This window comes from Neobacillus paridis (assembly GCF_016765675.1).
In the GTDB taxonomy this organism is placed as follows: Bacteria; Bacillota; Bacilli; order Bacillales; family Cytobacillaceae; genus Neobacillus; species Neobacillus paridis.
The window spans coordinates 1-50,927 of the sequence record NZ_JAESWB010000065.1 but is presented as its reverse complement, the minus strand read 5'-3'; the positions used below and the strand labels follow the sequence as shown (position 1 = coordinate 50,927).

Annotated in this window: 49 protein-coding genes; 7 read left to right on the top strand and 42 right to left on the bottom strand. The window is 45.1% G+C overall.

The features are described from left to right. Nucleotides 1–109: 109 nt before the first annotated feature. The 4 genes from JK635_RS05840 to JK635_RS05825 all read right to left on the bottom strand — a co-directional run bounded on the left by JK635_RS05840 (nt 110) and on the right by JK635_RS05825 (nt 3,332). Entirely contained in the window at nt 110–1,459 is a 1,350-nt protein-coding gene (locus JK635_RS05840) for an excinuclease ABC subunit UvrA (RefSeq protein WP_202653048.1), read from the bottom strand. 418 nt (nt 1,460–1,877) lie between these two features. Next, nucleotides 1,878–2,342: a DUF8821 family protein gene (locus tag JK635_RS05835; protein WP_202653052.1), complete on the bottom strand. Its 465-nt coding sequence runs from the start codon at nt 2,340–2,342 to the stop codon at nt 1,878–1,880. A gap of 121 nt (nt 2,343–2,463) precedes the next feature. Continuing rightward, on the bottom strand, nt 2,464–2,976 hold the full coding sequence (locus JK635_RS05830; protein ID WP_202653047.1) for a hypothetical protein: 513 nt from the start codon (nt 2,974–2,976) through the stop codon (nt 2,464–2,466). Nucleotides 2,977–3,143: 167 nt separating this feature from the next. Further along, complete coding sequence (locus JK635_RS05825; protein ID WP_202653046.1) at nt 3,144–3,332, bottom strand: YwzD family small protein; 189 nt, start codon at nt 3,330–3,332, stop codon at nt 3,144–3,146. A 268-nt stretch (nt 3,333–3,600) separates the two neighbouring features. Here JK635_RS05825 and JK635_RS05820 point away from each other — a divergent pair, with 268 nt between their 5' ends. Continuing rightward, on the top strand, nt 3,601–4,887 hold the full coding sequence (locus tag JK635_RS05820; protein ID WP_202653045.1) for a C40 family peptidase: 1,287 nt from the start codon (nt 3,601–3,603) through the stop codon (nt 4,885–4,887). Between the two features lie 186 nt (nt 4,888–5,073). On the opposite strand, the gene JK635_RS05815 is transcribed toward JK635_RS05820, so the two are convergent. From JK635_RS05815 to nikR, 4 genes are all read right to left on the bottom strand, one after another. Then, on the bottom strand, nt 5,074–5,820 hold the full coding sequence (locus JK635_RS05815) for an energy-coupling factor ABC transporter ATP-binding protein (RefSeq protein WP_202653044.1): 747 nt from the start codon (nt 5,818–5,820) through the stop codon (nt 5,074–5,076). A 3-nt stretch (nt 5,821–5,823) separates the two neighbouring features. After that, complete coding sequence (locus JK635_RS05810) at nt 5,824–6,618, bottom strand: energy-coupling factor transporter transmembrane component T (RefSeq protein WP_202653043.1); 795 nt, start codon at nt 6,616–6,618, stop codon at nt 5,824–5,826. A 14-nt stretch (nt 6,619–6,632) separates the two neighbouring features. Then, nucleotides 6,633–7,637 (bottom strand): cobalt transporter CbiM, encoded by a 1,005-nt coding sequence (cbiM, locus tag JK635_RS05805; RefSeq protein ID WP_202653042.1) that lies wholly within the window; start codon nt 7,635–7,637, stop codon nt 6,633–6,635. 251 nt (nt 7,638–7,888) lie between these two features. After that, complete coding sequence (nikR, locus tag JK635_RS05800; protein ID WP_202653041.1) at nt 7,889–8,311, bottom strand: nickel-responsive transcriptional regulator NikR; 423 nt, start codon at nt 8,309–8,311, stop codon at nt 7,889–7,891. Between the two features lie 524 nt (nt 8,312–8,835). Here nikR and JK635_RS05795 point away from each other — a divergent pair. After that, the gene (locus JK635_RS05795; RefSeq protein ID WP_202653040.1) at nt 8,836–10,455 is read left to right on the top strand and encodes an SWIM zinc finger family protein; all 1,620 of its coding nucleotides are present in this window, start codon (nt 8,836–8,838) and stop codon (nt 10,453–10,455) included. A gap of 448 nt (nt 10,456–10,903) precedes the next feature. Continuing rightward, a complete protein-coding gene (locus JK635_RS05790; protein ID WP_202653039.1) occupies nt 10,904–13,999 on the top strand; it encodes a DEAD/DEAH box helicase in 3,096 nt (1,031 codons plus the stop codon). Between the two features lie 105 nt (nt 14,000–14,104). Here JK635_RS05790 and JK635_RS05785 read toward each other — a convergent pair whose 3' ends face one another. Both JK635_RS05785 and JK635_RS05780 read right to left on the bottom strand, forming a co-directional pair. After that, the gene (locus JK635_RS05785) at nt 14,105–15,247 is read right to left on the bottom strand and encodes a 3D domain-containing protein (RefSeq protein WP_235887914.1); all 1,143 of its coding nucleotides are present in this window, start codon (nt 15,245–15,247) and stop codon (nt 14,105–14,107) included. 238 nt (nt 15,248–15,485) lie between these two features. Continuing rightward, nucleotides 15,486–15,896 (bottom strand): hypothetical protein, encoded by a 411-nt coding sequence (locus tag JK635_RS05780; protein WP_202653038.1) that lies wholly within the window; start codon nt 15,894–15,896, stop codon nt 15,486–15,488. A 201-nt stretch (nt 15,897–16,097) separates the two neighbouring features. Between JK635_RS05780 and JK635_RS05775 the strand changes: the two genes are divergently transcribed. Beyond that, nucleotides 16,098–16,514, top strand: a complete 417-nt coding sequence (locus JK635_RS05775) for a helix-turn-helix domain-containing protein (RefSeq protein WP_202653037.1) — start codon at nt 16,098–16,100, stop codon at nt 16,512–16,514. A 279-nt stretch (nt 16,515–16,793) separates the two neighbouring features. Here JK635_RS05775 and JK635_RS05770 read toward each other — a convergent pair whose 3' ends face one another. Beyond that, nucleotides 16,794–17,018 carry a hypothetical protein gene (locus JK635_RS05770; RefSeq protein ID WP_202653036.1) on the bottom strand — a complete coding sequence of 75 codons (225 nt, stop codon included), beginning with the start codon at nt 17,016–17,018 and terminating at the stop codon, nt 16,794–16,796. Next, nucleotides 17,008–17,676: a single-stranded DNA-binding protein gene (gene ssb / locus JK635_RS24150; protein ID WP_235887922.1), complete on the bottom strand. Its 669-nt coding sequence runs from the start codon at nt 17,674–17,676 to the stop codon at nt 17,008–17,010. Before ssb ends, JK635_RS05770 begins: the two co-directional genes overlap by 11 nt. A gap of 246 nt (nt 17,677–17,922) precedes the next feature. Between ssb and JK635_RS05760 the strand changes: the two genes are divergently transcribed. Next, nucleotides 17,923–18,351 carry a YwpF family protein gene (locus JK635_RS05760; protein ID WP_202653035.1) on the top strand — a complete coding sequence of 143 codons (429 nt, stop codon included), beginning with the start codon at nt 17,923–17,925 and terminating at the stop codon, nt 18,349–18,351. Between the two features lie 58 nt (nt 18,352–18,409). Here JK635_RS05760 and JK635_RS05755 read toward each other — a convergent pair whose 3' ends face one another. Beyond that, nucleotides 18,410–18,739, bottom strand: coding sequence for a hypothetical protein (locus tag JK635_RS05755; RefSeq protein WP_202653034.1), 330 nt, complete (start codon nt 18,737–18,739; stop codon nt 18,410–18,412). Nucleotides 18,740–19,034: 295 nt separating this feature from the next. Between JK635_RS05755 and JK635_RS05750 the strand changes: the two genes are divergently transcribed. Continuing rightward, complete coding sequence (locus JK635_RS05750; RefSeq protein ID WP_202653033.1) at nt 19,035–19,361, top strand: MGMT family protein; 327 nt, start codon at nt 19,035–19,037, stop codon at nt 19,359–19,361. Between the two features lie 264 nt (nt 19,362–19,625). Here JK635_RS05750 and JK635_RS05745 read toward each other — a convergent pair whose 3' ends face one another. Continuing rightward, nucleotides 19,626–21,617 carry a penicillin-binding transpeptidase domain-containing protein gene (locus JK635_RS05745; protein ID WP_202653032.1) on the bottom strand — a complete coding sequence of 664 codons (1,992 nt, stop codon included), beginning with the start codon at nt 21,615–21,617 and terminating at the stop codon, nt 19,626–19,628. 430 nt (nt 21,618–22,047) lie between these two features. After that, on the bottom strand, nt 22,048–22,983 hold the full coding sequence (spoIIQ, locus tag JK635_RS05740) for a stage II sporulation protein SpoIIQ (RefSeq protein WP_202653031.1): 936 nt from the start codon (nt 22,981–22,983) through the stop codon (nt 22,048–22,050). 97 nt (nt 22,984–23,080) lie between these two features. Here spoIIQ and JK635_RS05735 point away from each other — a divergent pair, with 97 nt between their 5' ends. After that, nucleotides 23,081–23,557, top strand: coding sequence for a VanZ family protein (locus JK635_RS05735; RefSeq protein ID WP_498043854.1), 477 nt, complete (start codon nt 23,081–23,083; stop codon nt 23,555–23,557). Between the two features lie 210 nt (nt 23,558–23,767). Here the strand turns inward: JK635_RS05735 and spoIID are convergent, their stop codons facing one another. From spoIID to upp, 27 genes are all read right to left on the bottom strand, one after another. Further along, a complete protein-coding gene (spoIID, locus tag JK635_RS05730; protein ID WP_202653029.1) occupies nt 23,768–24,820 on the bottom strand; it encodes a stage II sporulation protein D in 1,053 nt (350 codons plus the stop codon). Nucleotides 24,821–25,150: 330 nt separating this feature from the next. Further along, nucleotides 25,151–26,461, bottom strand: a complete 1,311-nt coding sequence (gene murA, locus JK635_RS05725) for a UDP-N-acetylglucosamine 1-carboxyvinyltransferase (RefSeq protein ID WP_202653028.1) — start codon at nt 26,459–26,461, stop codon at nt 25,151–25,153. Nucleotides 26,462–26,493: 32 nt separating this feature from the next. Next, nucleotides 26,494–27,198: a YwmB family TATA-box binding protein gene (locus JK635_RS05720; RefSeq protein WP_235887913.1), complete on the bottom strand. Its 705-nt coding sequence runs from the start codon at nt 27,196–27,198 to the stop codon at nt 26,494–26,496. 502 nt (nt 27,199–27,700) lie between these two features. Further along, entirely contained in the window at nt 27,701–27,937 is a 237-nt protein-coding gene (locus tag JK635_RS05715) for a DUF1146 family protein (protein ID WP_202653026.1), read from the bottom strand. 234 nt (nt 27,938–28,171) lie between these two features. Further along, complete coding sequence (nuoN, locus tag JK635_RS05710; protein WP_202653025.1) at nt 28,172–29,686, bottom strand: NADH-quinone oxidoreductase subunit NuoN; 1,515 nt, start codon at nt 29,684–29,686, stop codon at nt 28,172–28,174. A 6-nt stretch (nt 29,687–29,692) separates the two neighbouring features. Next, entirely contained in the window at nt 29,693–31,201 is a 1,509-nt protein-coding gene (locus JK635_RS05705) for an NADH-quinone oxidoreductase subunit M (protein ID WP_202653024.1), read from the bottom strand. After that, nucleotides 31,198–33,063, bottom strand: coding sequence for an NADH-quinone oxidoreductase subunit L (gene nuoL / locus JK635_RS05700; RefSeq protein WP_202653050.1), 1,866 nt, complete (start codon nt 33,061–33,063; stop codon nt 31,198–31,200). The genes JK635_RS05705 and nuoL overlap by 4 nt, the downstream gene beginning before the upstream one ends. 182 nt (nt 33,064–33,245) lie before the next feature. Then, nucleotides 33,246–33,560 carry an NADH-quinone oxidoreductase subunit NuoK gene (gene nuoK, locus JK635_RS05695; RefSeq protein ID WP_202653023.1) on the bottom strand — a complete coding sequence of 105 codons (315 nt, stop codon included), beginning with the start codon at nt 33,558–33,560 and terminating at the stop codon, nt 33,246–33,248. Then, entirely contained in the window at nt 33,557–34,075 is a 519-nt protein-coding gene (locus JK635_RS05690) for an NADH-quinone oxidoreductase subunit J (protein ID WP_202653022.1), read from the bottom strand. Before JK635_RS05690 ends, nuoK begins: the two co-directional genes overlap by 4 nt. Beyond that, a complete protein-coding gene (nuoI, locus tag JK635_RS05685) occupies nt 34,072–34,497 on the bottom strand; it encodes an NADH-quinone oxidoreductase subunit NuoI (protein WP_202653021.1) in 426 nt (141 codons plus the stop codon). The genes JK635_RS05690 and nuoI overlap by 4 nt, the downstream gene beginning before the upstream one ends. Nucleotides 34,498–34,750: 253 nt before the next feature. Beyond that, nucleotides 34,751–35,755: an NADH-quinone oxidoreductase subunit NuoH gene (nuoH, locus tag JK635_RS05680; RefSeq protein ID WP_202653020.1), complete on the bottom strand. Its 1,005-nt coding sequence runs from the start codon at nt 35,753–35,755 to the stop codon at nt 34,751–34,753. Next, nucleotides 35,755–36,855, bottom strand: coding sequence for an NADH-quinone oxidoreductase subunit D (locus JK635_RS05675; protein ID WP_202653019.1), 1,101 nt, complete (start codon nt 36,853–36,855; stop codon nt 35,755–35,757). Before JK635_RS05675 ends, nuoH begins: the two co-directional genes overlap by 1 nt. A 3-nt stretch (nt 36,856–36,858) precedes the next feature. Next, on the bottom strand, nt 36,859–38,304 hold the full coding sequence (locus tag JK635_RS05670; RefSeq protein WP_202653018.1) for an NADH-quinone oxidoreductase subunit C: 1,446 nt from the start codon (nt 38,302–38,304) through the stop codon (nt 36,859–36,861). Between the two features lie 3 nt (nt 38,305–38,307). Then, nucleotides 38,308–38,820: a NuoB/complex I 20 kDa subunit family protein gene (locus JK635_RS05665; protein ID WP_202653017.1), complete on the bottom strand. Its 513-nt coding sequence runs from the start codon at nt 38,818–38,820 to the stop codon at nt 38,308–38,310. After that, on the bottom strand, nt 38,811–39,185 hold the full coding sequence (locus JK635_RS05660; protein ID WP_202653016.1) for an NADH-quinone oxidoreductase subunit A: 375 nt from the start codon (nt 39,183–39,185) through the stop codon (nt 38,811–38,813). Before JK635_RS05660 ends, JK635_RS05665 begins: the two co-directional genes overlap by 10 nt. A gap of 618 nt (nt 39,186–39,803) precedes the next feature. Further along, the gene (locus tag JK635_RS05655) at nt 39,804–40,211 is read right to left on the bottom strand and encodes a F0F1 ATP synthase subunit epsilon (RefSeq protein WP_202653015.1); all 408 of its coding nucleotides are present in this window, start codon (nt 40,209–40,211) and stop codon (nt 39,804–39,806) included. A 21-nt stretch (nt 40,212–40,232) separates the two neighbouring features. Further along, nucleotides 40,233–41,654, bottom strand: a complete 1,422-nt coding sequence (gene atpD / locus JK635_RS05650; RefSeq protein WP_202653049.1) for a F0F1 ATP synthase subunit beta — start codon at nt 41,652–41,654, stop codon at nt 40,233–40,235. 173 nt (nt 41,655–41,827) lie between these two features. Continuing rightward, nucleotides 41,828–42,691, bottom strand: a complete 864-nt coding sequence (gene atpG, locus JK635_RS05645) for an ATP synthase F1 subunit gamma (RefSeq protein WP_202653014.1) — start codon at nt 42,689–42,691, stop codon at nt 41,828–41,830. Nucleotides 42,692–42,842: 151 nt separating this feature from the next. Continuing rightward, the gene (atpA, locus tag JK635_RS05640) at nt 42,843–44,354 is read right to left on the bottom strand and encodes a F0F1 ATP synthase subunit alpha (protein ID WP_202653013.1); all 1,512 of its coding nucleotides are present in this window, start codon (nt 44,352–44,354) and stop codon (nt 42,843–42,845) included. Nucleotides 44,355–44,373: 19 nt separating this feature from the next. Beyond that, nucleotides 44,374–44,907: a F0F1 ATP synthase subunit delta gene (locus JK635_RS05635; RefSeq protein WP_202653012.1), complete on the bottom strand. Its 534-nt coding sequence runs from the start codon at nt 44,905–44,907 to the stop codon at nt 44,374–44,376. Beyond that, nucleotides 44,904–45,434, bottom strand: coding sequence for a F0F1 ATP synthase subunit B (locus tag JK635_RS05630; protein WP_202653011.1), 531 nt, complete (start codon nt 45,432–45,434; stop codon nt 44,904–44,906). The genes JK635_RS05635 and JK635_RS05630 overlap by 4 nt, the downstream gene beginning before the upstream one ends. Before the next feature lie 222 nt (nt 45,435–45,656). Then, nucleotides 45,657–45,869, bottom strand: coding sequence for a F0F1 ATP synthase subunit C (gene atpE / locus JK635_RS05625; protein WP_027323467.1), 213 nt, complete (start codon nt 45,867–45,869; stop codon nt 45,657–45,659). A gap of 56 nt (nt 45,870–45,925) precedes the next feature. Then, nucleotides 45,926–46,639 carry a F0F1 ATP synthase subunit A gene (gene atpB, locus JK635_RS05620; protein WP_202653010.1) on the bottom strand — a complete coding sequence of 238 codons (714 nt, stop codon included), beginning with the start codon at nt 46,637–46,639 and terminating at the stop codon, nt 45,926–45,928. 22 nt (nt 46,640–46,661) lie between these two features. Continuing rightward, entirely contained in the window at nt 46,662–47,036 is a 375-nt protein-coding gene (locus JK635_RS05615) for an ATP synthase subunit I (protein WP_202653009.1), read from the bottom strand. Between the two features lie 2 nt (nt 47,037–47,038). Then, entirely contained in the window at nt 47,039–47,260 is a 222-nt protein-coding gene (locus tag JK635_RS05610) for an AtpZ/AtpI family protein (RefSeq protein WP_202653008.1), read from the bottom strand. Between the two features lie 391 nt (nt 47,261–47,651). After that, a complete protein-coding gene (locus JK635_RS05605) occupies nt 47,652–49,832 on the bottom strand; it encodes a S8 family serine peptidase (RefSeq protein WP_202653007.1) in 2,181 nt (726 codons plus the stop codon). A 253-nt stretch (nt 49,833–50,085) separates the two neighbouring features. Then, complete coding sequence (gene upp, locus JK635_RS05600; RefSeq protein ID WP_202653006.1) at nt 50,086–50,715, bottom strand: uracil phosphoribosyltransferase; 630 nt, start codon at nt 50,713–50,715, stop codon at nt 50,086–50,088. Nucleotides 50,716–50,927 lie beyond the last annotated feature (212 nt).

Genomic DNA, 50,927 nt, shown 5'->3' with positions numbered 1-50,927 from the left:
ATATTGGATTTGGACGGATTACCACCTGACCTATCCATTATAAAGGACTTTTTCTTTGCAGAGAATAATAAAATTGAACATTTCAAGTATTCCTAATAGTGAAATTAAATTAATGCAACACTAGTGAATCAGCATGTTTAATGAATTCTTCATCGTGCTCAATGGTGATAATCGTATTTCCACGTTCCTTGAGTTTTTTAATCATGGAAATCAGTCCTTCTGTATCAGAAGGATGTAACCCGATTGTCGGTTCATCCAAAATAATAATTAGTTCTGTCATTTGAGAATCAAGGATGGCTGCTAATTTTAAACGTTGTGCTTCCCCGCCGGAAAGTGTTGTGTATGGACGATTGAGTGATAAATAATCTAGTCCAACTTTTGAAATACGTTCAATTTTTGTGGATAGATCAAGAAGATAGTCCTGTATTAAAGCTCTTTTTTGATCATCAGTATTTTGATCAATTTGTTTTATCCAGTCTAATAAACGATGTAAATCCCATTTTTCAATTTCAGGCAATCTTTGATTCAATACTGTTGCGGATCGACTCAATTTATTTAGTTTTTCACCGTGGCAATCCGGGCAAATTCCTTCTTCGACATAATCTTTTAAACTTGATGGGACAGATTTTTTATCAGCAATTTTTCTCCATATTTTTGGTTCCACCCCTTCATATTTTCCCTCTAATACTTTGGTAGGCAGCGTTTTTTTCTGCTGATTCGAGATCATATTTGAGTGGATCCCCTGTTTCAGTATTTCAAACTGTTCATCTGTAAAATCACCTAAAGGAACATCTTGGGGAATCTCTATTTCCAGGTAACGAAGGAGAGCATAATATGCTTTTAGTTGATATTCTGCGTAGGTTTTTGCCCAGATAGCTACACCGCCATCGACAATCGTTTTATCTTTTTGATACAAATTGTTTTTGATAACCAGTGACTTACCAAGACCATTACAGGTGGGGCAAGCCCCTTCTTTGGTATTAAAAGAAAAATTTGACCTAGTCAGTTTATCCATACGATATTGACACTTTGGGCAATACATATACACCGTAAATTTTTCATTTATTTTCTCGGTTTCCTCGATCGAATCACTTGCGGAGATTTCTGCTTTACAATTTGGACATTCTCGATGATGCAATTTTTCAAAAATCATTCTTAGATCTGTATACATATCTGTTTGTGTACCAAGAGTAGACCGAGGATTTTCGTTCCGATCCTCTTGATCAATGATGACAGCAGGTGACAGATTTCTTATTTCTCCTACCTTTGGCTTTTGGATTCCTTGATAGCTCATTGTTTCTAAATACTGTCTTTGGGCTTCCATGTATAATGTATCTTTTAGTAAAGTCGTTTTGCCTGAACCAGATAACCCTGTAATGACGGTTAGTTGATTTCGTGGTATTTCTACATGAATATGCTTTAGATTTTTTTCATAAGCATTGCGGATTTCAATATTCATTTTTCTCACCTCGCTAATAGTATATCAGTTTGAAGCAATATTCTATTTTTTCATTACGAAACCTCTTTATAGAAGCGTTTATGTTATGAAGAGGACGAAGTAAGAAAAACAATCATTATTTCTCTTCTAAGAAAATCAGTTTATTATATTGATGAAATTAAAAAGATTATCGATGGAACTCAAGATGAAAATCTGTCCAATATTAAAAAACATTATTCTGTCACACAAAAAAATAATGATATCTATTTGGCGAGACAATTGGATGCTATTTCTTTATATATGAAATACTGCAATGATTTAGTCAAAATGAATCAGCAGCTATGAATGTAAACACAGAAAAACTGCACCTGCCATTTTTAGATCGCATAAACAATTGAGGTGCAGTTCAATACCGTTGATATTTCCGCATGTACTTTGCCTAATATTCTCCTTTAATGACAAAAAACGAGCCCCGAATCGTTCCGGCTAGTTTTGACTTCTGCCTGGCAAACTTAAACTTCCCTTCCAACTCCTTTGGTACCTCCATCCCCTCAGAAAGCTTGAAGCCAACGGCCCGCTTCTTAGGGTTATCCACCGTATACATGACGTTGACCGAGAGACCATCCTCATAAAAGACGTAGGTCCATTTGATATTTTCCACTTGAAAACGCGACGTTTCTAGAGGTTTGGCGGCAAATTCAATATCCCGTTCTTCTTTCAAAATTCGGTTCACATAATCAAGGATCTCGCCGGACTCGCTAGCTGGTACAACCGTAAATTCATGCTTGTATTTGTTCATAAAGTAACGAGCTTCATTAGCCCGTAAACCAGCAAGCGCTTCTGCCACAGGTGAAGACTCTAAACCAACCGTAGAGACATTTTTAAAATCAACGATATAGGACAATTCCATTTCTCCTCCTTTTATCTCTTTATTTCAAACAACAAGAAGCCACATTTCTGCAAAAACTAATCCGTTTTCATTCGGGTACAATCTAATATAATATATGATCAAAAAAAAAGAAAACTTATACTTTAGGATCTTCCCTTAGTGTAAATTGTTTGATGGTTTGGAACCTAATGAGTAAACGATTCATATTTTCTTTCAACCATTGAAAAATATATAAAAGCAAGGATAGAACTGTAAAAACATACATTAATTGAATTTTTTTCATCCGTACCAAAGACACTATTCCAAATTTTGTTAAGTAAGGTACTGCAATATATGTAAAAAATGAATCAAAAAGAAAATTCAGCATCATAAATCGGAAAAATTTCCCGTAAGTCCATTTTAATATCCACAGCGAACCGACTATAAACGGCCCTAACATAAAAGGATAGACCCCCGATAATTTTGGATGGATGGTTTCATACCACCACCACCATCTTCGCTTTTTAGCGATTATATTAACAATTCTCACCAGCAAAGAGATAAATACCCCTGAAGGCAAAAAACGTTTAAAAGGCCGTTCACCGAACATTGGAATGGTGAACCAAGGAAGTATCATTATCAATAGCAACAAAGGCTTGGAATACTTCATGATTTTCATAACCCCTTCTTTTCAATCCATTAGGTATATTATTTCCAATAAAATTCAGGATATATCTTTTCAATACTGAAAATATAAAGATAGGTCTTTATATAAGTATCCTTCCCGTTTAGGAGATTATTCTTGCGACCAAGGTGAACCTCTTCTAAATATTTGCATTAAAAATAAAAGCCGTCGATATGTGTTGTCGACGACCCAATCAACAAATTTCGCAGATCGGCTTTCAAATCTTCCATTAATTGTTCGAGGGTAAGTTCTGTCTCGTTTCTGCCTTTATCATATGCCTTTTTCACAATTTCGGAAAAAGCAGCAATATCCGGGTTTTTTTTCGAATCCTCCTTCTCCAATACGAATCCTCCTAAACTATTATAATTACACATATTACAATAAAGTTGTAAATTTGTAAATCTATTTCCAGTTAAAAATGTTGAATCTCTTCGAAACATGACAAACTGCGCTCAAACCTTTCTTTTTCAAGGCTTTTCAAGGGCAAAATACCACCGCAATTCCACAAAATTTCCCGGAAAATAACACCTTTTTTTTATTTCTCCCCAAAATACTATCAAACTATGGTAAAATGAGAGAAAAATAGGGGAAATAGAGGTGATTTGTCTAGTGAAGAAAACGATCGTTCGGACATTGTCCACAGCCGCATTGTTTTCCATCATTTACGCGGGGACGGCACACGCTGATACATACAAAGTTAAAAAAGGCGATACGTTATCGGAAATTGCCAGCAAATATAAAACGAGTGTCGCTCAACTGAAAAAACTGAACGGCTTAAAGTCAGATCTCATCCACATTAACCAAACCCTCCAAGTTTCCACTACTGCCAAAAATACTAAAGCATCCACACCAACTACCTACAAAGTGGTCAAAGGGGATGCCCTTATCAAAATTGCCAACCGATTCCATGTTACCGTTGGCGAACTCAAGCAGTGGAACAAGCTGGACAGCTCGATTATTTATGTTGGCCAGGTGTTGAAGGTTTCGGATGGGACTTCAGCGACGCTGAAGACGTCAGTTGCTAAGCCAAAGACAACAACTGCGGCGAAACCAGCTGCCTCCGTGTCGACAACTACTTATACCGTTAAAAGCGGCGATTATTTAGAAAAAATTGCCAAGAAATACAACACGACCGTGAATCATTTAAAATCACTCAATAAACTTAAGTCCGACCTAATCCGTGCCGGGCAAAAGCTGAAAGTTCCGGCCAAAGTGGTCAAGGAACAGGCTCAAAGTACAAAGAAGCCGGCCGCAGCCAAACCAGCGGCAACAAAACCGGCCACTGCAAACGGTAGTCAAACGACAGCTACGACTACTTATATTGTTAAAAGTGGCGACTTCCTTGGCAAAATTGCCAATCAGTTTGACACAACTGTCGGGAACTTGAAATCATTGAATAAACTCACATCCGATATAATCTATGTCGGACAAAAGTTGAAGGTGCCTAGTCAAGTCTACGCATCCAAACCGGAGAACACCGCCCCAGCCAAACCGGCGGTATCGGATACAGGTTATGATGCTAACTTTGCTGCTAAGCTTGTTTCGGTTGCCAAAAGCTTAATGGGCGTTCCTTACGTCTGGGGCGGCACTACGCTTGACGGTTTCGACTGCAGCGGGTTCATTTATTATGTGACCAACAAAGCCGGTATTTCCATCGGCCGTACTTCCGCCGCAGGATACTACAGCCGCAGCTACTATGTCGACCAGCCAAAATCCGGAGATCTTGTCTTCTTTGAAAATACCTATAAAAAAGGCATTTCCCATGTAGGCATCTATCTCGGCAGTAATTTATTTATCCACGCCAATGACGGTTCAAAAATCAATGGTGTGCAAATTTCTAGTTTAACAGACAGCTATTTCAAGCAACATTTTGATGGATTCAAAAGGTTTTATTAAAGCTGTAAAAAAAGCCAGTCCTGTTTTTGATAGCAGGACTGGCTTTCCTATTTTATTGGGAGGTTTCAACTTTTTTGATGGTTTTTGAACTTTCTCGACCCTCTTTGTGACCTCTCCAAAGGGCTTGGGATAATTGCAATTGAAAAGTCAGCACGAACTGCTGACTTTTGCTTAGCTATATTAGATTTAATGAAATGGATAGCTTTCGTCAACAAGATTCACTCTTTTTAGCAGGTCTATTTTTTCAAGTAAGGTTTCGGTTGGTAAGTCGGCAGCAATTCCATGGCTTTCATCAAACAATATCGCTCGTTTTGAAAGTTCTTGAACTAAATCAAGATTATGCGTCGAGGTAATAACGGTCTTCCCCGCTTGATTTAAAGTAGCCAGAAAGTCAACCAGCCATCTTTGCGTTCTCGGATCTAATCCGTTCATGGGCTCATCCAGGATGAGAACTTCCGGATTTAATGCCAGCACACAGGCAATGGCCACTTTGCGTTTCTCGCCACCGGACAAATGATAAGGCTGCCTGTGCTTAAAGCTTTGAATCCCCAGTAAATCAAGACAGTCGTTTACTCTTTTGGCCACTTCGCTCTCATTCATCCCCATTTGTCTGGGTCCAAAGGCGATCTCATCATAGACATCGGGGCAAAACAGCTGTGTATCAGAATTTTGAAACACGAAACCGATTTTTTGGTGAAACTTCTTGGAAAATATGGGATCCTTCAGTTTTTTTGGCGTAATCTCCTGATGATTGAATCGGTAAACACCCTGATTGGGAGACAACAGCCCATTCAGCAATTTCAGCAGCGTTGATTTACCGGTGCCGTTTGCGCCCAATAAGGCGACAGCTTCTCCCTTCTCAATATGGAGATTGATATTTTTCAACGCTATCGTACCTTCGTATGAATAGGAGACCTCTTTTAAATCGATCATGTGTTATATCCTTCCCCAATATAAAAACGCTGTGATGATGGCGACGGTTTTCAAAATGTAAAGCAAGTCCGCCATCGACCATTTCCATTTATTGTGAACGGTGTATTCACCGGTGAATCCTCTACACTCCATAGCAGCATACATGTCCTCGGCCATTTCCTTTGACTTGATAAACATCGTTCCCGAAATTCCGGCCATCGAGGCATATTTGTTGTTATTTCTGCCTACTGACCGCAGCTTTAAAGAATAAAGCATATTCAAGGAAAAGTCCCCGAGCATCGAAATATATTTGATCGTGATATCCAGAACGAGAATAAAAATATTCGGGACGCCAAACCTTCTCAAGGCACTTGTAATTGAATGCCATCTGGTGGAATGAGAAAGTATATTTACCGCTATTAATGTTGAAAGCACCTTCAAAGTAATCATCATGCTCGTATAAGTGTTCCCTAAAACGACGTTTGGCAACAGAATCATAAATGTAAAAATGGCCATCGCCAAGCTCACACTAAGAATTTTTACAATTTCTTTTCCTTCCATAAGGCTCAGGACGACCAGCAGGTATACATCGACAACTAAGATAAATGTATAACTAGTTGATAGTGACAGAAGGATCACAAGTAAAAAAGTAAATGCCACCTTAAGAGCTGCATTTACCTGAAATTTATCCATTTGATAGCCACTTTGGGACTTTAGCTTCGACAGAATCCTCAGGATCGACAGGATGCTTTTGTTGATAAACTGATCCTTGTCTGGTGGAGGACTGTACGGTTGATTTTTTACTAACCAGTCAGGCATGTCCTTGATGCTCCTTATGATTTAGGAATCTCTCTTGAATTTTTTTTATGAAAGCTGCTAATGATTTTAAAAATAATCATCATGATGGCAACTCCGGCGACGGCTGATAAGAGATATCCTGCTATTTCCGGTAGTCCTGTCACCGAGTAATCGGGCAAGATGGCGTTAAAACTGAAGCCATTCTTCATTCCCGCAGGAGTAAAGCCCAATTGCTTGCCACCAGAAACGACATTTTTAATTTCGTCCGCTCCCCATTCTCCCCAGGCGGTGCCCGAAGCAAGCAGTCCGAGTGGTGTCAGACAAATGAGAGTAACCAGCAATCCATAGATTGGATGAATTTTATGTTTTGTCCCTTCAAAGATGGTGTCCGGAGAGACTTTTTTTATAAAGCTGTAGATAGCAACGGTAAAAAGGGCTTCGATCACACCCGCAACTAAAAGGTGGGGAATCATCATCGCCGGGATCGATACCGATAATGGATAAGGGCTATACAGCGGCAGTCCTTCTGCATTTGTGAAAAGGAGCGGCTGGATGCCAAACTCGATCGCTGTCGCCAGTGCCGCCATGTTCAGGCCGACATATGATCCCACGATGATTCCTAGGTATTCACCCTTTGCTGTTTTAGCACGATCTTTGATAAATTTATAGATAAAATAGCCAAGGAAAGAAGCAATAAACGCCATATTAAAGCTATTTGCCGCAAACGAAAGGATGCCCCCATCGCCGAACAGTAAGGCTTGAATAAATAGCGTTACGGTTATAGCAATACAGGCGGCATATGGGCCTAACAGGATGGCTAATAACGTTCCTCCGATGGCATGGCCGGTTGTTCCACCGGGAAGAGGAATATTGAACATCATAAGTAGAAAGGAAAACGCCGCCCCAATACCAATCATCGGTAATTTAGCCTTTGTTGCTTCCGTTTTCACTTTACTTACGGCAACTGTCCATACTGGGAGCATTGCCGCCCCCATGACCATACAAGTAGATGGACTGAGATAATTGTCTGGAATATGCATAGTTTCTCCTCCCTGCCAAATGGATGTAACGGGCATTGTCAGCCGAGTCCTTTAAATTCCTGTTGGAATGGTGAATCTTAGTCCATTATATCAAGTAACACAAATTTATAAATCCGTAACACGAAGGAAAGTATGACAATCAGATGAACTTTTTGTCTATTTCACTGACGGGTGCTACGGTACTTCTTGAACACGAACGCATGAGAGCATTGGTTCTTTTTGACCTTGACCAGCCCTGACCCGGGGTGGCTTTAGTCTATTTCATTTACGGGTGCTACGGTAAATTTACCGTACTGTACTCCTTTCATCGAAACCAGTTGATCACTCAGCGTTTGCAGTGTGCCGGCTTTTCCTTTGACAATGATTAATTCTAAACAACTGTGTTTATCTAAATGAAAATGGGTTGTTGCCAATATTTCATGATGATAATCATGTTGAATCTCTGTCATCTGTTCTAATAACCCTTTATGACCGTGGTCATAAAACAATAAAATGGAACCTGCAACATATTGTTCCGGATCCTTCCAATCTTCCGCCAATAGGGCATCCCTAACCAAATCTCTGACAGCCTCCGACCGATTGGAGTAACCTTTATTTGCAATTAACTGGTCAAACTCCGTTAATAGTTTCTTATCCATGGACACACCAAAACGAGTGAGGGTAGAATCCTTCATTTTCATCAACTCCTAAAATCCTGATTGTTCTCTTGCAACAACTATAAGATAAAAAACATGATGAAACAATTAGGAATAACTTTGTATCACCCTTCACTGAAACATCAGCTACAATCGTGTAAAAGTATTCTTGGCGCTTTCCATTCGTTTTTGACTTGTTTCATAAAGTATAAGGGGAGTGAAACAAATAGGTTGATTAAAAGAGTTGGCGGGTAAACTTTGAAAATTGACGGGTAAAAGATCAAAACCGACGGGTAAAGTTCTAATTTTGACGGGAATAGATCAAAATTGACGGGTAAGTTCTAATTTTATCGGTTAAAAGATTAAAATCGGCGGGTATAGTTCTAATTTTGACGGGCAAATTCAGAAAAATGACGGATAAACAGTAAATCCCGCTTATGAAAGACACTTTCACTTTAGATTCGCTGTGTTTATTTTTCCAAAAGGGGGTTGGGGTTCCTCATTGGTCTGGGTTTTGGGTATAATATAAAAATATGGAGTTTTCGGTGAAAGGTCGTGTAGGGATGGAGTTTGTTCGGGAACTGGCGGATGAGTTGCGGGAGTTGTTGAATCCGAATGCGCCGGAGGATGCGCGGCTGGTGCAGAAGGGTTTGATGTTATACCGGCAGGGGATGGTATCGCAGCTGCAGGTGGCGGAGTCGGGTATACAAGCGACGGTGCAGGATGTGGCGGCGGTGAAAGTGCTCCTAGATCCGCTGTTTTTGGGACTGAGTGAGTGTTCGTGTCCGGCCGATGAACTGTGTCGGCATCAGCTGGCGGTGTTTTTTGCCGCGTATGCACAGGTCGGCAGTGTCGGCGATTGGGTGACGGAGTGGCGCGAGCCTGTACGCGAGAAGAAGTCGGTTGTCGCCTGGGGACTGCAGAAAGCGAAGGATTTGGTGAAGGCGAACGGGCTGCTGAAGCCGGATTATGGGCGCTGGGTTGATTCGTTTGAGAAGAGCTTTGATGCGCTTTTGGCGGCGAAGAAGTACACGAATCCGTTTGTTGTCCCGGAGTTGTTTGGAATTTATCGGCGGCGACTGCAGGCGAGTGCGCCATTGGAGGCGGAGTGGCGGCTGCTGTATGAGCTGGTGGCGACGGTGGTGGCGTTTCGCAAGCTGGCGGTGCTTAGTGAGCAGATGGGACATAGTGAGGATGCGGTGCATCGTTCTTATGGCCATTTGTTTGAGTCGCTGGTCGATGAAGCCGAGGATTTACTTGAAAAAATCGGGATGCAGACGCTGCCGTTTGATTTTGATGAGTTTATTGTTGGCTTGAAGGATGAGGTGTTTGCACTGCTGACGGTGGTGCCGGGCTTGGTGCACCACCGGATTGAGCTGTACCGGGAGCTGTGGAGCGGGCTGTTTCGCAAGACGGCTTGGCGGGAGGCGGAGCTTGAGCGGGTGCTGGCGCGGCTGCGGACGGTTACGGACGAGGAAAACCCGCTGCCGTTGGTGCTGGCCGGGATTCATTTGAATGTGCTGCTCGGCGAGGATGAGAAGGCGCTTAAGTCACTTGATTGGATTGAGGATGAAGTGGCTGTCCCCTATATGGTGTATTGGATTGAGTATTTGTCGGGTTTGAAGGTGTGGAAGCGGGCTGGCCGGTATATTGATTTGTTTTTGCATAAATTGAAGGGGTACCTGGATTCGGAAGCGTTTGTTGGCGGCTTTCAAGGCCGGGCCGGGGTTGTGCGGACGGTGCTGCGGGTGATTTCGCCATATGTGTCGGAGAACGGCCGGATGGATGTGTATGAGCGAGCGATGCAGTGCAGTTTGCCTTATAGTTATGCGGAGTATGAGTATTTTTTGTTTGAGCGCAGGATGTATGAGCGCTGGGGTGAGCTGCAGGCGCTGGTTGGGATGGAGTATCAGGATTTACCGCGGGACCGCGTGAAGGTTATCGAGAAGGAGCAGCCGGAGGTGCTATTGGGGATGCTGCATCAGTCGGCCCAGCGGGAGATTGATCAGAAAAACCGGGCAAGCTACCGGATGGCGGTGCGACATTTGAAAAAATTGCGGACGCTGTATAAAAAGCTGAAGCGGGTTGACGATTGGGAGTATTTTCTCGAAGGACTGCTGGAGCGGACGAAGCGACTGCGGGCATTTCATGAGGAGTGTGCGCGCGGGAAGTTGATTAGTTAATTGGTTGGGTTATTGTATCCGGGTAACAAGCCACGCAGATCATCAGGCGCGGTGTTACTTGAGGATGGGGCGTGCATACTTGCGCATGGGGTGCGTTTATTTGCGGATCCGCATCCCAATTGGCGTTTTGCACTCTCCAACTGGCGGATTGCAACCCCCAATTGGCGTTTCGCACCCTCCAATTGGCGATTAGCAACCTCTAATTGGCGTTTCTCCTCGTTAATTGGTGTTTCTCAACCTCCAACTGGCGTTTCACACTCCCCAATTGACGCCAAGCATCTCGCCATTTTGCGGAGTGCCCCCTCTTTCTAATCACACATCATGGGGATACCGTAAAACCTTCTGCCTTCCCCCTCCCCTTACCGCTATTTTTGGGTATAATAAAAGAATATGGATTTTTTAAGTGGTGCCTGACACCACTCGGGAGATATAAAGGGGCATTTGTCTTATGCTGAGAACGAGATTTTTGAAATTATCGACAACAACATTAGAGGATGGGCGTTTTCTAATTAGCGCTCAGGATGAGCATGGGCGTTTTCTTCCACCTTTTGTCTGGAAGGATCTCGTCTTTAGCACCCATGCGGAAAGTTTTTACGGAACGGCGCTTGAGGAAACGTCGGCAGGAAACATTGATGGTGTGACTTTGAACGGCTGGCAGCTTGTTTCTCTGTTTGCCAAAGAGTCATTTAATCGCTTTGTTGAGTGGGATTGGAATGAGGAATCTGAGATTTGTCTGGCCGCCGCTCTCTCCCTTTATGAGGGGATACTTGGGAAGGATTGGCTGCCGGACTTTTCCGTCTGGGGCAAAGCCGACGGTGATTTCCGCTGGAAGCTTCCAGAACGGGTCAAAAAGGAATTTGCCTCATCCTTTTGGCAGCAGGAAGTTGCCGGCACAGGCAGAGATGCGAGCCAGTACATCTCCGATTTGTTTAACGTGGCGCTTAATGCGTATTTAACGCGAAATACAAAAATGAAAGAATTGTTTGGACCCAAGCTAGCGTTATTAAAAAAACAAAATATCTCCGGCGGCGAACTGGCGCGCTACTTTGATGAGGAGTCCTGGCTGGAATGGGTCGGCGTGAAAAAAAGCGACGCCCCCTTTACGATTGGCCTGCGGCTTGATGAGCCGCTTGAAGGTGAAGGAGATTGGACACTGGATATTTTTTTACGTGGAAAAAAGAATCCTGATCAGCTCTTTGATGCCGAAGATGTGAAGCGGATTCCGGTAAAGTGGCGGCCGCATCTCGACCGTGTTGACCGCGAACAGCGCCGCTGGGTACGGCTGATCCCGTGGCTTGGTGAAGAAGAAACTGGAGCCTTGAAATCCCGGCTAACCGAAGAGGAAGCATGGTTATTTTTAACAGAGGTAAGTGAAACGCTGCTGGCACTTGATGTGGAAATTCTTCTCCCCGCCTGGTGGCAGGCGATGAAAAATGCCAATTTGCGGGTGAAGGCGGCGCTGAAAGGGGCATCGAGCCACCGCCCTTCGTTTGTCGGGCTCGATGCGATGCTTGATTTCAACTGGCGGTTCTCGATGAACGGCGTCGATTTGTCCGAGGAGGAGTTTAACCAGTTGGTCGAGGAAAAACGGCGATTAGTCTATATCCGCGGGCGCTGGGTGAAGCTAGACCCGCAATTTATCCGGCAAATTCAGGATTTGGTGAAACGGGCTGAGAAGGAAGGCTTGCATATCCGTGATTTACTGGAGCAGGAGCTGGTTGAAGCGGCTGAGGCCGAGGAGGAATTGGAAAATCCAAAGGCGTTTGCCAAGATTCAGATTGAGTTGAACCGGCAGTGGAAGCAGATGATGAAGCAATTATCGGAGGTTCTGGAAATTCCGATGATCGAAGTGCCGAGTGGGCTGCAGGGGGAGTTACGGCCGTACCAGCAGCTGGGCATGAGCTGGCTCTGGTTTTTACGACAATACGGATTCGGTGCCTGCCTCGCCGACGACATGGGCCTCGGAAAAACCATCCAGCTGATTTCCTACTTGCTCAAAGTCAAGGAGGCGAATGATCCGTTGGATGAGGATCCTGCGACATTAAACGTGGTGCCTGACACCACAAAAAGACACGATTCCACCCCAGGTGGACAGTTGGGGATCGACGGTGTTGTCGAAGGTGGTGATGAGGCAGGCATGATGGCTGATACCGTCCAAGGTGACGATACGGTTTGGGTGCCTGACACCAACTTCGGCAGCGACATTCCTGGTGTGGATATAGTGCCTGACACCAAGAAAAAGGACATTGCTCCTCCTCCAGAGAAAGCTGTGGCGAAGGCAGCGTTGATAATTTGCCCGACTTCGGTCTTGGGGAACTGGCAGAAGGAGCTGGAGCGGTTTGCGCCGGAGTTGCAGGTGTATTTACACTATGGATCGAACCGTCTGAAGGGTCAAGAATTTTCCAAAATGGTACGGGATGTCGATGTGGTGCTAACTTCCTATGGCCTGAGCCATCTCGATTCTGAGGAGTTTGAGTCCATCTTCTGGGGAACGATTGCGATTGACGAGGCGCAGAACATCAAGAATGCCGGTACGAAGCAATCCCGGGCCGTTCGCAGGCTGCGTGGCCGCCATCATATCGCCTTAACAGGGACACCGATGGAGAACCGCCTGTCCGAGCTCTGGTCGATTTTTGATTTTATCAATCACGGCTATCTTGGCAGCCTTAGACAGTTTCAGAAAAAGTTTATTATTCCTATTGAAAAGGAAGAAAATAAAGATAAAATTCAGCAGCTGCAATCACTGATTCGTCCCTTCCTGCTGCGCCGCACGAAAAAGGATGAAGAAGTAGCCCTCAATCTGCCGGATAAGCTGGAGCAAAAGGAATACTGCCCGCTGACAGCAGAGCAGGCATCGCTATATGAGCAGCTGATTCATGATTCGTTTGCGCAGCTTGAACAGCTGTCCGGGTTTGAGCGCAAGGGGCTAATTTTACAAATGCTGAGCCGTTTGAAACAGTTGTGCAATCACCCGGCTCTGTATTTGAAGGAAAATTCGGCAGTTCGCGAACTGCAGCTGCAAGAGCGCTCGAACAAGTTGGAGAAGCTTGTGGAGCTGATCGAGGCGGTGTTGGAGCAGGGCGAAAGCTGTCTTATTTTTACCCAGTACCTCGAGATGGGCGAAATGATCAGGAGTGTATTGAAGAAGAAATTTGCCGTTAATGTACCATTTTTGAATGGCAGTGTGGCCAAGTCGCAGCGGGATATGATGATTGAACAATTCCAGAACGGCGAATTTCCGGTGTTTTTGCTGTCGTTAAAGGCCGGGGGAACCGGGTTAAACCTGACGGCTGCGAATCATGTGATTCACTATGACCGCTGGTGGAATCCAGCGGTTGAAAACCAGGCGACCGACCGCGCCTATCGCATCGGCCAATCACGCTTTGTTCATGTCCATAAGCTTATCTGCGCCGGTACACTTGAGGAAAAAATAGATGCCATGCTCGAGAAAAAGCAATTTCTCAATGATCAAATTATCCAAAGTGAAAACTGGATCACCGAGCTGTCAACTGAGGAGCTGAAAGATTTGGTGTATTTGGGATAACGAAGTTTGTTGTTAGGCACTACCGGGAACAATTCACATGGTAGTGCCTGGCACCTTATGTCTAATACAAAAATGGTTCCGGGCAAGACCCCCGGAACCATTTTTTTAGTTAAGAACGATGATTTTAACTGTTTTTCGTCCCCAATTTCTTGCTGCATTTTTGGTTGGCAGAAGGACATCAATGATATGACCTTTGATGGCCCCGCCTGTGTCACCGGCGACGGCTACACCATAGCCCTCGACCCAGACTCTTTTCCCCAGTGGAATCACTCGCGGGTCGACTGCAATCAGTTTCATATTGGGGTTCTTTTTAATATTATAGCCGGCCGCGGTAATGTAATGTGACTCACCAGGGCTGTAGGCGGTGGCGGTCACGTACATCTCCTCGCCGCTGACAGCTGCACTCGGCTGCGAATCGCCGCCCGCTGACGTTGATGAACCCGACTGTTGTTCACGTGCTTGGGCGGCCTGTTGTTCATGCTTAATTTTTTCCTGAATGTCGTTCATTTGCGATTCAATGCCTGCTTTTTTCTGTTGTGCTAGCTTCATTTGCTGGATAATTCGATCATATTTTTTTTGCATATCGGCTAAAACTATTTGCCTTTTTTGCAAATATTGGTTGAGTTTTTGCTGCTGTTCGGCGAGGGTGCTTTGTTCTTTTTCCAACACCTGCTCTTGGCCATCAATTTCTTTTTTATCCTTTTCGATTTGTTGCAGGTCTTGTTTTTGCGCCGTTAAAATATCCTTATCTGCATCCAATAAGGTTGATGCAGCAGTTGCCCGTTGAATGAAATCGCTGATGCTGTCGGCCTCAAATAAGAGATTAATAAAAATGTCAAAGGTATCAGTTTGCTGGAGCGCCACCGCCCGCTTTTTCATAATATCCCTGCGGGCCAGAATATTATCCTCCAGCTTCACGATTTCCTCCTTTTTCTGTTCGATCAGCTGCTGCACCGCCGCAATTTTTTCCTTCGTTGCAGCCATTTCTTCTTGGTTTTTGGTGATCGAACTATGTATCGTTTGTAATTCTTGCTGAATTGCTTCTATTTCATGATTAACCGATTGCTTTTCTTGCTGCTTCTGTTCTACAAAACTTTGTTTTTCTTGCAGCCTTTGCTTGGCATTACTTAAGGCTTCCTTGTTTGTTTCTGCATGTGTCACGAGCGTGTCCGATGCACACAGCAAGAGTGTAAGTAACACGAGAATTATACGCTTTATCGTTTTGATCGTCTTGATCGTCACCTGCATACACTTCTCCCTCCTTATTAATCTAGTTATAACAAAACAATATGCCAGCGATGTTACAAAAAGATTAAAAGGCCATCACAATTTGTCATATTGTTGTTATTTTCGCTGCTTTTTTGGTGCCTGACACCATAAAAAGACACAATTCCACCCCACATGGACATTTTGTTATAATTTTCCATCACTAGGCGACAAAAAGGTTCCGGAGGACCACGCTTCCGGAACCTTTTTGTTGGGTTTGTTATTTGGTGACTTTGATTGTGAGTTTTTTTGCTTCGGCTAAGATTCCTGCTTTTTTCTTTTTTACTTGGCTCATTTTTCTTTTCGGCATTTGTACTAAGTAGGAAACCCTTTTTCCCTCTTTGATCAACAGGTTATGGAATGCATCGAAAACTTCCTCTTCCGATAGTTCTTTTTGACCTGTTTCAATCTCTATTTTCTGATGTTGGTAGGTAAAATAAATGTTATACTCATGGAGGTTGAAAACGATACCTGCCGAATTAAGCGAAATACTCTCATAGTGAAACTTTGCGGCCACTTGAGGTGGCTGAAATGATAGCAGGACCGCGTCATAAAAGTCAGGTCTCCTAGTAATCTGCCATTCCCGCTCTCCCACTTTGTCACCAATAAAAAATAGAGAACCCGTTGTCATAACCCCCAAATATATTTGATTATGATGCATTCTCTGTCTATTTCGACATCCTTCGTCATTTACCTGCCGTGACCAATGATCAATTGCTTGATTGTGCACAACTTTCACATTTGTATTTGTGCTGATTGTGCACAACTAATTTTCATGGTTTCTTTTCCCGTTAAGTTAAGGACAGGAATGTTAAAAACGGCGGTGAATAAGATGACTATTGCGGAAAAATTACGGATGCTTCGCGAAAAACAAAACTGGTCTCAGGAAACCTTATCAAAAATGATTAATTTACATCGTTCCACGATCAGTCGCTATGAAACAGGAAAAACGATCCCCAATGAAGAAACATTGCTTAAGTTTGCAGATGTATATAAAGTCGGAAAAGATTTTTTTAAAGATAGCAAGGAACAACAGGAGCTCCACATGGACCATGCGGGGTTTGTCATGAAGGAAGGGCCGGCCGACCCCGATATGGCAATCATTCACCAGCTGCTTGCGGATCATCCGGAAATGAAAAAAGCGCTTGTAGAGTTTCAACTATTGCCTCCGAAACGGAAGGCATACGCAATTGACGCTCTCAATGACTTCATTAAACTGTTGAATCACAAGCACAAAGGCAAGATGTAGCTGGCAGTGAAGTTCCAGGGTATGTGGGGCAAATGACGTTGCATCAAAGAAGCCGCTGAACTCGTCCGTTCAGCGGCTCCTTTTTAAAAAACAGGGGGGTTTTCTAAAAGTTTACCCATCTGGGAAATTTATATACAGGCAGATAGTAATTTTTAATTCTTGAATAAAAAAAATTCCGACAAAATGCTGTCGGAATGTCAAATTATGAGGAAGCTATTGAGGATTTGTGTTGATTTTCTTTTCAACGGAAGGAGGTTTAAGGGGAATTTAGAGTTGTACTCACTGATGATTTGGGATTTTTTCCTGCCTTTTCCGCAGTTGTTTGGAGTATATTTGGGCTGGGCCCCGCTCCCTAAGTTCAAGCTGCTGCTCCCTTACAAGCCATTCCAACTGGCTGACACGCTTCTGCAAGCTGTAAACATTGTTATTGGCTTTTCCCACCATTTTAATTAAACTTTCCAGCAGCTGTTCGAGATTACTGGCATCCTTCTGATTAAAACGCATACTCTTCCTCCTTTTTGGCGCCCACAGTCGCCGCAGCAGCTTTTGCGTAGGTTTCCCTTTGGCCTGTTTGTGATGCTGCCGGGGCGGTTGTTTGTGTTTCTACCGTTACCGCGTTGGATGCAGCGGATGCCGTTTGGGCACCAGTTGTGTCCACGAATGCTCTTTCGGAGGCTAATTGCGCCCTCGCTGTATCATTAGCCCTTTGCGTTTCCACCTCTACCGCCGATGTTGCTGCTGGGGCGGCCTGTGATTCTGCCGGGGCTGTTCGTGATGCTACTGGGGCTTCGTGCACTGCCGCTGGAGCCGTTTGCGTTTCTAAAGTGGCCGGAGGCGTTTGCGGCCTGCTGCTCAGAAAACGAACAGTTTCAGCGACTACCTCAGTGACATAAATTCGTTTTCCCTCTCTGTTATCATAATGCCGGGTTTGCAGCCGCCCTGTGATTCCGAGCAGTGAGCCCTTTCGACAATAGTAGCATGTGTTTTCAGCAGCCTTGCGCCAAAGGGTGCACTGGACAAAATCCGTGTCAATTTCGCCATGATGATTGCGAAAGTTGCGGTTCACCGCGAGGATAATCTGGGTTACCGATGTGCCTTCGGCTGTTGATTTTAGCTCCGGATTCCTCGTCAAACGGCCGACAAGCGTAACTTGATTGATCAAGACGTCAACTCCTTTTGCGTTTGATAACTTCATCATAGCCCCCCGACCGTATGCGTGTAAAACTGCGAAATGACCGCCATTGAGGGGAGAAATGAATAGAAAACAGCGACTTCGCAGCGTTTTTGTAAATTTGAGAGTACCTAACCGGTCTAACACTCATTCTTTTCATCTCTAATAAAGATTTTTCGACATTTTCTTTGAAGTGTCATATGTTATAATGAGGAAAAATAAGTCAGGAGAGTGTCGATGAAAACATTTAAGCTTTTCTCTTTGGATGTTTTAGAAGATAATCAATCTGTTGAAGTTCCCCTAGAAGATGGTTTGGCGCTGAATAAGGAAGACGAGCACAACACCTGGCTGCTTGAGGCTTACACCCATTTGGATCTTTATGATTTTTTCAATAAAATTTACAGTGAAAATCGCGAAATTATTGTCGAAGCCAAAATTACCAAAAGGGAGAATGCCCCGGCTTATTTTCAAACGAAGATTTGCTCCCTGCTTAAATTTGAACAGCACATCAGCGTCCTGTTGGAGGGGCACCTGCGCCGTAATAGAAGCGATTACTCTGAACTTTTGCTCGAAAATCTACTGCAAAAAGGGCTTGAGGGGCAGGCACTGCTGGCTGAATTTAAAGAAAAAATGAAGAGCAAACCGAAACTTAAGGTGAAAAATTGAAACCAGGGGGACGTTTCTTCGCAGTTTGAAAGCGAAAGAACCGGCCCCCTGTTTGTCTTTACTCATCCTTATTATCACGGTCGTTCCGGTCGATATCATCCTCAATTATTTCTTCGTTCTTGGTGTTGCTGTCCTTCATTGGATCCTTATCGGTGTCGGTGTTTTTGTCCTCCGCCGGACTGAAATTGTCGTCATTGTTAATGACGTCGTTTTGATCATTTGGGGTGACATCGTATTTGGTATTGGTCGGCGCCATATCCCTGTCATTGTTGTAATTGGTATTTACAGACGGCGGCGGATTTTGATCATTATTATCATTGTTACAGCCGGCCAGCACCATGCTGGAAAGTAAAGAGCAGACAAACATGAACAATAGCCTTCTTTTCATATAAAAAACTCCTTTCAAATAAATTTTTACAAGTATAGCTTCCCCTGCAATTTGAAATATGTTACAGGAACATTTTTACAACTTAATTTGGTTTTTCAAAAAGTTCCGCCATTATAAAAAACGGCAAAAATCGTTCAAATCCGGTTAAAAGCAATGTCTTCAACTTTATCCCTCGCTCTACTTTTTACATTTTTATATAATGTTTTTATTGAAACCAGCTGAAAACCGTCAAAGTGGTTTTACAGAACCATATAACACACTTGAGCTTCAGACATAGAAAGGGTGGAAGAATACTGTGACGCCGTTTACTGAAAAAACCATTGAGATTATTCGAAGTATTCCTGTCGGTAAAGTAATGACCTATGGACAAATCGCCAAACTCGCCGGGAGTCCCCGCGCTGCCCGCCAGGTTGTCCGTATTCTGCATTCAATGAGCCGCTCCTATCGGCTGCCATGGCACCGGGTCGTAAACGCCAAAGGAGCAATCGCCATCCAAGACGACGAATCCTACAATGAGCAATGGTTTTCCCTTGAAGCCGAAGGGGTAAAGATAGGCCTGCATGGAATGATTGACTTGGAAAAATACCAGTGGCACCCTGATGGGAATGATGGTATTGGTTAATTCTTATTCATCAGAAACCAGCCTTTTCTGGTGAAGTGGAAAAACCGATTGGTAAACGGGCAATCGCCGTGGGTCACAGTGGAAAATCTGATGGATGATTAACAAATTGACGATATTTGTATTTTAGTCATTTTTATAGAGACAAATGGCGCTGGCATTCACCAAAAACGTCTCGGTAAAATCCACATGACTCCAAAAAGCAGCCGCAAATATAGAAAAAAATAACACCCATTTTAGGTGTTATTTTCTATGGCCAGAATCAGCCTATTTCCACTTCGTAAAGATGTTCTTTACTTTTTTTACTGGGATTTGCGAGCCGCCGCGTTTCTGGACATTTTCGACCATCATCGCAATCAGCAAATCCGGTTTTTCTGGGTTGTAGGCTATGAACCAACCGTTTTCCGTTCCGGTTTGGCCCTGCTTCTGCTTGATTTCCGCAGTTCCCGTTTTACCAGCAAGCGGGTAGCCTTTCATATCGGCTGCATGGGCCGTCCCATGTGGATCAGCAACCACCCGCCGCAAATCCGCCGCTATTAAGGCTGCATGGGCCGCGGATACAACCGCTTCCTGGAACACTTGTCCCTGCTTGTCAGCCGCTAACAATATTGGCTTAATCATATTACCCTTGTTGATAAATGCTGTATAAGCGGACATCAAATGGACGATACTCATCTGAATTTGTCCCTGTCCGTAACCGGAATCAGCCAGCAATATCTCATTATCGAGCCCGCCAATCTTGGAAACCTCAAGCGGATACGGATAATCAAGTTCGCTTTCGAAGCCGAACTTTTTCAATCCGGCGGAAAAATGGGCTTTCCCAATTTTCAGCGCCGCCTGGGCAAAATAAATATTATCGGAGTACACGAGTGCTTTTTCGAGATTCATAGGGCTGCCGGAGTGAACCCGGGTTACATAGTATCGGCCCCAAGATTTATCTTTTTGCCATTTCAGGCCGTTGATGGCGACACCTTGATTCGGTTTAATCGAGCCGCTTTCCAGTCCGACTGCCGCGGTAATTGGTTTCATCACCGAGCCGGGGGCAAATACCTGACTAAACCGTGTTAATAATGGCTTCTGCTTGTCATCCTGAAGTTTCTTCCATTCGCCTGAGGTGAATCCGAGCATCGCCTGATTGGGGTCAAACGACGGAGTGGAAACCAATGCCAGCGTTTCCCCGGTGACCGGATTCATCGCGGCCGCGGTCCCGGCATTCTTGCCCATTTCATCATAAATGACCGACTGCAAATCGGCATCGATCGTTAACTTAATATTCTTTCCATCAACAACCGGCTTTTCCGCCAGCAGGTCTTCCGAGCCATCAGCCTTCTTGATCGAGATTTTAACCCCGCTCGTGCCTTTCAACTGTTCATCAAATACCTGCTCGAGCCCGCGGACACCAATTACATCACCAGCTGTGTAGCCTTTGTCCTTCAATTTTTCCAGTTTTTCTGCGGTAATCGGGCCTACATAGCCGATCAGCTGAGCTGCGGCTTTGCCATATGGATACACCCGCGCCTCAACCTTACGGGTTTGCACCGGCTTGAGCGCCACTAGCTGAGCAATCCGCTGTTTATCTTCCATCGAGACTTTTTTCAGAGGGACAAACATCCCTTTTTGCACCCAGCTTGCCTCAAGTTCCTTCGTAATCTCTTCCTTCGACATTTTGAGGAGCTTAGACAACGGGTCAAGGACAGAATTATCCAAGTCACCGGCGACAACACCGACCTCGTACACTTGGCCGTTTGCCGCTAAACTGTTGCCATAGCGGTCGAGGATTTCTCCTCGTTTCGGCTGGATGGTGTTCAGGCTGATCTTATCGCCTGCTTTTAGCTGTGGAAAAATGAACCCTGTATTCCAATCAACATACCAGTTTTTCTTATCGTTCTTTTCTTCCTTCTTGAGATTAGCCTTGTAGGTAAATGAAATAGGGCCTGCAAGGCTATCCATTTTGGCGCTGAATGTATAATCGGCTTTTTCCTTATCTGCCTGGTTATCGTCTTTTGGTTTCTTGAAGGTAAGTTTAAGATGGGTAATCTGTAAATCACTGTAGATTTTTTTATATCGGCCTGTAAATTCCTCTTTAGAGACTTTCTTTTTTGCACTATTCGAAAGGTAATTATACATCTTATCAAACTTTTGCTGATTCCATAAATTTATGTACTCTGCAAAGCGATCCTGCGGTGTTGGTTCCTTACTGCAGCCCGCTATAACAAGAATAAGCACCGCTGTCAGCAGCACCCCAACAAGCTTTTTCACAACAAAATCCCTCCTTGCTTTTACTTTACCCCATTCTACCACACAATAATGGTGGCAAGTAACCGGGAAAGGTGGAGGAGCCTTGCAAGCCACGGCTCGGCGCGATATATAATTAAGGTTGTGGGGATTTGTAAAATACTTACAAATTGTCCAGCCCACGCGGACAAGTGTCCACGGATGGTGTCAGGCACCATGTGAAACTTTCACAAACTTTCTTATTTTACATTTCTTACTTTGCTTTCTTCCTTTACTTGCGGGGATTGCTTTTTTGCGGCATAAAAAAAAGAGGAAAGTTGTTTTCCTCTTCCCCTTTGAGCTTGTGTTTGCTTCCGTATAGTGCTTTGTTTCTATTAGCAGTTTGCACTAAATATCGAAAGCCGCATGATCCATTTTTGGTTGCCAGCCTTTGTTTTGTCAGATGCTTGCTGGATTATGAATTGGTCTTTTCAGTTGAGTTTGAAGATTCCTCTTCACCTGAAGACTTGTTGCCATCGGTGTTCTTGTCACTGTCAGTGGACTTGTCTTCACCACTGGACTTGTCGTTTTCGATGGACTTGCCGTCTTCAACAGACTTGTCACTGTCGACTGACTTCCCAGCTTTAGACTTCTCAGAATTATCGAGTTCTGTTTGTTCGGATTTTGGTGTTTCCATTGTCTTTTTCACATTCGATACATTGTCTTCCAATAAGGTGCTTACTGGTTTGTCAAAGTATTTCGTTGGATTCACCGCTACGCCATCTTTGCGAATTTCAAAGTGAACATGTGTGCCGGCTTTCTCATTGAACAGGCTTTGGCCCGCTTTGGCGATCACATCACCTTGTTTGACCACGTCGTTAACTGCTACTTTAATATCTTTCACAGATTGATATTGTGTTACAATACCATTGGCATGTTCGATTTCAATCACATTGCCGAGAACAGCGTCTTGATCATCAACACGGACAACCTTTCCGCCTAAAGATGCAACAACATCAAAAGTTTTGCCATTGGGCATTGTGATATCAACACCAGTGTTCGGTGAATACGTATTATTGTAAAATACGAGAGCTGCTTCCTGATCTGCTGCTTTTGCATTAAAATCATAGAATTTTGTTTTAATTACAGCAGACTTTGCGTTTGCCACTGGCATTTTGAAGTTTTCCAATGATTTGTTGACTTCAACGGCCGGCGGATTCTTTTTACCAGTCAAATCAGTAGACTTATAATGATACTTGTCCGTGTTATTGCTTGCTGACTGGTACCAAAGGACTCCTGTTAAAATGATTGCTGCGCTAACAATATAGATGGCTGGAAACACCCAACGCTTTTTGAAGAAGCGTTTTACTTTTGAACCTTGAGAAGATCGTTTATTTTCTTCCTCTCTCATTTTCATCACCTCAGCAATCATTGTGAACAGATAAGTAGAATTATATACACATGGTTGGAAAATTTTTTATTTTTTGTCAGGGCTGAGGTTTTTATGCATGTATTTTGAAAAAAAATCCGTTAAGGGGGATCTTTTGATGAAAAATAGCTTAAAATGGGCGCTTCGCCTGCTGCCCTTGCTTTATATGGCGGCGGTTTGGATTCAGTCAAGCCTGCCGGCGGATCAGTTCGTCAAGCTGCCGGATTCGGCGCTCGACCACACGATTAAGGAATCCTTACATTTAATTGAGTTCGCGATTCTTTATGTATTGCTGGTACTGGCGTTTTTAACACGGCGGCGGGTGTTTACGGCTGCTTTGAATGTCAGTTGTGCCTTGTTTGCCGCCCTATATGGGATCAGCGACGAAATCCATCAATCATTTTATCCGTACCGCTCCGCTTCCTTATTTGATTTGGTTAAGGACTTTACGGGGATTGCTGTGTGCTTCTATTTTATTCGCAGAGCGCTGTTCGGCGGAAAGTTTGCGAAGCTTGGGAGGGTACTGGGCCGAGTACGCGGGCTTGGGGGATCATGATTTTTGAGCCTGAATTTTTGGGCATTTATCGAAGGATTGTCACCCGTTACCTACCCCGGAACTCTTGTTACCAATCATTTTTTCGCTTTACCGGCAAGCTACTTTTGTCAACCGAGTTTCCCACATTACCGGAAGGCAGGTACTACCACCAATCACAATCTATCACACCCCTACACAGCCAAAAAGCCAGGCATTAAGCCTGGCTTCCGTCTATTTTTGCGCTGTGATTGTTTGCAGCATGTTGTCGGCGGAGGTGATTTGCACCCCTTGGTAGTAGTGCTTGACGATTTCCTTATAGTTCTTACCCTGGGCTGCCATTCCGTTGGCGCCGTATTGGCTCATCCCAACGCCGTGACCGAAGCCCTTTGTGGTAATCACAATTTTGTTGCCCTTCCGCTCCCAGGCAAAGTCCGTCGACCTTAAATCAAGTTTTTCGCGAATCGCTTTGCCGGTTAGAATTCTTCCATTAAAATCGACCTTGGCCACGCGCTTGCCTTTCGTTCTGGCGATAATTTTTCCAATCGTGCCTCCTGAACCGACCTTCACGCCAAGCCGAGCTTCAAACTGTGAAATCGGAATTTCCATTTTAGACATGAACTTCTCCGTTCCTCTATCCCAAGGGCTTGAGACACTTTTTAGGTAAGGAATAGAACCGCCCCATAATTCTTCGGAACTTTCCGTGTAGCCGTTGCTCGTGGAAAAAAACAAGGCATCAATTGGTTTATTCTTATAGGTTAAAATTTGCCCGCTTGTCGCGCGCACAGCTTCTTGGACCCGTTTCTTTTTCCAGGCATAGTCCTTGCCCCAATCCCGTCGCTGCTCGGCATCGTTTTTGTACACTTGGTGGAGCTGGGTATCGGTAACCAAAGCACCTTTAGCTAAAGCACTTTTAGGCATCCCCAGTTGAGTCTTGCTAATCAACCGGTTGACAATATAGGTTCTCGCTGCCAGCGCCTGGGCTTTGAGGGCCTCTTCGTTAAAATCTGCCGGCATTTCTGCAGCTACAACACCGACAAGATAATCTTCCAGTTTCACTTTTTCAATTTTCGATTGAGCCGAACGAAACACGGCGACCTCGATTGCTGCTTCTTTTTTGGAGGAAGATACCGTTTTACTGGTACTTGCCTTGCCCTTAGCGAGCTCCTCCCCTAATTTGCCGCTTGCCTTACCGTCGTTAAACGGCAGGACCAACACGGCAGGTATTACTAAAGTCAAGGCAAAGAGAATTGATGCAAGTACGATGAATGGTTTGAATTTTTCCATGATTGTGCCTCCAGAATGAAAATTGACGCCGAACTCGTGCCTGGGCCCGGGTGCGTCTCATTAAAACATATGGAGGCGGACAAGCATTTATGACAATTAATTTGGGGTAATAGCAACTGTCCTCCCCACGTGGACAAATGTCCACAAACGGTGTCAGGCACCATGTGAAAATTTCACATAGTACCGTTAGTGGCGGCAAACTGTAACTACTAAAATGCAGACTCGATACCAAAGCTGAAACGAAGCTAAAAAACGCCGAGCTGCATTAAAAAACAGGACCTGCTTTATACCAGGTCCTGTTGCTTTGGTTTTTCCGTAACTATTGACTTTTTACGCGTTGAGGTCAGTGACATATTTGGGTAGTTCGACGAAGGTTTCTTCTGCTTCTTTTACGCGTTCAATGTCCGCACCTAATGCAGCAAGCTTCTCGTGGAAGTTGACGTATCCACGATCCAAGTGTTTCAGTTCGGTCACACGTGTTACACCATCAGCAACAAGCCCGGTTAAAATCAAGGCAGCTGCAGCTCGAAGGTCCGTTGCAGAAACTTCCGCACCTTGTAAATCAGAAGGACCAGTTAAAATAACCGAACGACCTTCAATTTTAATGTCGGCATTCATGCGACGGAATTCCTCCACATGCATGAAGCGATTTTCAAATACGGTTTCCGTAATCATGGAAGTACCTTCTGCCCGTAGCAGGAGGGCCATCATTTGCGATTGCATATCGGTTGGGAAACCAGGATGCGGCATCGTTTTAATATCAACTGCCTTCAAATGTTCCGGACCGATGACACGGACACCATCCGCTTCTTCGATTATCGTGACACCCATTTCCTCCATTTTCGCAATTAAGGAAGATAGATGCTCCGGAACAGCCCCTTGAACCAGTACATTTCCGCCGGTAATCGCTGCCGCCACCATAAAGGTCCCCGCTTCAATCCGATCTGGAATAATCGTATGGTCGGCACCAAATAACACATCTACGCCTTCAATTCTGATTGTCCCTGTACCGGCACCTTTGACACGACCACCCATTTTATTCAAAAAGTTGGCCAAATCAACGATTTCCGGTTCTTTTGCGGCGTTTTCAATCGTCGTTGTCCCTTGAGCAAGGGAAGCCGCCATCATGATATTCTCAGTTGCACCAACACTTGGGAAATCCAAATAAACCTTTGCGCCCTGAAGACGGCCGTTTACTTCTGCTTCAATAAAGCCATTTCCCACTTTTACCTTGGCACCCATGGCTTCAAAGCCTTTCAAATGCTGGTCAATTGGCCGGGAGCCAATGGCACAGCCACCAGGAAGAGCGACTCGGGCACGACCATTCCGTGCCAATAATGATCCCATGACAAGTACAGACGCGCGCATTTTTCGAACGTATTCGAACGGCGCTTCTTCTTTCAACACTCTGGATGCATCAACAAACACTGTATTATTGTCAAAATGTACTTCTGCATTTAAATTGCGTAGCACTTCATTAATTGTGTATACATCGGAGAGTGTAGGTACATCACGTATTACACTTTTTCCGTCACTTGCTAATAATGTTGCAGCGATAACAGGCAGGACGGCGTTTTTTGCGCCTTCAACTTTTACCGTTCCATAAAGCCTTTTTCCGCCGCGGACGATGATCTTTTCCAAGAGTATTCCCCTCCGCGTCCATTTTCTCTATATTAATATTCAATCGTAATAATAGGTGTTCCTACGATAATGGTTGTCCCAACGCCCAATCCTTCGGAACGCGCACCAATTTGTAAATTCATTTTCCCAATAGAATTGATAAATTTTGGTGATGCAGCCGAAACTGATAGGAATGTCTCCTCTTTCAGGGACTCGATTTCTTTTGCGTCAAAACTGGTTAATAATGCATCCACTGTCTTCATTACAGACGATTCAATCTTATCACTGACTTTGCCTTCCATACAAGAAAAAACTGTCGGTTTTCCCCGAAATATGCCAGATAGCTTATGTTTAAAATCTTCGGTCGTGAAAAAAGCTGCCGCTGGCTTGTTCCACTCTTTTCCACTCACACGATAAATAATATACGCATTAATAGGTTGTTTTGTGTGGGTTGCCATAATTTGAAGCATTTCATTGTGGTGTTGAGATGTTGGAGATACCGCTGTTATTTCCCACTTTTGTGCGGTTTTGTGAATCGCCCAGTCCCATGTGGGAAACCTTCGTTGAAGCCTATTCGCGTATTCCTGTACTTCTTTTTCACTTTTGAAGCCTGTTAATTGTTCGCGTGCATAGAAAGACCAACTTTTTAGCAGAATATGTTCGTGATGAAGGATCGAGCCGATTTTCGCTAAATCGTTGACACTTTCCGTTGGAAAAAGTGTTCCGCCTGCGCCGCTGGATTTTTCAGTTTGAAACAAATTCAGGCCCCCGACTGCCTCGGTTTGCTGGTTCCCAATTACAACCAGGATTAAACATATTAGGATTATCAGGCATAAAAAATTTCTTTTCATCTCTCTTCTCCCCCTTACTACCAGTGTTTCCAAGGAGAATGAGAGCATACTTGGGAATTATCGTCACTTTTAGACAAACTCCAGAGCAGGGTCTTTTCGGCTGGTAAAAATTTACTCTTGCAATGACCTAATCTGTGTTTGTACCAAAATTTTCCGCTGTCTGTTCATAGTTGTAATACGTCTGACAAGTTTATCATAGAAATTTTTTTATGTGTTCTCAAGCGATTCTTTTACAATCCTATTCATATCGTTTTTCCACACAATGATGATTGTACTCAATTTATTAAGAAATGGGAACACATACTTAGACCTAAATTTTTTCCATTTTCACTTAATTCCGTGTTTATCACTGACCTGTCACAAAAATGTCAGAAATGTTGAATAGTCTTAACGCAATAGCAATATTTTCCTATTGAAAAATGAGCGGTAATTGCCTTGACCACTGAAGATAATCAAGGAAAAAGTTACTAACAGATGATCCAATGAAAATCGCCAATAATATGTACAGCAACCGTGCTTGAAAGACACGATTGGGCCGCAGCAATTTTTCTAGGTTAAATGCTTGCAACGCCCACCAGGAAATGGCGATAAATACTAAGTGAGACAGGATCCCCAGCAATGCGGTCTGCCCAAAATCATTTATCATTCTGTTGCCCCCCTTTACAATGATTCAGTCACCAATAGCAATCTCCATTAACAAAAGCTTATATAAATTTCTCCACACACAATGACTATTCTACCATATAGACGAACAAAAATGGGAATTGTTTCTAAAATTTTTAAATTATTATTGCAAACATGACAAAATCATGACATGTTAAAAAGCCGGCTGCACCGTAATAAGGGGTGCGGTCGGCTTGTAATTTTGGCCTTGCTTTTTCTATTTGAAGAAGTCGGCGATGATGTCGAGATTGTTTTGCAAGAAGTCGAAGGCGATGTTTGGCAGGATGCCGAACAGGACTGAACCAACGACCGCGACAAGCAATACAACGACAATACCGAATGGAATATTAAATTTACTGTTATCAGCTGCCGGACGGAAGAATATTTGCGTCATGATTCCGAAATAGTAGAAATATGACACAACGGTGGCAGCAATCATGATCGATGCCAGCAGATAATGTCCCGGTTCGGCATAGAGCGCGCCAAGGAAAATATTTAATTTACCGATAAAGCCTGCTGTTCCCGGGAAGCCTGCCAAGGAAATGAGTAGTATTCCCATTGACACTGCCAGCACCGGAGAGCGGCGATATAAGCCAGCAAATTCAGTAATTTTCGTAGAGCCGGCTTTTTCCGTCACAACCTGAATAATCGCAAATGCCCCAAGGTTCATCAGCAAATAAGCCAGCAAATAGAACCAGATCGAATAAAACATATTCGGGGTCAGCGCCGTAAATGCGACTAATAAGTAACCGGCGTGAGCGATACTGGAATATGCAAACAGCCGTTTAATGTCCGTCTGCTTTAAGGCCACGACGTTACCGATAATCATCGTTGCGGCGGCGATCACGGCCAGATAGTTTTGCATGTTGTATAAAATTGGAATCGAGCCTTGTCCGTCGGTAGCGGCAAAGCCAAACACCGTCAGCAGAATGCGAATCACAATCACAAAACCCGCTGTTTTTGAAACAACACTCAAGAAGGCGGTTACCGGTGTCGGAGCACCTTGGTAAACGTCAGGGGCCCACATATGGAACGGTGCAGCCGCCAATTTAAAGCCTAAGCCCACGACAATCATCAAAAATGCCAAGGTCAGCAAGTAGACATGGTTGCTGTCAGACAGCGTTGCCAGCTTGCTGGCCATGTCCAGCAAATTGGTTGTCCCGGTTAAACCATACACATAACTCATCCCGAACAAGGTAATTGCGGAAGAAATACTGCCATTGATGACATATTTCATCGCCGATTCATTGGACTGGGAATGAAATTTGCGAATTCCCGCTAAAATATAAGAAGGAATGGAGAGCAGCTCAAGCCCAATGTAAAGCGTAATCAGATCACCGCTGGAGGTCATCAACATCGCCCCGAGCAAGGCTGTCATGAACAAATAATAGAACTCAGCTTGATAGCGCTCAACGCCGTCCTTTGGTTCATAGCTGACCGCTAAAAATAGCACAAGCGCCCCGCCGCCAAGCAGCAGCAGTTTAAAAGCAAGCGCAAAGCTGTCAATCCGGAACGTGTCGTGCAAAATCGACTCAACCGGTCCGCCGACCATCGAAGCCGTTGCGACCATTGCCGCCAAAATGGCAACGATCCCGATCCAGCCAATCATTTTTCGATCCATATGCTTCGGCATAAATAAATCCATTAACACCAAGATGGCAATCACACCGAGGATTAGAAATTCCGGTGTCATGATGCTCCAGTTTAGTTGTTGAAATGACTCAAGACTCAATCCTAATCACCCTCCTAACCCAAGCATGATAGTCTCAAGTGTGGCTTGAAGCGGTGAACTCAGGACACTTGGGTAAACACCAATTAACACAATCAACAGCATCAGCACAAGCACCGGGACCAATTCCAGGCCGCGCAGATCGAGCACCCCGTCAAAGTCACGGAATGCTTTGCCAAAGGTCATGCCAAGAACGGCGCGGAGCAGGTAGACGGCTGTCATGATAATTCCGATTGACCCGACGGCGGCAATCCACGGCTCAACTTTAAACAGACCTAAGAAGGCCATGAACTCGCTGACAAACCCTGACATTCCCGGAAGACCAAGTGATGCCATCGCCGCAGCCAGCAGGAAGCCAGCGGTAAGCGGCATCCCTTTTGCCAAGCCGCCAAGATTGCCGATGAGCGATGTTTCCGTCCGCTCGTACAATACGCCGACAAGGAAGAACAGCAGCGCTGATATCAAGCCGTGCGATACCACTTGGAAAATCGCCCCTTGAATCCCGGCTTCGTTCATCGCGGCAAGTCCCATCAACACGATTCCCATGTGGGAAATCGAGGAATAAGCCAACACCATTTTAAAGTCTGTTTGAATAAATGCCAGAAACGCCCCGTAAAGCAGATTAATCACGCCAAGGATCGCAAGCAATACCGCCAGCTGTTTAAACTGATCTGGGAAAATTCCCATGCCAAAGCGGATTAAACCGTAGGCACCAATTTTTAACAAAATACCGGAGTGTATCATCACAACGGATGGCGGTGCCTGAACGTGCACGCGCAGCATCCAGCTGTGCAATGGAAAAATCGGCAGTTTGACCCCGAAGGCTATGAGCAAGGCAATGAACAGCCCCAGCTTAAAGTCGGCCGATAGCCCCACGGACGGGTCCGCAATGATTTCCTTTAACATTACAATATTGGTTGTTCCGGTTTTTGCCAGCAGAATCATAATCACAATCAACAACACGGCAGAACCAAAACCGTTATAAATTAAGAAACTGAAAGCTGCTTTTTCTTTTTCAAAATAACCCCATTTCCCGATTAGGAAGAAGGTTGGGATTAACGTCACTTCAAAGAAAATAAAGAACAGCACCATGTTCTCCGCTGTAAATAGACCGAGCATCCCGGTCACTAAAAGAAGGAAGAGCATGAAATAGCCTTTCCATTCTTTTTTGATAAACCTGCACGCACCTAGAGCCGCCAGTGTCGAAACGACCGACGTGAGGACGACGAGCAAAAGCTGGAAGCCGCTGATGGCTAGCTCGTAGTTAACGGCATAGGCCGGTTCGTCCGGCTGTAAGCCGCGAAACTGAATCCAAGGAACGGATACGGAAAAATCGCTTAGACTTTTGCCGGCAAGATAATGCGCGTAAACAGCTAATGATAAAGCAAGCGGCGGCAATGTCGCTAAAAAACCGACGGCCTTGATGGCGATTTCCTGCGATTTTGGCAGGATTGCCAGAACAATAATCCCTACTAACGGGGAGAATACTAAGAGTGACAAGACTGCGTGTAAATTCATCGTAAGTACCCCCCTGTTAATGCATAGATGACCACGAGCACGGCCAGTCCGACAAAGGCCACGGCACCGTACGTTTGCACTTGTCCGGTTTGCATTTTCGAGCCCAGTTTTCCAAGGCCTTGGATGATTCCGGTGACGCCCTTGATAATTCCTTCAACAATGAAGACGTCAATGAAGCGCAATAAATAGCTGAAGCCTGTAACAAAGGCAACAACGGTCATCTGATAAAATTCGTCGATATAATATTTGTTGTATAAAACCGTGTGCAGCATGTCGCCTTTTCCGCTGAGCCAATCAGGGGCAATCGAACGTTTGCCGTAGATTAAGTAGGCTAATAGAATTCCCGCCAAAGACACAATCGTGGCAGCAGCCATGATCCAGGCTGGTCCTTCGATATGACCATGTCCTAGTACTGGATTGCCATCGGTCAGCCAGTCGCCAAGAAATGAGCCGAACCAAGGTGTATTGACATAACCGGCGACAACTGCGAGGATCCCGAGCAGCAGCATCGGCAGGGTCATCGTTGATGGTGACTCGTGCACATGGGTTTGCTTGCCGCGGTTTTCCCCAGTGAACACCATGAAGAACAAGCGGAACATATAGAACGCCGTCATGAACGCGGCGATGAGCGCCAGCAGGAAGAGAACCGGATGTCCGCCTTCCCATGCGGCCACTAAAATTTCATCTTTACTGAAGAAGCCGGATAACCCCGGCACCCCGCTGATCGCCAGTGTTCCGATTAAAAACAGCGGTGCGGTAAACTTCAGTTTTTTCCAAAGCCCGCCCATTTCCTCAATGTTCTGCGTATGCACCGCATGGATCACGGAACCGGCGGCAAGGAATAATAATGCTTTAAAAAACGCGTGTGTCATTAAGTGGAACACACCGGCAACATATCCGGCCGATCCAAGTGCGAGCATCATGTAGCCAAGCTGGCTGACGGTCGAGTATGCAAGCACCCGTTTAATATCCGTCTGCACCAATCCGATGCTGGCGGCAAAAATTGCCGTAAACCCACCGATGACGGCAACGGTCATGAGCGCCGTTTTACTCGCCAAAAACAATGGGAACAGGGCAGCTACTAAATACACCCCAGCGGCAACCATGGTCGCGGCGTGGATAAGGGCCGAAACCGGTGTCGGACCTTCCATCGCATCCGGAAGCCAGGTATGGAGCGGGAACTGACCAGATTTCCCAATTGCCCCGATAAAAATCAAGATCGCCGTTAAGGTAATCATGGTGTTAGAAATGGCACCGGCTTCGACAGCTTTAAAAATTTCACTATATTCGAAGCTATTGGTTTGCCAGAATAGCAGAATCATCCCGATTAGCAGGCCAACGTCGCCGATCCGGGTCATGATGAAGGCTTTTTTCGCAGCCGCCTTCGCTTCTTCTTTATAATAGTAGAAACCGATTAATAGGAAGGAACCTAGACCGACCAGTTCCCAGAAAATATACGTTTGCAGAATGTTAGGCGAGATCACAAGGCCCAACATCGCAAAGGTGAATAGCCCTAAATAGGCATAAAATACGTGAAACCGCTCGTCTCCATGCATATAGCCCTTAGAATAGGTATGTACCAGGAAACTAACGAGCGAAACAATAAACAGCATTAGTGCATTTAATTGGTTCACTTCAAAGCCCGCTGTTAAATGCATTTCCCCGATCGTGAGCCAGTCAAACCTATATAAGTACGTCGGCTCTGAAAAGCGCTCCAACAAGACGAGAATGGAGAAAACGAGCGACGCCAGCGTCATCAGAATCCCCACATACGCGCTCGCCTCCTTCAATCTTTTACCGATCAGCAGAAGGAGCAAAAACGATAATAACGGGAAAAGCGGTATCAGCCATGCATTTTCCATCTTATCAAATCCCCTTTTCAAATGGGTGTCAATGGGTGTCAGGCACCACTCGTGGACAATTCGCGTGATTTGTCCACCCACGGCGTACAGTTTGGTTAAATTAACCAATTGCCTTTATTCCCTGTTTCATTCCCTACTATTGCGCCGTGATCAGCAGAGGGTGGTGACACCTTAAAGGTTTTCTAGTGTTTCATTTCGTTCATTTCGTCGATATGGACAGTTTTTTTGTTGCGGTACAGCGCCATTAAGATTGCTAGACCGACAGCGGCTTCGGCCGCGGCGACGGCCATGGCAAAGAGGGCAAAGATCTGCCCGTCGATTGATGGACTTAAGCCGTATTTACTAAAGGTTACCAAATTAATATTGACGGCATTCAGCATCAACTCAATTGAAATTAAGACAATGACGGTATTTCTTTTTGTCAATGCACCGTACAAACCGATGCAGAATAGAATCAGTGCCAATGCCAGAAAGGCTGAAGCGGGAACCGAACTCATTGCTTATCCGCCTCCTTATCCTCTCGTTTTGCTAAAATAATTGCCCCTATAAGAGCTGCTAGTAATAATACCGAGACAAATTCAAATGGAATAATATACTTCGTGTACAATGCCTTGCCAATTTGCAATACATTGTCTTCATGCAGTGTTGTTGGTACCTGCTGGATATCGAAATGATAAATTCCGAGATAAACCGCAAAGGCAAACCCGACAACACCAAGAAAGACGAGAATCTTTCTCCATTTTCCTGTTTTTGCTTCACTATCGTCATATGGCTTTGTTAACATGATGCCAAACAGCATGATGATCGTGATGGCTCCGGAATAGATAAGTACCTGCACGGCCGCGACAAATTCCGCGGACAAGAGGATATAAATTCCGGCAATACTGACGAAGGTGAAAATCAAAGCCACGACCATGTGAACGACTTTATTCAGGTTTAATAACAGCACGCCGCCGATGATCGCCACAAGTGCAAGGGCCATGAATGCGAAAAATTCACCTGAGAAGGTCATGGTTTATTCACCTGCCGTATATTTTCATCATTTTCATCAAGCCACTCCAGGTTCTTAAATAACATGTCACGGCTGTATTCAGCGAGCTCAAAGTTATTAGTCATGACAATGGCTTCAGTTGGGCAAACCTCTGTACATAAATCACAAAGGATGCAGATTTCAAAATTAATATCATACGTATCAATGATTTTTCCCTTTCTCGTCGGGTCCGGATGCTTCTTCCCGGTTAACTGGATGCAGTCCGTCGGACAGATATTAGCACACTGGTTACAGACAATACATTTTTCCGGATAGAACTTCTGGATCCCACGGAACCGGTCCGGCAGCGGCAGCGGTTCATTCGGATAATCATACGTTACCTTTTCACGCGTTAACTGTTTTAGGGTATACTTCAAGCCTTTAGCTAATCCAGTTCCAAGCACGTTGTTCACCCCTTTAAAAAATTTTCAAACGTAAATTCCTATTTTATCGAAAATCAATTGGCGCAAGTGCCTCGCTAATTGGCATTATCCGCTGCAACTGGCGCAAAGCTCTCTCCAATTGGCGGAAAACTCTCTTCAATTGGCGCTTGAGCTGTGTCAATTGGCGGGTAACACCGATCAATTGGCGGAAAAACCATTTCAATTGGCGTTTCCCTTCCCCAATTGGCATTTTACATTTTTAAAGCACCACTTTTTAGAAAAACAGTGACTTTATCAATGCCGTCAACATGATGTTCGCGAGTGCAATTGGCATGAGTACTTTCCAGGCGAACTCCATCAACTTGTCGGCACGCATCCGCGGGAACGTGCTTCGGAACCATAGGTAAACGAACAGCACGGCGCTGAATTTAAGTGCAAACCAGACGGATCCTGGAATAAAGCTTAAGAAACTAACTGGCGCCAGCCAGCCACCGAAGAACAATACGGTCACTAAAGCGGTCATCGCAAATAAATAGACATATTCCGCCAGCATAAAGAACGCCCAGCGGAAACCGGAATACTCAACGTGGTATCCAGCAACAAGCTCCGACTCTGATTCCGGCAAGTCAAACGGTGTCCGGCTAAGTTCTGCAGTCGATGCTGTTAAAAATACCAAAAAGGCAATCGGCTGCAATAAAATAAACCAGCCATGCTTTTGCGCATGCACGATATCATTCAAGTTCAGACTGCCTGATAGTAAAATAATCCCCAATACGGACATAACGAGCGGGATTTCATAGGAAATCATCTGCGCTGTCGCCCGCGCTCCCCCTAATAGAGAGTATTTATTGTTCGAAGCCCAGCCACCCAGTAATACGCCAAATACGGTCATTCCGGAAATGGCCACATAATACAGGAGTCCGACATTCAGGTCGGCAAATTGGAACCGATCTGTAAACGGAATCGTTGCCAGGACCATAAACGATGGTGCAAAGGCGATGACCGGTGCAATGATGAACAGCGGCTTGTCAGCTACCTTCGGGATAATATCCTCTTTTAGTAAAAGCTTCAGAACGTCAGCAACAGTTTGCAACAGTCCAAAGCGGCCGCCGACTTGGTTTGGACCGTGCCGGTTTTGCATGTAACCCATAACCTTCCGCTCTGCCAAAATTGAGTAGGTTACGAAACCCAGTACAACTAGCAATAAAACCAAGGCAAAGATAAAGTAGATAATAAAGTTGTACAGGCCGGGACTGGAATGGAGCATTTCTTCAATCATCAGCCGTCCACCTCTCCGAGAACAATGTCAATTGCTCCTAAAATTGCGATCATATTTGCAATATTTTCTCCCTCTAATAGCTTCGGAAGAATTTGCAGATTGTAGAATGATGGTCTTCTAAATTTCAAGCGGTACGGTTCTTTCTGACCTGTACTGCTAATGTAGCAGCCTATTTCCCCCCGCGGCGCTTCGATTCGGACAAACGCTTCCCCTTTCGGTGGCTTGATGATTTTTGGCACTTTCGCCATAATTGCTCCATCAGCCGGGAATTGCTCGACAGCCTGCTCTAAAATTTTCAATGACTCTTCGATTTCCCTTGTTCGAACTTTGTAACGTGATAAAATATCGCCGCCTTCTTCGGTGATAACATCGAAATCAAACCGGTCATAAATGGAGTACGGCTCGTTTTTGCGCAGATCCCAATTTACACCTGTACAGCGAAGGTTTGCCCCGCTCAGAGAGTAGTTAAGCGCATCTTCCTTTGTGTACTTGCCGATTCCAGTAACCCGATTGAGAAAAATTTCATTGCCGCTGACAAGGGTATGGTAGCCCTTGACTTGTTCCCTCATATAAGGGATAAACTCTTTAACTTTTTCAATCCAGCCCTCCGGTGCGTCCCACTTGACCCCGCCAACCCGCATATAGTTGAAGGTTAAGCGACCGCCCGAGAGTTCATTCAGCAAATTGATAATCATTTCCCGTTCACGGAACATATAAATGAAGGGACTTGTTGCCCCAAGGTCAAGCAAATATGTCCCCCACCAAACAAGATGGCTGGCTACACGGTTTAATTCCATTGCGATGATCCGTAAGTAATCCGCGCGTTCCGGCACCTGAATCCCCATCATGGTTTCCACCGCATGGCAAAGCACGTAGTTGTTTGTCATCGATGACAGGTAGTCCATCCGGTCGGTATAGGGAATTATCTGCGTATATTGCAAGTTTTCCGCTAATTTTTCCGTCCCGCGGTGCAGATAGCCGATTACAGGCTCTGCCTTGGTGATCAATTCCCCGTCCAGGTGTACCACAAGCCGAAAAACTCCGTGGGTACTTGGATGCTGCGGTCCTACGTTCAGGACCATTTCTTCTGTTCTAATCACTGGCTACACCTCCACATCATACGGCTCATAATCTTTTCTCAGTGGATAGCCAATCCATTCTTCGCCGAGGAAAATTCGGCGTAAATTCGGATGCCCGGTAAACTTAATGCCTAATAAATCGTAGGCCTCACATTCCGGCCACTCTGCCCCTGCCCAAATCGGCTGTACCGATTCGATTGCCGGGTCGTCACGGTCAATCTTTACTTTTACCGCAACAGATTGGCGGTTTTTAAACGAGAATAAGTGAAGATAAACTTCCATATGTGTTTGAAAATCAGTACCATGAAGCTCTGATAAGTAATCAAACCCTAACAGCTCATTAAATTTCAAAAATTGAGCCAGTTTATAATAGGCCTCCCGTTTAACGACTAATGTTGGAACATCCTTTGAGAGTTTATTAATATAAAAATCTTCCAAAACATCGGAACCCAAGTTTTCTTCAATGACCTTCACATACTTGTCAAGGTATGGCTGGTTTGGTGATGGTTTGGCTTCCGCAGCATCAGTATCTGCTGCTGTCGCACCACCTTTGGCTGCTGCTGCCGCTTTTGCTTTGGCTGCTGCGGCTGCTTTCGCCTTCGCTTTGGCTGCGGCAATCGCTTTGGCTTTTTCATCATCACCCGCTGCTGCTCCGTCTGTGCTGGCTTTTGCTTTCGCGGCTGCTTTCGCTTTGGCTGCTGCTGCGGCCTTGGCTTTTGCGGCGGCCGCTGCTTTTGCCTTCGCATCGTCGCCTGCCGGGGCACTGTCACCGTCGGCTGCGGCTCCACCGGCAAGTTCCATTGCTTTTCGTTTTGCGGCGGCCGCCGCTTTTGCTTTCGCTACTGCTGCTGCTTTTTTCTTTGCCAGATCGTCAGCGTCTCCGCCACTTGCTTCCGCTACTGTTTCTGACGCCGGTTCCTCGTCTGTGATTCCTTCGCGTTTCTTTTTCGCTAGTGCCGCCGCTTTTGCCTTTGCGACTGCTGCCGCTTTTTTCTTTGCCAGATCGTCGGCGTCTCCGCCACTTGTTTCCGCTGCTGTTTCTGACGCCGGTTCCTCGTCCACGATTCCTTCGCGTTTCTTTTTCGCTAATGCCGCCGCTTTTGCCTTTGCGGCTGCTGCTGCTTTTTTCTTCGCCAGATCGTCAGTTTCTCCGGCACTTGCTTCCGCTACTGTTTCTGACGCCGGTTCCTCGTCTACGATCCCTTCGCGTTTCTTTTTCGCTAGTGCCGCCGCTTTTGCCTTTGCGGCTGCTGCCGCTTTTTTCTTTGCCAGATCATCGGCGTCACCAGCCGATGCTGCTGCAGTTTTTTCAGGCTCTGACGGCTTTTGCTCGGGCTCAACTTGCTTCGGCACTTCCTGTGATTGACCTGCTTCCGCTGCAGCCTTTGCCTGTCGCTTCGCCAGCGCTGCGGCTTTCGCTTTTTCCGCGGCCTCCCGCTTCAATTGCTCAAGATCTTTTTCCCCGCTCATCGACTAGATCACCTTCTTCCCAGTCTTCGCTTCATATTTGATTTTTTCCTTTAATTTGTTGATTCCATATATTAACGCGGCCGGATTCGGAGGGCATCCAGGGATATATACATCTACAGGGACAATTTGATCGACCCCTTTAACAACGGAGTACGATTTCACATACGGCCCACCCGCAGTTGCGCATGATCCCATCGCGATTACCCACTTTGGCTCCGGCATCTGGTCATAAAGACGCCTCAAAATTGGAGCCATTTTCTTTGTTACTGTTCCCGAAACAATCATGCAATCGGATTGTCGTGGTGACGGCCGGAAAAACGACCCAAATCGGTCCAAGTCGTAGTGTGCTGCACCCACGCCCATCATTTCAATCGCACAACAAGCCAGACCAAATGTCACCGGGTAGATTGAACTGCTTCGCGCCCACCCTTTCACTTGCTCCAGCGTCGTCAAAAATACATTTCTTTTTAACTCTTCCATTTCCAAATCGGTAATGCCATCTACTTTTAAATCCATCGTAGCACCTTCTTTTTCCAAGCATATACTAGACCGATTAAAAGCATAATGACGAATAACACCATTTCAATCAAAGCAAAAACACCTAGCTTATCATAAGCAACTGCCCATGGATATAAAAACACTGTTTCTACATCAAAAATAACAAACATCAGGGCAAAAATATAATAGCGGACATTGAACTGTACACGAGAATCGTGAACCGGATCAATCCCGCTCTCATATGTGGTATACTTCTCCGCACTTGGCTTATACGGACGCAGAAGTTTTCCCAAAAATAGCGCCACCACCGGTAGCAAAATTCCGAGACACAGGAACACAAAAACTATCAGATAATTATTCTGATATACATTTAAAAGTTCCATGCCATCCCCTCCAAGTTGAATATTTTAACACTTACGAATATTGTAACCGAATTCATTATAACATTGTTACAAACTTGTGTCGACAAACCGAATCCATTTAAAAATTGGAATTCTACCCGCCGTGAAATTCCCCAAAATAGGTATGTAGATCTCGCTCACAAAAGCCCCATTTGAAAAACTTTCGCAAGTCTCGATAGAAAATATATAGAAACAAAATTTCATTTTTCCACCATACTGGTTTGGAGTCATGATCCCACCCTCACTGCTCGCTGAGGACGAGCTGCGGGATTTCTCCATGGGCCAGAAACCAAGACAAGAGGTTCATATGTACCATAATAGCCCTAATAAATTCGATAACCCTATTTAAAAACAAAACCAAGTCTAAGTCAGTGAGGTTTATCAACCTTTGAAAAATTTTAAAGTATGCCAACATGAAAATAAGGAAAATATTCATTATTAGGTTTCCCTATCATCATATTCTAAATGTCCAGTTTCATGCGAATAGAATTTTCTTCATCAAAACGGCCTGCACTCGGCGCTACCAGTCACACACATAAAAGGCCCCTCGGGGTGCGGCGTTTTATTTGCCGGCCAGAGGAGCCCATTTTATTCCTACAATTAATATTTACGTTCTGCTACCGTAATCCGATTGACAGCACGTCTCAAGGCGAGCTCAGCGCGTTTGAAATCAATATTATCCTGCTTCTGCTCGCGCAGGCGCTGCTCGGCACGCTCCTTAGCCCTTAAGGCGCGTTCCACGTCAATATCTTCAGACTTCTCTGCCGATTGGGCCAGAACCGTTACCTGATCAGGACGGACTTCTAGAAAACCGCCGCTGACAGCGACAAATTCAGTCTTTCCATCCTTCTTTAAACGAACAGAACCAATTTCAAGCGGTGCTACCAATGGCACGTGACCTGGTAAAATACCGAGTTCACCTGATTTAGCCTTCGTACTCACCATTTCCACATCTGATTCATACACCGGACCATCGGGAGTTACAACACTGACTTTAATCGTCTTCATTTTTTACCCTCCCTGGCTGGATTAGACCTCTACACCCATACGTTTTGCGGCCTCAACCACTTCTTCGATCCGGCCAACAAGACGGAAGGCATCCTCTGGAAGGTGGTCATACTTCCCTTCAAGGATTTCCTTAAAGCCGCGAACCGTTTCTTTAACCGGTACATATGAACCCGGCTGGCCAGTAAACTGTTCAGCCACGTGGAAGTTTTGTGATAAGAAGTTCTGAATCCGACGGGCACGGGCAACAACCAGTTTATCTTCATCAGAAAGCTCATCCATACCAAGAATGGCGATGATGTCCTGTAATTCACGATATTTTTGTAATGTTTGCTGCACTTGGCGAGCAACATTGTAATGCTCTTCGCCAACGATCTCAGGTGCCAAAGCACGAGAAGTTGAAGCAAGCGGATCCACCGCAGGATAGATCCCCATTTCGGAAAGCTTACGCTCAAGGTTGGTCGTTGCATCAAGGTGGGCGAATGTGGTCGCCGGAGCCGGGTCAGTATAGTCGTCGGCAGGTACGTAAATCGCTTGAATCGATGTAACTGAACCTTTTTTCGTCGAAGTAATCCGTTCTTGTAATTTACCCATTTCAGTAGCAAGTGTCGGCTGGTAACCAACGGCAGATGGCATACGGCCTAACAGCGCTGAAACCTCGGAACCTGCCTGGGTGAAACGGAAGATATTATCGATAAAGAACAACACGTCTTGTCCTTGCTCATCACGGAAATACTCCGCCATTGTTAAACCAGTCAGGGCAACGCGCATCCGGGCACCTGGCGGCTCATTCATCTGACCGAAAACCATCGCTGTTTTCTTGATAACACCAGAATCGGTCATTTCCCAATAAAGGTCGTTCCCTTCACGAGTCCGCTCACCTACACCGGCGAATACAGAAATACCGCCGTGCTCTTGGGCAATATTGTGAATTAACTCCTGAATAAGAACGGTTTTACCTACACCGGCACCACCGAACAGGCCGATCTTACCACCCTTAATGTATGGAGCCAGCAAGTCAACAACTTTAATACCGGTTTCCAAAATTTCAACTTCAGTCGAAAGATCCTCAAACGTTGGTGCTTCGCGGTGAATCGGATCACGACGGGCACTTGCTGGAATCTCTTCCTTCAAGTCAACAACGTCACCTAAAACATTAAATACACGGCCCAATGTTGGGTCCCCAACCGGTACCGAAATCGGTGCACCGGTATCTTCTACCTCCAAACCGCGAGTCAAACCATCAGTAGATGCCATCGCAATGGCACGAACGGTATCATCACCTAAATGAAGGGCTACTTCAAGGGTTAAGTTAATATCCACTTCAGATTCATTTTGCGCTTTCTTCACGATTTTCAGCGCATTATAGATCTCTGGAAGATAACCGTTTTCGAACTTCACGTCAACAACCGGACCCATAACCTGAAGAACATGTCCTTTGCTCATCATTTTTCCCTCCTAACTTACTTTTTCCAAACAAAGCTGCTTGAAAAATGAACCTGGTTCATCCCACTATATTGGTACTCGTTTTCGGATAACGTTTCACACGAACGAAACAGTTTCCAAAAACGGCTACTTTGTCAAGAGCCCTACAACAGGGTTCATTTTTAAAAAATCGATTATTCAAGAGCTGCCGCACCGCCGACGATTTCGGTAATTTCCTGTGTGATCGCAGCCTGGCGGGCGCGGTTGTAGCTTAGTGAATAATTGCGGATCAATTCCTGCGCATTGTCAGTGGCATTGCGCATTGCGGTCATCCGGGCAGCGTGCTCACTGGCTTTGCTGTCTAACAGGGCACCGTAGATTAAGCTTTCGGCATACTGCGGCAGGAGCACTTCCAAAATTGCTTCGGCATCCGGCTCAAACTCATAAGATATCAGCTTGTGTGGTGCAGAAGCGGAAATATCCGTTAGCGGAAGCAGTTGCTTCTCGGTTACCTGCTGCGAAATCGCACTGATATAGTGACTGTAATAGAGATACAATTCATCGAATGTTTCGTCTGCGAACATGCCGACAGCTGTACTGGTAATCTCTTTAATATCCTGGAAGCTTGGCTGGTCATGAAGCCCGACGATATCGAGGACGACATTGTAGCCGCGCTTCACAAAAAAGTCCCGTCCCACTCGGCCAATCGCAATAATCGCAAATTCGTCATTGGATTTATGACGGCTTTGGATGGTTTGATGGACACGGCGGATGACGTTACTATTGAACGCGCCAGCAAGGCCACGGTCGGATGTGATCACGATGTAACCCGTCTTTTTGATCGGACGATGGGTCAGCATTGGATGGGTTACGCCGCCTGCACCAAGGGCAATCGATGTGGTTACTTCCTGGATTTTTTCCATATAAGGCACGAATGATTTCGCGTTCAACACGCCGCGATTCCATTTCGCAGCCGAAGTCATTTCCATTGCCTTGGTAATTTGACTTGTCTTTTTCGTCGACGCAATACGATGTTTAATATCGCGTAATGATGCCATAGGTTCTCACCACCCTCATTCAAAGAATGTCAGGCGGATGTCAGGCCACGCTTTTTGGAACAATTACCATTTTATGTGTCCACCCCACGCGGACAATTTACGGTATTTGTCTTTTTGTGGTGCCTGACACCACCGTTCAAATTGTTAGACCTTAATGTTCCGAAGCAGCAAATGTCTTTTTAAAGGCGTTGATGGCTTCTGCCATGTCATCGTCTTTTGGCAGATCCTTGGTTGTGACGATTTGGTCTAACAGCTCTTTGCGATTGTGGTCTAGCCAGTTATAGAATTCGCCCTCAAAGCGGCGGATATCTTGAACTGGAATATCATCAAGGAAGCCGCGAGTTAGAGCGTAAAGAATCATAACCTGTTTTTCAACCGGCAGCGGTTTGTTGAGATCCTGTTTTAATACCTCAACGGTACGGGCACCGCGGGCCAGCTTCGCTTGAGTTGCTTTATCAAGGTCGGAACCGAACTGTGAGAATGCCTCTAATTCACGATAGGAAGCAAGGTCAAGTCTCAATGTTCCGGCAACCTTTTTCATCGCTTTAATTTGTGCCGATCCCCCTACACGGGAAACGGAAAGACCTGCGTTGATCGCCGGACGAACACCGGAGAAGAATAGGTCTGATTGTAAGAAAATTTGTCCATCTGTGATGGAAATAACGTTTGTTGGAATATAAGCAGAAACGTCGCCTGCTTGTGTTTCGATAAATGGCAATGCGGTGATCGAACCAGCGCCAAGATCATCATTTAATTTAGCTGCACGCTCGAGTAAGCGCGAGTGTAAGTAGAATACATCCCCTGGATAAGCTTCACGGCCCGGCGGACGGCGAAGTAACAAGGAAAGCTCACGATAAGCAGATGCCTGCTTGGATAAATCATCATAGACGATTAATACGTGCTTGCCGCTGAACATAAATTCTTCTGCCATCGCAACCCCTGCATATGGTGCTAGGAACAGCATTGGAGCTGGCTGTGATGCGGAAGCGGAAACAACGATAGAGTAGTCTAAGGCACCGTTTTTCCGAAGGGTTTCAACAGCGGCGCGGACGGTGGATTCTTTTTGTCCGATCGCTACATAGATACAAATCATGTTTTGACCTTTTTGGTTGATGATCGTATCAATCGCTACTGATGTTTTACCAGTTTGCCGGTCACCAATGATTAATTCCCGCTGGCCGCGTCCGATTGGTACAAGTGCGTCAATCGCTTTAATCCCGGTTTGCAGCGGCTCATGAACAGATTTACGTGCCATAACACCTGTTGCCACTTGCTCAACAGGGCGGGTTTTCTTGGCATTAATTGGACCCATGCCATCAATAGGCTGTCCTAATGAGTTGACAACACGACCAATCAGTTCCTCACCAACCGGAACCTCCATGATGCGTCCTGTACGGCGAACCTCGTCACCCTCTTTAATGTCGGTGAAAGGTCCTAAAATAATGATACCGACGTTATTTTCTTCAAGGTTTTGTGCCATCCCCATAACGCCGTTAGAAAATTCAACAAGTTCACCGGCCATACAATTATCAAGGCCGTGGATACGTGCGATACCGTCACCAACAGAGATAACAGTACCAACGTCTGTCACTTGAATTTCTGCCTGATAATTTTCAATTTGCTGCTTTATCAGGGCACTGATTTCTTCAGCTTTGATGCTCATGAGTTTCACCCCTATTCTCTTATAACAATGTGCGTTCTAAACGATCAAGTTTGCCGCGCAAACTGCCGTCATATATTCGGTTTCCGATGCGCAGCTTTAAGCCGCCAAGCAAATCGGAATCAACAAAGTTTTTAATATTTAATGACTTCTTGCCCACTTTTGCGGCAAAAACTGCAGAAACAGCCTCACGTTCAGCATCTGACAGCGCCCTTGTGCTGTACACATCCGCTTCAGCGATCCCCATTTCCTCATTTGCCAATGCCAAAAACTCATCAGCCACAGAGACAATTTGGTCTTCACGATGACGGTCAATTAGCAGTAACAGGGTATTTAATACATACGGGTTGACCGCAGTAAAACCTTGAATTACCACCGCTTTTTTCGTTTCTTTAGTCAGTTTGGAAGAATGAAGAACGGCTTTTAATTCAGGAGTATATCCAATTACTTCCTTTACGACGCGAAGATCCTCAACAATCACTTTGAGAAGCTGCTGTTCTTTGGCAATTTCCAAAAGTGCCAGTGCATAGCGTCTTGCTACCAACGAGCCGCTCATTGTAATTCTCCTGCCTCTTTAATATAGTCGTTAATGAGTTTGTCTTGGTCTTCTGCACTTAGGTTCTTTTCAATCACTTTCGAAGCAATTAAGACAGACAAATGCGCCACTTGTTCGCGGATGGCTCCAACGGCTTTTTCCTTCTGCTGCTCGATTTCCACCTTTGCCGCTTCTTTTAAGCGTTCTGCTTCACCGCGGGCTGTGGCAATAATTTCTTCACGCTGAATGTCGCCTTGCTTTCGGGCATTTTCAATCAAGCTTTGGGCTTCATTACGTGCTTCTTTTAATAGATTTCTTTGTTCTTCAAGAAGTTTCTTAGCTTCTAAACGGCTTTCTTCCGCCGCATTGATTTCATTCGCAATATGTTCTTCGCGCTGTTTCAGAATGCCCATCAATGGACCCCAGGCAAATTTTTTCAGCAACGCTAATAAAACGATAAACACAATCAACTGGAAGAACATGTCCCCATAATTAATATGAGTAACGCCTTCAGCAGCTGTTCCCAACACTAAACTGCTCAATAACACTACGGGTTCACTCCTTTCAAGAGTTGCTCACAGTTACAAGAAAACTTTTATGGCAAACCATACCTATTATGAACCAAAAACAACCTTTACCAACAAGGCGGTGAAGCGAGCTAATCCTCTCCATTTGAGTCAGGCTGTGCTCCGCCCCTCTTCCTTAAAGGACATAAATGAATGGCGAAGGTTTCTTTGACACCCACTTCGCCATTTGGAGTCTATCAAGTTCTAGCGGTTTAATACCATGAACGCGATAACAACGCCGATGATCGGTAATGCTTCAACTAACGCAACCCCGATAAACATGGTAGTTTGCAGTAAACCACGTGCTTCCGGTTGACGAGCAATCCCTTCAACTGTACGACCTACGATAAGACCGTTACCAATACCTGCGCCTACTGCTGCTAAACCAATTGCAATTGCTGCTGCTATAAGATTCATTACTTTGTTCCTCCTTAAAATGTATCGATAAGTATTTTTATTTTTTCAAAAATATATTAATGGTCGCTGCTCACTTTATGAGACATATAAACCATTGTTAACATCGTAAAAATATATGCCTGGATGGTGCCGACGAAAATCGAGAAGGCCTGCCAAACAAGCGTCAGCGGTGCCGCGGCAATCAAGCCGAGGGCTCCTTGGTGTGCTAAACCGGCTGCTAACAGTGAAAGCAATAATTCACCGGCATAGATGTTTCCGTAAAGACGCAAACCAAGCGTTAAGGTATTGGCAAATTCTTCAATAATCTTTAACGGAAATAAGAATTTCATTGGAGAGAAGAATGTTCCTCCATATGCTTTCGGCCCCCTTAACTTAACTCCATAATAATGGGTCAGGCCCAAGATCATGACAGCTAAAGTTAATGTAATCATCGGGTCGGCAGTTGGTGATTTCCACCATAGCTTCTCATTTACCACGAGGGCAAATGGAAGACCGAGCATATTGGAAACAAAAATATACATAATTAATGTCAGCCCGAGGACGTGGAACCTCCCGCCATCTCTCCAATCCATTGTGCTGTTGATAATGCCTTTTACAAAGTCAAGCACCCACTCTAAGAAGTTCTGCATCCCGGTAGGTTTCATTGCCAGCCTGCGGGTTGCAAAAACAGCAATGAGAAAAACAATCAAACTTGCAACGGTAATCATCAAGAGATTCGCTGCATTAAACCAAAGACCTAAAAACTGAAAATCAGGAGAACCATGATTCATGTAATCTCACCTCGCTTCCCATTCACTTATGAACATGAAATGCATGATAAAAATAATCTATCATAATGACAATATAGGATGTCATTAGTCCCAACACAACAGCGATAATTTGGAAATATTGAGGATACATAACAGCAATCGCCCCGGCAATACCTGCTGCGGCGATCCGTTGCAACGAACCCAGCGATCGGACTTTTTTCCCTTGCGAGATGGCCTTGTCAAAACTCTCTGTCTTCCTTACTAACAGCCAGAGGTTCAAATAACTAAAGCAAGTCCCAAGGATTAATCCTAAAAAGAAAGTTTGGTAAGATGTAAAACCCCATCCAAGAACATAAATGGCTAATATGTAGAATATCCACTTTCGCTGCCTATTGTACATCTCTCGAAAATCCGGCATGGTTATTTATCTCCTGAATAGAAATGACGAATGGAAGCAAGCATTGAATAAACTCCAGCAGCAAGTCCCAAAAGTAAGCCAATGATTAAAAAGATCGGCTCTGTTCCCCAATGCCCGTCTACCCATCTGCCTGCAAATATACCGATTAAGATGGAGCCAACCAACTGCGAGACAATAGCAGACATCAGTGCCATCGCTTGAAATGGATTGCGGTTTTTTTGCATATAAAATCATCCTCACCTTCAATAAGTGAGAAAAAATATATAAAGGATATTGTAAATGATTTAAATCATTATGGCACAAGAAAAATGTGACATTTTTGTGAAAAAACACTCATTTACATCCTTTGTTAGCATACAATAGGCACCTAGCAAAGTCAATTAATTTAGCCATAATTAATACCTTGAAATTACCATAATTTCTCCCATATGGTATCTACAGTCAGAATGATTATTGTATGGCATATTTAGTCGTAAACATTATTATTGTATGGCATATTTAATCGTATTTTTGCCAAAATTGTGTCAGTTTTGTGAACATTTTATGACTTCCAAATAATTTGAACCATTTTATTCCTTTTTTTCTACCAGAAAACATAGTGTCCTTTCTGACAAATTATTTTAAAATGGTAATCAGTGTTTCGATGTAGTCCTCTTTACCCGCCTTTTTGGCAAATACTTTGGCCAGGTACGTTCCGGACGGCGGCAGTTCGGCCGCTGGTAATTCTTTGCTGATTAGCCCCTTTTTCAACCTCGTGCTTGTATCCAGAAAGGCAACAAACCGGTAACTCTCCGGGTTAAATAAGGCAATCCCAAATTCCTCGGCACCTCCCGGCAAATACACCTCATAACGATAGCTGCCCGGATGATCTCCCATGGCAAAATCAAACCCCATCACCCTCGGATAACCCGGTTCCTCAAGGACGTACAAGTAAGGAAGACTGAGGATTCGCGAACCGGCGTGTAATCTAAAATAACCATCATGGATTTTCTTTTTAAAAACAGCCGGGTCGACGGTTAAACGAATCGTGATGACTTTTGACTGTTTTGGGCCAAGGATAAACGAAAATGGCAGGCGCCAATGAAGGCCGTCTTCATGGGCCGGTATCGCAAACGAGTAACGCTGTCTTCGACTGCTGACATTGTGAACCTGAAGCTTAACTTGATGAACATGATTACTGTTGGAAAATTTATCAAACCTAATACTGCCGGGGGTCACCAGTGATTCCGCTTGAATCGCTTCGGCAACCTGGATCCGGCCAGCCCCTTGTTCGTATGTACGATAGTGGGCGGGCGCCTTTGTTTGCTGCGTCTCGCTCGTCGTGGTTAAGGGTTGGGCGGTATTCATTAACGCCGCTTTGATTTGTTCCGGAGTCCAATCAGGATGGGCCTGCTTGATCAGGGCACAGGCTCCGGCCACATGCGGCGCCGCCATACTCGTGCCCTGCAATGACAAATATCCGCCGGGAATGGTGGAGTTAATCGCGACCCCAGGAGCGAGAATATCCGGCTTAATTTCCCACGTCCCCGTTACTGGTCCCCGGGAGCTAAACTCGGCCAGCTGATCTTTTTCCTTTTTAATCAGGAGGCGGACCAATGTTGGCTGCTGTTTTAGCAACCATTCTCCGTCTTTTTTGGTCAACGAACCAACCGGAATGGCGGTTTCTGCCTCGAGATTGCCGAGAAAGCTGCCAGCCACATTATTGTAAATCAGAACGGCTTTGGCCCCTGCTTCCTGAGCATTCTTGGCTTTTTCGGAAAAGGTTAATCCTCCCCGCTTGATGAGTACCACTTTCCCTGCTGCGTGGCGGAGGTCCTTCTTGCGCCCAAGGCCGCCATCGACCAAGTCATACGATCGGTCCAGCGTCCAATCTGTCGAGCCCTCCAGCGGCTGAATTCGCAGCGGTAACCGTCTTCCTTCTATTAATAAGTAGGGAATCAACAGCGTCGGTGTCGAGGCACCCACTGAGATCGCCTTTGAGGAGGTGCCAGGCGAGCCGACTGTCCACACCTTTGGTCCTGAGTTGCCGGCAGCGGCAACAGCGACGATCCCTTTTGTAACAGCCCGGTCAAGCGCCAGACTGATTGGCAGGTCCGGGCCGTTAATATTATTGCCCAGCGATAGGTTAACGATGTCCACTTTGTCTTTCATCGCCTGGTCGAGCGCCGCTAGCACTTGCTCAGTCGTTCCGCCGCCCCCTGGTCCGAGTGCTCGATAAGCAACAATTTTTGCCTCCGGGGCGACGCCTTTTATTTTCCCATTGGCAGCAATGACCCCGGCAACATGGGTACCATGAATCGTTGCTTTCCCCGGGTCGGTCGTTTCCATCGGGTCGTTGTCATTGTCGACCAAGTCATGGCCACCGCTATAGTTTGGTTTAAGGTCAGGATGGGTATAGTCGACGCCGGTATCAATCACACCGACGGTAACACCTTTACCGGTAAGGCGCTTGTTATCGCGGTCATAAAAACGGCGAACCTCCTCAGCTCCGATAATCTTGACACTTTCTTCCGTTTGCACCCGGTATTCATGGACGGGGGAAACATGGACAATGTGCTTTTGCCGTTTGGCCAGAAGGGCGATCATCTCGGGACGGCCTTGGACGGAAAAGCCATCAAGGGCTTCTCGAAAAATTCTTCTTAGTTTTAGATGTTTGGATGGTTGGATTAGCTTTTTGATTTCCTCTTGGGTATGCGGCTTGTCGAGGATGACAATGGCAATCGTGTCTTTTGTGGGTTTTGGAATAGCTGGGTGGTACAGTTGTGTAGCCAGCAGCAGCGACAGTAGAAATTTCATATAAGGAAGTCCCCTTTTTTAATATTTTTTTCAGTTGACGGGGAAAGTATGCAGTTATTTGGATTTTCCTGATATAAGGAATATCATGGGGATCCATTGAGTTTTGGACTTTTTTAATGGTGGTTGGAACATTTTTTACGAGGCTTTGGACTTTTCCCAAAGGGTTTTGGACATATTTCTAGGGATTTTGGATATTTTCACATCAAAAAGCCAGGCGGTTGACAGCCTGGCTCAGGTAAATTCTAAAACATCCTTATTTCGTGCCAAACAAGCGGTCGCCGGCATCTCCCAGACCTGGCATAATGTAGCCGTGGTCGTTAAGCTTTTCATCCATTGCAGCAATGTAAATATCGACGTCCGGATGTTCTGTCTTCACGGCCTCAACGCCTTCTGGAGCAGCGATTAGGCACATGAATTTGATATGCTTGGCACCGCGCTTTTTCAAGGCATGGATGGCATCAATCGCCGAACCGCCTGTTGCCAGCATAGGGTCAACAACGATGAAGTCGCGTTCCTCGACATCATTTGGCAACTTTACATAGTATTCGACTGGCTTTAATGTTTCCGGATCGCGGTATAAGCCAACATGGCCAACCTTTGCCGCCGGAATCAGCTTTAAAACACCGTCAACCATCCCAATTCCTGCGCGTAAAATCGGTACGAGGCCAATTTTTTTCCCGGACAACACCTTTGACTTTGTCTTGCAAATCGGCGTTTCGATCTCGATCTCTTCAAGCGGCATGTCCCTGGTAATTTCGAACGCCATCAGCGTTGCCACTTCGTCGACCAGCTCACGAAACTCCTTTGTTCCCGTATTTTTATCGCGTATGTACGTTAGTTTGTGCTGAATCAGCGGATGGTCGAAGACGTAAACCTTTGCCACAATAATCGCCCCTTTTATAAAAAATAATGACACTTCGACTAATTTTACAGAAAATCTACTGAATGAGCAACATAGAAAAGCACAAGGTTTGAGTCAAGTATTTGTGGGCAGTTTTTTTATCCCCACAGAAGTGAAAGCGGATTCACTTATTTAGAGTGCTCTCTTGATAGAAAATTTGTCTTTTTTAAAAACCGGCCAACTCTTTTAATGCT

Bases quoted from the DNA above. Each gene is read 5' to 3' on its own strand.
- JK635_RS05840 (WP_202653048.1), bottom strand. From the start codon at position 1,459: ATGAATATTGAAATCCGCAATGCTTATGAAAAAAATCTAAAGCATATT.
- JK635_RS05830 (WP_202653047.1), bottom strand. From the start codon at position 2,976: ATGAAGTATTCCAAGCCTTTGTTGCTATTGATAATGATACTTCCTTGG.
- JK635_RS05815 (WP_202653044.1), bottom strand. From the start codon at position 5,820: ATGATCGATTTAAAAGAGGTCTCCTATTCATACGAAGGTACGATAGCG.
- JK635_RS05810 (WP_202653043.1), bottom strand. From the start codon at position 6,618: ATGCCTGACTGGTTAGTAAAAAATCAACCGTACAGTCCTCCACCAGAC.
- cbiM (WP_202653042.1), bottom strand. From the start codon at position 7,637: ATGCATATTCCAGACAATTATCTCAGTCCATCTACTTGTATGGTCATG.
- nikR (WP_202653041.1), bottom strand. From the start codon at position 8,311: ATGAAGGATTCTACCCTCACTCGTTTTGGTGTGTCCATGGATAAGAAA.
- JK635_RS05795 (WP_202653040.1), top strand. From the start codon at position 8,836: ATGGAGTTTGTTCGGGAACTGGCGGATGAGTTGCGGGAGTTGTTGAAT.
- JK635_RS05790 (WP_202653039.1), top strand. From the start codon at position 10,904: ATGCTGAGAACGAGATTTTTGAAATTATCGACAACAACATTAGAGGAT.
- JK635_RS05785 (WP_235887914.1), bottom strand. From the start codon at position 15,247: ATGCAGGTGACGATCAAGACGATCAAAACGATAAAGCGTATAATTCTC.
- JK635_RS05780 (WP_202653038.1), bottom strand. From the start codon at position 15,896: ATGACAACGGGTTCTCTATTTTTTATTGGTGACAAAGTGGGAGAGCGG.
- JK635_RS05775 (WP_202653037.1), top strand. From the start codon at position 16,098: ATGACTATTGCGGAAAAATTACGGATGCTTCGCGAAAAACAAAACTGG.
- JK635_RS05770 (WP_202653036.1), bottom strand. From the start codon at position 17,018: ATGCGTTTTAATCAGAAGGATGCCAGTAATCTCGAACAGCTGCTGGAA.
- JK635_RS05760 (WP_202653035.1), top strand. From the start codon at position 17,923: ATGAAAACATTTAAGCTTTTCTCTTTGGATGTTTTAGAAGATAATCAA.
- JK635_RS05755 (WP_202653034.1), bottom strand. From the start codon at position 18,739: ATGAAAAGAAGGCTATTGTTCATGTTTGTCTGCTCTTTACTTTCCAGC.
- spoIIQ (WP_202653031.1), bottom strand. From the start codon at position 22,983: ATGAGAGAGGAAGAAAATAAACGATCTTCTCAAGGTTCAAAAGTAAAA.
- JK635_RS05735 (WP_498043854.1), top strand. From the start codon at position 23,081: ATGTATTTTGAAAAAAAATCCGTTAAGGGGGATCTTTTGATGAAAAAT.
- spoIID (WP_202653029.1), bottom strand. From the start codon at position 24,820: ATGGAAAAATTCAAACCATTCATCGTACTTGCATCAATTCTCTTTGCC.
- JK635_RS05715 (WP_202653026.1), bottom strand. From the start codon at position 27,937: ATGATAAATGATTTTGGGCAGACCGCATTGCTGGGGATCCTGTCTCAC.
- JK635_RS05705 (WP_202653024.1), bottom strand. From the start codon at position 31,201: ATGAATTTACACGCAGTCTTGTCACTCTTAGTATTCTCCCCGTTAGTA.
- nuoL (WP_202653050.1), bottom strand. From the start codon at position 33,063: ATGGAAAATGCATGGCTGATACCGCTTTTCCCGTTATTATCGTTTTTG.
- nuoK (WP_202653023.1), bottom strand. From the start codon at position 33,560: ATGAGTTCGGTTCCCGCTTCAGCCTTTCTGGCATTGGCACTGATTCTA.
- JK635_RS05690 (WP_202653022.1), bottom strand. From the start codon at position 34,075: ATGACCTTCTCAGGTGAATTTTTCGCATTCATGGCCCTTGCACTTGTG.
- nuoH (WP_202653020.1), bottom strand. From the start codon at position 35,755: ATGATTGAAGAAATGCTCCATTCCAGTCCCGGCCTGTACAACTTTATT.
- JK635_RS05670 (WP_202653018.1), bottom strand. From the start codon at position 38,304: ATGAGCGGGGAAAAAGATCTTGAGCAATTGAAGCGGGAGGCCGCGGAA.
- JK635_RS05665 (WP_202653017.1), bottom strand. From the start codon at position 38,820: ATGGATTTAAAAGTAGATGGCATTACCGATTTGGAAATGGAAGAGTTA.
- JK635_RS05660 (WP_202653016.1), bottom strand. From the start codon at position 39,185: ATGGAACTTTTAAATGTATATCAGAATAATTATCTGATAGTTTTTGTG.
- JK635_RS05655 (WP_202653015.1), bottom strand. From the start codon at position 40,211: ATGAAGACGATTAAAGTCAGTGTTGTAACTCCCGATGGTCCGGTGTAT.
- atpD (WP_202653049.1), bottom strand. From the start codon at position 41,654: ATGAGCAAAGGACATGTTCTTCAGGTTATGGGTCCGGTTGTTGACGTG.
- atpG (WP_202653014.1), bottom strand. From the start codon at position 42,691: ATGGCATCATTACGCGATATTAAACATCGTATTGCGTCGACGAAAAAG.
- atpA (WP_202653013.1), bottom strand. From the start codon at position 44,354: ATGAGCATCAAAGCTGAAGAAATCAGTGCCCTGATAAAGCAGCAAATT.
- JK635_RS05635 (WP_202653012.1), bottom strand. From the start codon at position 44,907: ATGAGCGGCTCGTTGGTAGCAAGACGCTATGCACTGGCACTTTTGGAA.
- atpE (WP_027323467.1), bottom strand. From the start codon at position 45,869: ATGAATCTTATAGCAGCAGCAATTGCAATTGGTTTAGCAGCAGTAGGC.
- atpB (WP_202653010.1), bottom strand. From the start codon at position 46,639: ATGAATCATGGTTCTCCTGATTTTCAGTTTTTAGGTCTTTGGTTTAAT.
- JK635_RS05615 (WP_202653009.1), bottom strand. From the start codon at position 47,036: ATGCCGGATTTTCGAGAGATGTACAATAGGCAGCGAAAGTGGATATTC.
- JK635_RS05610 (WP_202653008.1), bottom strand. From the start codon at position 47,260: ATGCAAAAAAACCGCAATCCATTTCAAGCGATGGCACTGATGTCTGCT.
- JK635_RS05605 (WP_202653007.1), bottom strand. From the start codon at position 49,832: ATGAAATTTCTACTGTCGCTGCTGCTGGCTACACAACTGTACCACCCA.